Source organism: Kiritimatiellia bacterium (genome assembly GCA_028715905.1).
Taxonomy (GTDB): Bacteria; Verrucomicrobiota; Kiritimatiellia; order JAAZAB01; family JAAZAB01; genus JAQUQV01.
The window spans coordinates 1-41,090 of sequence record JAQUQV010000019.1; the positions used below are offsets into that span (position 1 = coordinate 1).

Consider the following 41,090-nt stretch of genomic DNA (forward strand, 5'->3'; position numbering starts at 1 on the left):
CTTCAAACCGTTCAATCTTCATAATCTTCCAACTGTGAACCGTGAACCGTGAACTTTAATCACTTTTCCGGTTTCACCGTTACTACAACCATCTTCTCCGCGCATAGAATTTCCGCCGCCGTTTTGCGCACGTCGGCCGGAGTCAGTTCCGCGAGCCGTTTTTCGGTTTCAATTCCGTGGTTGTATCCCAGTCCGTAAAGCTCGTTAAGCGCGCACTCCCGCGCGAGGGCGCCGTTGTCCTGTTGTTTTTGGCGTCCTTTCATAACGATCTGCAGCCGGGCGCGCTCAAATTCCCCGGCGCGGATTCCCTTTTCGCCGATCCGGTTGATTTCCGTTGCAATCATTGCGCGCACTCTTTCGGCCTCTTCAACGCGCGTGCCGGAATAAACCGCCATGAGGCCGCCGGCCAGTCCCGCCCGTTGATACGCGCCCGTGTAATAAGCCAGTCCTTTTTGATCGCGCACCCTGATCATCAGGTCGGAAGAAAGCCCGTTTAAGGCCTGCAGGATGATGTTAAGCGCATCCATACGTCCGTCAACCAGGGCAAGGCCGGGCAGGCCGGCCAGTATGATTGTCTGTTCGCGCGGCGCGGCCAGATCAATTTTTTTACCGGAACGCGTTCCGGTTGCAACGTCGCCCGGCGTCGGCCGGTCCTGCCGCGGGCCGGCGGGCATTTCGCCGAAATATTTTTCCGCCAGTTTTTCCGCTTTCTCCGCGGATATATCGCCGAAAACGGCAATGACGGTGTTGCCGCCCGCGGCGATTATTTTGTGCAGGCCGCGCAAATCTTCGCGGGCAAGGGCCGTGACGCTTTCCGGCGTTCCCTCCGCGTTCAGGCGGTAAGGGTGCCCCGCGAAGAGCGCCCGGCGCATGGCCTCCTGCGCCAGGAACATGGGCGATTCGCGCTGTTGTTCAATCCCGGCAATCTGGACCGCCTTGCATTTGTTAATTTCCGCGTCCGGAAAATCCGGCCGGAGAAAACAATCCGCAAGAATATCCATGAAAAGCTCAACATCTTTGGCGAAACAGCGCGCCTGCAGGCCGCAGGCGTTCATGCCGGAAAAGGGGGCGAGCGCCCCGCCCGTGTTTTCCGCGGCGGCGGAGATCTGGTCCCGGGAACGGAGCGCGGTTCCGCGCGTCAGCATTTCCGCCGTCAGGCAGGTGATGCCGCTGTTTTGTTCGTTTTCCAGGAGCAGTCCCCCCAACGATGCGGCGCAGATATGGACGAAAGGCAGGCGGTTGTCTTCCCGCGCCAGGAATGTCAGGCCGTTTGGAAATGTTTTTTTAACAATATTTATTTCCGCCTTAATTTCCGTTTCGCTTTTTTCCGCGGCGGCATTTGTAATAACGGGCGACAGAACGGCAATGGTCCGGTTGTTTTCAACGAGATATTTGCCGGCCGCCTCCTTCAGCGCGGCCGGGGTTACCGCGTCCAGGCGCTTGAGATAAATGTCAAAATAAAGCGGCGTGCCGGCGTAGAACTCGCCCGAGGCGAAAGTATCGGCCTGGCCGCCGACTGTCTGGAATGCCAGGAAGGTATCGGCGGCGATTTTATTACGCGCCTTTTCCACTTCGGCTGCGGTGAAGGTGTTGGCCCGCCAGCCGGCGACTTCCTCCTCAATGGCCTTGAGAAGTTCCTCCTCCTTGGCCGGATCAAAATCGGCGTTAATTCCGAAAAGCCCGGGATCCTTCGGCGTCCACGACCAGGCCGCGATATTAAAGGCAATTTTTTTGTTTTCCTTGATTTGCCGTTCCAGCCGCGAGCTTTTCCCCCCGCCGGCAATTACCGCGAGGACGTCCAGCGCGGGGGCGTCGGGATGGCTCAGGTTGACCGTATGCCAGGCGCAAGCCAGGCGGGCAATGTTGTATTTTCCGGTTTTACGGGCCGTGCGCTGGCCGGCCTGGATGGGCTCCGCGCCCTGAGCGGCCGGCGGCCGCGTGCGCCGCCCGGCTCCGGAAAAAAGATTTTCAATCTCGGCGCGGACCTCGTCCGCCGCGATGTTTCCCGCGACGGCAACAATCATGTTGTCGGGGGTATAATGGCGCCGGAAAAACGCAACCAGATCGTCGCGGGTCAGGGTGTTGAATACGGGCTCCAGGCCGATTACCGGAAAACGGTAAGGATGCGCGTGGTAGGCGGTTTGAAATAAAAGCTTTGAAAGCGCCCGGCCGGGGTCGTCGTTGCCCATGGCCATTTCGCGCCGGACGACTTCCTTTTCGCGCCGCCATTCATTTTCCGGGAAAGATGCGTTCAAGACGGCGTCGGCCAGCACGTCCAGTCCGGTCCGCCAGCTTTCAGAAGGCATGACGACCCAGAAAACCGTCCGGTCAATGGAAGTATAGGCATTGATTGTTCCGCCGGCGTCGTCAATTTCCCGGGAAATATCCGCGGGTTTGCGCCTGGCGGTGCCCTTGAAAATCATATGTTCAATCAGGTGGGAAAGGCCGCCGCCGAGCAAGTCGCCTTCCTGGGCCGAACCGGCGCCGACCCAGATTTGAATTGATACCAGGGGGGCGGAAAAATCCTCCTTGATTATGCACGCCAGGCCGTTATCCAGCTGGTGGCGCCGGACGCCGGCGGAGAGTCGTTCAATCCGCTGATTAACTGGATTGCCATCGGCTTTTGCTGAAAGGCACGGCGAAAGCAAAATTATTCCGAAAGCAAAAAGAGCAAAGCTTTTTTTTACCGCAGAGGCGCAGAGATCGCAGAGGTAAATCACTTTTTGTTTTTTTCTGAACATTCAAAAACATCTTTCTCCTGATCTCCGCGCCTCTAGCGCAGCGGGCGGCGAAGACTCTGTTGCGCTTTGGCCGCCTTGCGTTTGCAGGCCGGTTGATAAGGCGCGCAAAACACGGTTTCAAAATCATAGCCGTTGTCAAAGTCGTGAATGGAGTCGCCTTCCGTCCTGCGGAGAATGTTTTTATTGACCAGGTTGAACACGATTTGGCCGAAATCGGAGCATCGCCGGATGCCCCAGAAATCCAGCACCGTTATGGCCATGGGGCCGTATTCCCGGAGGGCGTACTGGCGGATGCCTTCCAGCAATTCGGCGGCGACAAGGTGTTTTTGCGGCCCCCTGTCCGGCTTTTTAACAATTTTGGATGCGAAGTCAAGCGCTTCGCGGACAAAAAAATAAGCCTCGGCGTGGTAGCGCTTGTCTTCCTGGAAAATCTGAAATACCGCTTCGCTGAAACCGATTTTTTTCATGGTTGAAACCAGGCGCAAAGGCACATGGGCAGAAGGCACAAAGGAAGAGCAAAGACAAAAAGACGCAAATGGATGAAATTGCCGAATGCTATTTCTCTTGTATTCATTCTTAATTTTTACTATGTGCCTTCAGTTCCGCGCCGATCTTCTCGGCCAATGCCTGCATTTCCTTGTTGTCCGCGTAGGGCCGCGGTTTCCAGTTCCAGTGATGGCCGTCGGCGTTGAAGCGGGGGATGACGTGGAAATGGATGTGGTTCACGACCTGCCCGGCCGCCTGGCAGTTGGACTGCATGATGTTGATGCCGTCGGCGCGCAAGGCGCGTTTCTGGGCGCCGGCGATTTTTTGCGCGGTTACGATCAGGTGTTTCAGAACATCAGGGGGCGTTTCCAGCAAATGGGCGTAGTGGCTTTTAGGGACAACGAGGATATGTCCCTTGACGATCGGTCCGATATCCATGAAGGCGATCGCTTCGTCGTCTTCGTAGACCCTGGAACAAGGCAATTCGCCGCGGATTATTTTACAGAACACGCAATTTTCCATGGTTTCACCGCCCGCTCCGCTGGAGGCGCGGAGGACGCGGAGAGAAAAACTGAAAAGGTCAGAAATATAAATTGATTTTTCTCTGCGCGCTCTGCGTCTCTGCGGTAAAAAATTATTTTTTCTGCGCGGCCGGATCCGGCAGGCCTTTTTCCTTCATCGCCTCCCGGCGGCTGAGCCTGATCTTGCCCCGGTCGTCAATTCCGATGCATTTGACCCACATCTGGTCGCCCAGCTTGCATATATCCTCAACCCGGCCCACGCGGAAATCCGCCAGCTCGCTGATGTGCACCAGGCCGTCCGTGCCGGGGAAAATTTCAACGAAAGCGCCGAACTCCTTGATGCCCGTTACCGTGCCGTTATAAATAATGCCGACTTCCGGCTCGGCCGTCACCAGGCTGATTTCCCTGATTGCCATCTCCAGCGCATCGCCGTTATTGGTGAAAATATGGATGGTGCCGTCGTCGTCAATGTCAATCTGCGCTCCGGTCAAGTCGGTTATGCGGCGGATGTTCTTTCCGCCCGGCCCGATCAGGCCGCCGATCTTTTCGGGATTGATTTTGACCTCGTGCACGCGGGGCGCGTAAGGCGACAAATCCTTGCGGGGTTCGGCGATGACGGAAGCCATGAAATCAAGGATTTTCATCCTGGCCGCGCGCGCCTTTTCAAGCGCCTCTTCCACCAGCGGCCAGGGCAGTCCCCGCCTTTTCAGGTCAACCTGAAAGCCGGTGATGCCGTCGCGCGTGCCGGCGACTTTGAAGTCCATTTCGCCGTAATGGTCCTCGGCGCCGATGATATCGGTTACCAGCACGGATTTGTTTTCCGCCGAAAACAGGCCGATGGATATGCCGGCCACCGGCTTTTTCAGGGGGACGCCAGCGTCCATCAGGGCCAGCGCGCCCGCGCAGACACTGGCCATTGAAGTTGAGCCGTTGGAGCTCATGATGTCCGATACCAGCCGGACCGTATAGCCGTAATCGGAGGGCATCATCTGTTCCAGCGAGCGTTCCGCCAGCGCGCCGTGTCCGATTTCGCGCCGGCCGGTGAAACCCAGCCGGCCGACTTCGCCGGTGCTGTAAGGCGGGAAATTGTAATGCACCATGAATTTCTTTTCCGGCGCTCCGCCGGTGATCGCGTCCAGCTCCTGGCTGTCCTGCTGACTGCCGAGCGTGACGGTTGCCAGGGACTGTGTTTCGCCGCGGCTGAAGAGGGCCGAGCCGTGCGCCCGGGGCAGCAGGGCGACGTCGCCGGCCAGCGGCCGGATTTCATCAAAGTTCCTGCCGTCGAGCCGGCGTTGTTTTTCAAGCACGAGCTTATGGACCAGCTCTGTGCTGAGTTCTTCCAGCATGGCGCGGAATTGCTCATCGGTCATTTCCGGAAATTTTTCCAGCAGGCTGTTTTTTAACGTTTCCTTGGCCTGCTTGAGGCGGGATGCGCGTTCCTTCCTGTCAAGCGCGGTAAGGGCCTCCAGGAGGCTGTCTCCGCCGGCGTTCCGCGCTGTTTCCAGCAGGTTGTTGATTGCGGACTGGCCGGCGCCGTCGTCCGGCGCGATGGCTTTATCCGGCCGGCCGAGTTTGCGCCGCAGTTCAAGCTGGATATCAATCAGTTTTTTTACTTCCGCGTGCGCCGCCTGCATGGCCTGGAAAAAATCCTTTTCGGAAATTTCCCGCGCGTCGCCCTCTATCATCACGGGCTGTTCGGCCAGCCCCGCGTAGATCAGATCCAGGTCGCTTTTCTGGCGTTCGTCATTGGTGGGGTTGAATACCAGTTTTCCGTCAACGCGTCCGACGCGCACGGCTCCGATCGGGCCGTAAAAAGGCAGGTCGGAAATGACCAGGGCGGCGCTGGCGGCCACGATGCTCAGGATATCGGGATCGTTCTGCCCGTCGGCGGAAAGAAGCATGTTGTTGATTTGGACCTCCCTGTTGAAGCCCTTCTGGAAGAGCGGTCTGATCGGGCGGTCGGTGAAACGCGAGGTAAGAATTTCCTTTTCGGACGGGCGCGCTTCGCGCTTGAAAAATCCGCCGGGAAATTTTCCGGCGGCGTAGTACTTTTCGCGGTATTCAACCTGGAGCGGGAAATAATCAATGCCTTCCTTCGGCTCGGCGGCGGCGGTTGCGGCGGAAAAGAGAATGGTTTCGTCCAACTGGACGGTTACCGCGCCGCCGGCCTGGCCGGCCAGAAGACCGGTTTCAATTTTCAGGCGTTTGCCGCCTATTTCGGTTTCAACAAAAACAGTGTTTTTCATAGGTTTATGTGTTTTTACGCCCGAACGGACCCGCTTTATGGCGGAAGGGCGCGGTTTATATATGGGCGTTCATGGAATTTGAATCCGGCCGGAAATCAATTTCCGCGCCGTTTTCCAATTTCAGCCCGTTTGTTTTAACATCAGCGGCGCAGTTTCAGGCGCTGAATGACATTCTGGTAACGCGCTTGATCCGTTCGCGCCAGATAATCAAGAAGTTTGCGGCGGGTGCTTACCATCTTGATGAGGCCGTAACGCGAGTTGTGGTCATGCTTGTTGGCTTTCAGGTGTTCGGTCAATCTGTCAATCCGATGGGAAAGCAGGGCCGCCTGGACGCCGGCCGAGCCGCTGTCCTTTTCATGACATTGGAAAGCCTTCTTTATTTCGCTTTTGCTTTTATTTTCCATTTCTTTGTTAATTGGTAGCGGGCATTATAAAGAAGCCGCCTGATTTGTAAAGCAACTTTTTTATTATTTTGTCGCCAGTATTTTCAAGGCTTTTTTTATGTCCCCGGCGATCTGCCGCCGCAAAGCTTCCGGTCCCGCGAAGCGCCGTTCCGCGCGGATTTTTTTGACGAAAAAAACTTCCAGGGTGCGGCCCGGGAGGGCGGGGGGATTGCCGAACAAATGCACCTCAAGGGTTTTCCGGCTTTTTGCCTTAGCGCCTTTGCCGTGTGAAAAAGTCGGCCGGACGCCTATGTTCGCCGCCCCGCCGTAAATCCGCCCGTTGACCGCCGCGCGGACGGCGTAGACGCCGTCGGGCGGGATAACCTCGTTGTGAATGGCGACGTTGGCGGTCGGCGCGCCCAGGCGGCGGCCGATGCCGCGGCCGGTAACAACCGTGCCGGCCACGCTGAAATGTCTGCCGAGCATGCCGGCGGCTTCTTCTATTTTCCCTTCCGCCACCGCGCGCCGGATCCGCGTGCTGGAAATCGCGGTGTGCTGGAGGCGGACGGGGCGGACAACGTCCACCTCAAAATCGTGGAGCGCGCCGAGTTTTTTGAGCAGTTCCGGCGTGCCGGCCCCGCTTTTGCCGAAAGTCCAGTTGCTGCCGACGGCGATGCCCCGCAGCCTGGGAGCGTTCCGGACCAGGCGCCGGATAAAATTCTCCGGTTTTATTGCGGCCATGCGGCGCGTGAACGGCAGGATAACGCAATTCCGGATTCCGTACGACCCCAGCAGGCGGATTCTATGTTCGGTTGAGGTTAAGAGCGGCGGCGCCGCCAGCGGCTGGAGCAGTTTGAGCGGATGAACATCAAAGGTCATTATCCACGGCGTTTCGCCGCGCGCGCGCGCTTTCCGGATCACGCGCCGGATAACGGCCTGATGGCCGCGGTGGACGCCGTCAAAAAAACCGGCGGCCAGGCGGATGTTTTTTTTTGAGCGGCGCAAGGCGGAAAGACTGCGGCAGAGTTTCATACATGTTTTTGCGGGCTGGCCCGGTTTGTTCACGCGGCGGCGGTTACGGCATGTAATTGATGACTTTATTCATGGGGATCATGATCTGCGCCAGCTGCCGGCGGTCCATGGCCATGAGCCGCTCCATGGAATAGGCGTGCTGGATGTCAAAGGCGCCGTTCGCTTTCCGGCGCAAACTCGCGAGGTGGGCGCCGCATTTGAGCGCCTCGCCGATATCCGCGCACAGGGTGCGGGCGTAAACGCCCTTTGAACAATGCAGAAAAAATTCGGCCCGCGGCGGATTGAACGAACGGAGGGTGAATTCGTGGATTCTGACCAGCTTCGGATTGCGTTCAACCGTTTTTCCCTGCCGCGCAAGCTTATAGAGCGGCACGCCGTCTTTTTTGGCGGCCGAAACCATGGGCGGGGTCTGCAGGATATCGCCGGTAAGTTTTTTCATTTCAGCCAGAAGCATTTCTTCGGTTATCCCGCCGGGGTCGGCCTCGCGCACTATTTTGCCGTCGGCGTCCTGGGTGTCGGTGGCTATCCCGAGGCGGATGGTGCCTTCGTAGATCTTGTCGGCGGCCATCAGGCGGCTGGCCAGTTTGGTGGCGCGGCCGATCATAATTACCAGCATGCCCGTGGCCTGCGGGTCAAGGGTGCCGGCGTGTCCGACCTTGGCCAGGCGGAAATGGCGCCGGATCTTGTCCACGATGTCGTGCGAAGTGGGGCCGGCCGGTTTGTCAACCAGGAGCACTCCGTCAAGCGACGGTTCCCCCGGGGCGGGAGTTTGTTTTGTTCCGAATGTATTTGTCATGGCAGCATCCATAAGCCGCAGGTAACAGCCGCAAGACGGTAATTCTTCTTGCGGACTGACGAATTCAGGCTCCCGGCTTCTTTCTTATTCATTCCTTATCCAGTTTGTTCAAAATATCAAGAACGCGGTCGCCTTCCTCCAGCGAAGTATCCAGCTCAAAACTCAGGCGGGGCGTGTATTTCAACACCAGGTCGCGGTTGATCAGCCGCTGAAACTCAACCCGGCGGCGCTGCAACGCGGAAAGCATGCCGCGTCTTTCATCCTCATGGTTGCGGATGGAGACGTAAACGCGCGCCTCGCGCAGGTCGCGGCCGAGAAGCACGCGGGTAATGGTTGCCGAGGAAACGTCAAAGCGCTCATTCTGCATGACGCGGAACAACGCGTCGGCCAGCTCCCGCTTCAAGAGTTCGTTCAATCTGGTGATGCGGTCAACACTCATGATCTTTTTGGAAGGCACATAGGCAGAAGGCGCAAAGTTTCAGAAGGATTGCTTTTTTTACTTTGTGCCTTTCTTACAATGTCTGGGGGACTTTTTCCAGCTCAAAAAATTCAATGGTATCGCCGGTCTGGAAATCCTTGAAATTTTCAAGCCGCATGCCGCACTCCTGGCCCGCGCGCACCTCGTTTACCTGGTCCTGGAAACGTTTCAGGCTGAAAATGGCGCCCTCGTAGAGAACGTCGCCGCCGCGTTTTACCCGCGCTCGGCAGCGCGCGCCGACCTTGCCGTCGGCAATAAGGCAGCCGGCGACCTGTCCCTTCCGGCTGATTTCAAACACCTGGCGCACCTCCGCCCGGCCGACGTATTTTTCTTTTGTTTCGGGCTGCAACATGCCGCTCATGGCTTCCTTGATCTGGTCAAAAATGTCGTAAATCACCCCGTAGAGGCGGATTTCAACGCCCTCGTCCTTTTCGGCGCGGGCCACTCCCTCCTCCTTGCTGACATTGAAGCCGAAAACAATCGCGTTTGAAGCGCTGGCGAGCATGACGTCGTTTTCATTGATGTTGCCGACCGCGGCGAGAATGACGGCCAGCGAGACTTTATCGCTTTTTATTTCGGCCAGCATTTTCTGGATCGCCTCAAGCGAGCCCTGCGTATCGCACTTGAGGATCAGGCGCAGCTCAAGCCGCTGGTTGGCCGCCATGGCCGAAAAAACGGTTTCCAGCGAGATTTTTTTCTGGGGCGCCGTCTGCAGGCCGCGTATTTCCGTGCTGCGCTGCTCGGCGATCTCGCGCGCCATTTTATCGTTCGGCATCACCTGGAAAGGCTCGCCGGCCTTGGGAACCCCGGAGAGCCCCATGCACTTGATCGGTGTGGCGGGAACGGCCTTGCGCACCTTGATCCCGTGATCGTTGATCAGGGCCTTGACGCGTCCCCAGTAAGGACCGCAGAGGATTATGTCGCCGACGCTCAACGTGCCGCGGGACACGAGGAGGTTGGCGGTGGGGCCCATTCCCGGTTCCATCCGGGCTTCAATCACGAACCCGCGCGCTCTGGCGCGCGGATTGGCCTTGAGTTCCAGGATTTCGGACTGCAGAATAATCATTTCCAGCAGGCGGTCAATATTCCTTCCGGTCAGGGCGCTGACCTCAACGCAGATGATGTCTCCGCCCCATTCTTCCGGCGCCAGGCCGATGGCCTGCAGTTGCCGCTTGACTTTATCGGTGTTGGCGCCGGGCAGATCAATTTTATTGATGGCCACCATGATCGTGGTCTTGGCGGCCTGGGCGTGTTTGATGGCTTCTTCGGTCTGGGGCATGACGCCGTCATCGGCGGCAATCACAATCACGGCAATATCGGTCATGTTCGCGCCGCGCGCCCGCATGGCGGTGAAAGCGGCATGGCCCGGCGTATCAAGAAAGGTGATTTTTTTGCCCTGATGTTCGGCCGTATAAGCGCCCACGTGCTGGGTTATGCCGCCCGCTTCGCCTTTGGCGACGGCCGCGTTGCGGATGCGGTCAAGCAGGGAGGTTTTGCCGTGGTCAATGTGCCCCAGAAAAGTAACCACCGGCGGCCTGCTTTCCAGGTCTTCCGTCCGGTCCGCTTCATCTTCCTGGTCCAGGAACAATTGGCCCGACAGGGGTTTCGTTTCAACCGGCTTTTTTTCAAGCTCTATGGTAAAACCGTGTTTTTCAGCAATCTGCTGGGCGATTTTTATTTCCAGCCGCTCGTTGATGGCGGCCAGGATGCTCATCATCATTAATTCGGCAATCAGCTGGTTGGGCTTCATGTCCATCCGCTCCGCCAGATCGCGCACGATGATGGGGCCGTGAAAAACAAGCGTCCTGCTTTTTGCGCTTGCCGCCGGTTTTTTGGGCGGGGCCGGTTTTAGGGCGGTTTTTTCGGAGGGGGGGATTGCGCCCGCTGTTTCCGCCTTTGAAGCGGGAGGTTGGGCGGCCCTGTCCGGTCCGGGCCGCGGCCGGGATTTATCTTCAACCAGATCCGCCGGTTTTTGCGCAGGGGTGGCAGTCTGCGGAGCGGGCGGGTTTTGGCTTGTTTTGGCCGGGGCGGGGCGGCGCGCGCTTTCCGCATCCGGCGCCGGTGTTTTTTTTGCGAAAATATTTCTGACTTTTGCGACGGCTTCTTCGTCAATTGAACTGGAATGGCTCTTGAAGGCGACTCCGATTGACTGGAGGGCGGCCATCAGCTCCTTGTTGGCGACGTTCAGTTCTCTGGCTAAATCGTAAATACGCATATAATGTTAATTTCAGACGGTTCACAGCTCTGGCGCGGCCGGGCCGCCATCCAAAACTTACAGCTGACCACGCGCGGCGGTTTTCACTTTGCCAGGATTTCCGCAGGCTAATCCTTTTGTTTGGCGTCGGCGGAGACGGAATCCTTTATGGATTTGGCGCTGTCGGCGTCCAGCCCGGCCTGTTCCTGCAGGTCGGCAATGTCGGCCTCGGCGATGCCCTCAACCGTCAGGAAACCGGCGTGGACAAGCTTTTCCGCCTGGTCTTTTTCAATCCCGAGCAGGCGGGTCAGTTTGTCAACCGCCATGGCCACTTTTTCCTGGAAACTTGTGTCTTCCTTGTCTTTTTCAATGTCAATTTTCCACCCGAGCAGTTTTGATGTCAGGCGCGCGTTTTGCCCCCTTTTGCCGATGGCCAGCGACAACTGCTCGGCGTCAACCACGATCGTGATCTTATTCTCTTTCTCATCCACGATGATCTTGTTCAGTTTGGCCGGGTTCAAGGCGTTGGTTACGTAAGTTTTCAAATCGGCGTTCCAGCGGACGATATCTATTTTTTCCCCGAGCAGTTCGCGCACGATATTTTTTACGCGCATGCCGCGCATGCCGACGCAGGCCCCGACCGGGTCAACTTTTTCATCATTGCTGCAGACGGCTATTTTTGTCCGGTAACCGGCTTCGCGCGCGATGCCCTTGATTTCTATTGTCTTATCGGCCAGTTCCGATATTTCCAGGGTAAAGAGGCGCCGGACGAAGTCGGGATGGCTGCGCGAGAGCACGATATGGTGGCCGGAAGTATGATCCTGCACGCTCAAGACATAGGCGCGGATCCGGTCGCCGACCTGGTATTCCTCGGTGGGGACGCGCTCGCGGGCGGGCATGATCGCCTCCACCCGGCCCAGATCAATGATCACGTCGCCGTGGTCCAGCCGCACGATCGTGCCGTTGATAATATCTCCTTCGCGGTTCTTGTATTCCTTGACGACAATTTCTTTTTCGGCGTGCCTGATTTTCTGAATAATGGCCTGTTTGGCGGTCTGGGCGGCAATGCGGCCGAACTCGCGGGCGGGAACTTCAATTTCAATGATGTCGCCCGTTTTGGCGTCGCGCTTGTATTTGCGGGCCTCGGCCAGCGAAATCTGGGTGTGGCGCGAGAGGACGCGTTCGGCGACTTCCACCTTGGCGTAGGCTTTGATGTTTAAAGTCTTGCGGTCAATTTCAATGCGCAGGTCATTGGCCGGGCCGACGCTTTTGCGGGAGGCGGAAAGGAGCGCCGCCTCAACCATCTGGACGAGGGACTCGCGGCTTATGCCGCGCTCTTTTTCCATGTTTTCTATTACGGTCAAAAGATCGTTTACAGCCATGACACACCTTCATTCGGCGCTGGTTCTTTGGGAATTTATTCTCCAAAAAAAGTAACTATACGGGTTTGCGCGGAAACAGTCAATGGTTTTCTCCCGCATGTTGTGAGGGAAATGGCGGCGGCGTTTTGTTTTGCCGGGAAAAGCGCGTTGGAAGCGAGGCGGCCGGCGCGCTCGATGCCTTGAATCCGGCGCGCCGGGCAGTTCTTAAGCGCGAAAGCGGGGCTAAAGATGCCCGCCAAAATACTCCAGCGCGGCGTCATACATCGCAATCGCCGAAGAGGCGGAAACATCTTCCTGAAAATTATGCGCCGGCGCAAAAATGAAGCCGCCGTCTGTTTTGGGATGCATTGCCCGGATCAGTTTGTTGACGCCTTCCCTGATTTTTGCATGATTGCCGGATGGAAGGAGCGCCTGCGTGTCCAACCCGCCGTGAAAAGTAAGTTTTCGGCCGAATTCAGACTTTAATCTTTGCGGTTCCATGCCGGCGACCGGCTGAATGGGATTGAGCACTTCCACGCCGGCCTCAATAAGATCGGGGATTATTTGGAATATGTTTCCGCAGGAATGGTGCTGTTGCGCCGCATCTGTAAACTCTTTTATGTGCGCAAACCGCTGTTTCATGCAGGGTTTTATAAATTCCCGAAACATGGCGGGCGACATGAACAACCCCTTCTGGGTGCCGAAATCGTCCCCGCTGGTGGTCATATGAATATACCGCCCCAGCCTGGAATAGTAGGCTCCGGAGGCTTCTTTTTGAAACGCCAGTATTTTCCCGAAGAGAACGCTGATAAATTCCGGGTCCGCCGCGAGCATGCACATGATATGTTCATAGCCGCACAGCCGGCAAGCCAGTTCCAGCACTCCGTTGACGGGATGTTCGGCAACAACCACATAGGGCGTTTTTTCATGCAAACAGCGAGCCCTTTGTTCCAGAGCTTCAAGATCGGTCGTCAACTGATCAAGGCGCGGGAATTTATACGCGTTGACCTGTTCAATGGCGGCGTTTTCCAGCGGTCCCGCGGATGTTTCCCAGTATTTTCCGCTGAAAACGCGGTGAATTCCAAAATGATCGGAATATTCTGTCGCGGAAATACGTCTTTCCCGGCCCGTCTCAAATTCAAGCATTGCGCCAACCCGGCGGAAATCAACGTCAAAACGAGCGAGCAGGCGTTCATCCGGATTTCCATGTTCCGCGCCGGCGCATCCGAGAAGTGATTTCAATTTTTCATGCAAGCCGGGCGCGGTAATGGTTGTTTGGGGAGTGCCGCCGAGATCTATGGGGCAACGGTCCACGCCCTTGTGCCGCAGGGTATTTGCGAACCTTTCGCGATATATGCTGTCGGTTGTCATTTACGATTGTTGCCCGGTGCGCGAGTTGCCGGCCGCTCCGATTTTCATCCTGCGGCGGACGGTATTTTTTCCCATTCCTCCAAAATGGCGATGGTTGTATCCAGATTTGCCCCGGGATCAACCCAGAGTTGCGCAATAACTCCGCCAGCGGGATCATAGAAATGCGCCGCGACTTTTTTCACGGCGCCCCGTCCGACCGCCGGGTCGGGGGAGGTTATAATATGCTGACGGTCTATATCTCCCCAAAAGGTGATTTTCCCTTTGGCGCGTTTTGACAATTCCGCCATGTCCATGGCAAAAAGCTGGGAGTTAATGGCATCCACGCCGATCTCAATCAGGTCTTCGTATATTTCCAAAATTTGCCCGCAGCAATGCATGAAAGCGGATTTGCCCCTGGAATGAATCAGTTTGCAATAATCCGCGTACAACGGTTTGAACATATGGCGCCAGGTTTCCGGCGAAACGAGCAGCGCATGCTGGGATCCCCAGTCATCCGAGAACCGGATGGCGTCAACATTCGTGGTTATCCAGAACTCCAGTTCCTTCAAATTAAACGCATGAATGACTTCCAGCAAATTCCATTCTCAACATTCAGAAACTCGCAGCCCCACGCGTCTACATATGTTCCCGCGCCGAATTTGTCCCCCCTGACTCTCGGCGACGGCTGATAAACATTGTCAACCCTGGCCCAGCAAATATCGGAAGGGAAACGCCGGTTAATTTCCCGAACCTTTTCCGGAAATTCCGAGGCGACATAATCGGATATGCAGGGATCCCGCGGGATACGCCCCGGATATTCAAACTTCAGGCATTTATTCACTATCGTTCTGGAAGTTTCCATCGTTGTCGTCTTTCCCGAAAACAAACAAATATCGCGCAATAAGCCGCGTCTTTGCCTTAAGAAGGGGGCATGGCAACACGGGCGGCTCCCAAAGCGGCCTCTTCCGATTTCGGCAATATTCTGATCGGCAGATGAAACCGCGTTTTGACGGCCTCCTGTAATATTTTCAGGCGCCTTATGGCATTGCCGCTGCAAACCACTGTTTTTTTATCCCGGAAAATTTCGTCTGGCATCATGCGCTGGATGTTGGCAATCACGCCCCTGGCCAGGGCGGCCGAGATGTTTCCGAGGGAAAAATTGCCCAGCGTTATGCCGGATATCTCGCCTCGCAAAGAAAAGTCATCCCTTTCGCCAAGAAAATTGGGCTTAATTGCCAGCGAATCGCCGTTGCTTTTCAGACCCAAAATGTCAATTATTCTGTAAAACTCGTCCTGCCCGGGCGGGCTAATTCCGAGTTCCTTCAGCCACGTTTGGAGCGAATTGATCAGCCACTCAAAAGCCTGTCCTCCGCATAATGGAGCGGCGACGGCGATATATTTTTGCCCCACGAACGGCCTTACTTCAACCGTCGCGCAACGTTTTATTTCATTGATCATCTTTTCCGGAATCACCACGGAAAGCTGGCCGCCGGTGCCAAGCGTCAGATAGATTTCCTCGTCCGTATTGTTTGCCGTCGCCAGTATTGAAGCCTGATTATCCCCTATCGGCGCATGGACCGGAATCCCTTCCGGCAATCCAAACAAAGAGGAATATTCGCCCGATAATCTGCCGGCCTGAGCGCCGGCGGGGACAACTTTCGGAAAGAATTTTGCCGGTATTTTGAGTTTCCCGATCGCGGCAAAATTCCATTGTTTTTTCCTGATGTCAAACAGGCCCCAGCTGGCGGCATCGGAAGGATCCGTCAATGGTTTCGCCAGGGCGCAGATTTTGCAGGCAAAATAATCATGGATGGTCCCCGCAGAACTCCACCGGCCAAGTTCATTCCTCGCGGCGAGATACGCCAATGTTGCCGAGCCGAACCCGGCCCTCAATTTGCGGCAGCCCGGTTTCCGCCTGATCTTGTCCAGGAACCCGCCCTCAAGAGTTCTTTTGTCTTTCCACGTGTAAAGAGGCGAGGCCTCCTCGTCATTCCAAAGAATCATCCCGTGCATCTGCCCGGTAATTCCCACGGCGGAAATTCTCCGCCTGATTTCGGGGTCAATTGATTTGACGGCGCGGCCGACCGCCTCAAGGATGGCGGCGGCGTTTTGTTCGGACCGTCCTTCCGGGACGGGAATGTCCGCCTTTGTTTTGACAGAAGCGCTGTCGCGCAAGGCGCCGCCCGTGTCAATTGCCACAACGGCCGCTTTGCCGGTGCCGATATCTATGCCGATCGCGCAGGACATATCACGCCAATTTCCATGCCTCTTCCAGGCGTTTTGCAGAATCCCGGATTGTTTCCTCTACAGTCATATCCGGGAACGGCAGCATCTCCAGCACGAGAGCGCCGCGTTGTTCTTTATTCAAATAGCCGGCCCGCAATGCCAGACGCAGCACTTCGGTTAATTCCGGAACATCTATTTCCCCGCCCGCAAAGCCGACCGGCGGATGCGTGTCTCCGCGCCATTTTGATGATGAATCTTTCATGACGCAATTGCCGATATGCATGCGTTTCAGTTTTGGCTTTACGGTGGAAATTGCTTTTTCAAAACTCTCTCCCATCAACGGCAGATGGGCGATATCAAGCTCTATGCCGAAATTAACGATTTCAGGCTCCAGGGAATTAATCAATTCCATGCACTCCGGCGTGGGGCCATAAAGGAATTTTTTGTCAAACTCGCGGTCAAACGGCTCCAGCAGCGCGGTGATGCCGTGTTTGGCCAGTTCAGGGCAAAGCCATTTGCATAAATTTCTAAAATTTTTCAGGGCCGCGGGTCTTTCCGGCGCCGGAACGTCCCTCCCGGACGAAAACACAAATCCTTTTGCGCCGATCGCCGCGGCCGCGGCGATCTGATCCTGAAGGTAAAGACGGATAAGCTTCTGTTCCCGCGGGGAATCGCTGCCCAGCGAAATTTTATCCAGGGGAAAAATATGCATGGAATAAACAACTTCCTTCCCGCTGTCCCGCACTGCTTCCATCGCCTTCCGCTTGTATGGTTCTTCAAACGGAAGGCAGCAATCAAACGTCTCAATGTCGTCCCGCTTTACGAATTCACGCAGGGTTTCAAAATGATATGCGGCGTCCTCAAGGCACCTGGGATATAACAGATGGTGGACCAGCCCCAATCTCGCGTATTTTCCGATATTCTCTTTCATCATTCCTCCGCCACAAGCAGGGCATATCCCTTGAACATGGGCACTTGTATTTCAAGGTAATCGTCTCTTATTTTGAATTCCATTGGTTTCCTGTCCGGCGCCGTATAGACTTTCCCGGGAATTTTGCCGTCAAGCCTTATCTTTACCACGGCATCGCAGACGGTTATGGGTTCTTCTATCATTTCTGTTGCCGATTCCCCTTTTTCCTCCGGCGTATAAAAAGCAAGCGCTTCCGTCAGCGGGAACCAGGCCGGGAGCTTTGAAGCCCCGCGCTTTTCCGGCACATAAGCGAAAAGATGCGCCATTTTCCGGCTTGCCTTTTCCGTGACCATGGCCCTGGCGAATGACGGCAGGTTTTGTGTTTTTAAAACCGGGTTTGAAAGAAATTCATCCAGAACGTTGGCAAAAAGCTGGCGGAGGGGAACGGGCGCCATTTTATAATATGCGTCAAAGATCGGATGGCTGAAATGGGCGACCTGTTTGCCGGCGACAAGGATCGGGAGATCTGTCGCTTCATAAGGCGGCGCGTAGAAATTAATGTGTTCCCCGTCCCAGCCGAAATTACAGAATGATTTTATCATTTTCCCGAACGCCCCGGTTCCCCGGATCGGCGCCATCTCAATCCCCATTGAATAAAGCGAGAGGGGCATATCCGGCAAGTCCCTGCCGTAAGGGGGCGCAATGGTGAAGAAAGCCGGGGCAAAATCATTGTCCTTTATGAAGCGCGCGCCCCATTCTTTTTCAAACATAAAGCCTTTCAGACCGGGCTCAAAACCGCTTTTGTGGCTGGCGATTATCTTTTTCCCGGCGTCAAGATGGGCCTTTACCTTTTTTTGAATCGGGCCCGTCATCAAAACATTATCGGGCAAGATAATTATTTTATATCCGCTCCAGTCGTTTTTTTCCGATATCACGTCAAATTGCTGTTTCAACTCGCAGAGCATCCTCGCCGCTCCGTAAACACCGGGGCCGATGCCGGCCGCGAGGTCGCCCATATCATTATCGGTATTGAGAAAAACGGCAATTTCAGCAACGGGCCTGGCGTCCAGATGCCATTCATCGTAGGTTTGCAGCTTTCTATAGACTTTTTTGATCAAATCAAACACGGCGTTGTTTATGTCGCCTCTTGGATGAAAATGCCCGCCCACATTCGGACGCATTCCGTTGGCAAGGCCGTAAAGAAGATCATATTCCAGGCTGGCTTCGGTGCGTATGCCGCCGAAATCGCCCCAGCTTTTATGAAAGCGGCCGGTCATGTTCAGGACGGTTTTTTCGAAATTTCTGAGATACCTTGACAAGACCGGCAGAGCTTCGTACCCCCATCCTCCCGTGGGCAGGCATTCGCATTCAAGATAAGTCCCTATTTCCGCTTGCGGCGCAAACCCTAATCCGTTGAAATACAACAAATACTCGGGATTGATTTTTTTCAATTCCATTGAAATTTCCTCCGCTATGCGGACGGCGGAAAGCCGCGAAAAAGCGGCCGCGGCTCTCGCGTCTCGCCAATTTATGCCGCGTTTTTTCATTTCCTTCACGCACACGGGGCAGACGCAGGGATGCGTCGGATACATGCAATCCCAGAAAAAACCGCTGACGGACGGGTATTTCTTTGCTACTTCCAGGGTCATTGCCTTGAGATGTTCGCGATACGGCGTATTGAAACACATGATCCTGACGGACGGGAACGTCTTGTCGGTATAAACTCTTCCTTCCATGTCCACGCGCAGCCAATCCATGTGGAGCAGGGCTTCCGCATGGCTCAATCCCGCGTTGAGATAGGCGGAAAGTTTTATGCATTTCCTTTCACAGGCTTCGGCGATTTTACCGAAGAGATCATAGGCGAGGGAAGGATGCTTCACGCCGATTTTTGTGTCGTAATACGCATTGCCCATGTTGCATCTGGCGTGAAAAGTCAGAAAATCAACCCCGCATTCTTTTATTTTGCCGGTAAAGGCTTCAACATCAAAATTCTTGCCGACATCGGGGCATGAGGGCATGGTGTGGTTATCATAGAAAAGACTGTATTTTGGCTTAAACATTATTGATCCCTTCCGCGTATTCCGTCTTTTATTGCTTTTTATCTCCTAAAATTTTTAAACATGCAAGTTTCGTTTTCCAATAGCATGCCCATGCCGCGGTAACGTTTTTCGCGCGGATGCGCAAAGCCTGCTCGCCGTGAAACTCTTTGCCGCACATATGCTTCATTTCATTCAAAAACAAACCGGGCCTCAACACAATTTCCAGGACGGCATTGTTTCCATAATTATAAGGCTTTATCCGGTTTTCGTTTTTCATGGCTTTCATGGCGGCTTTTCGTATCATCCCGGCGGTTAATGCCGGGGCCAGGCACGCCGCGCCCGTTTCGCTCCGCCCCTCCTTGACCGGCACGCCAACGATTCCGGGCAGCAGCGCCTGCGCTTCCCGCGCGCCGGCGGCATCGCCGGCCATCATGATGGCCGGGACGCCGAAGTCGCCCGCAATGGCCGCCTCCATCCCTATTTCGCCGATGGACACTCCATTGAGGACAAGGTTCGCTATGTCCCATTCATAAGTGTGCGGCAGGAGCCCGTCGGCAGTCCCGGCCTTGGAATGGAATCCCAGCAAAATAAGCCCGGCAAAGGTTTCATCAAGGCCGCCGGCCCAGCCGGCCCGGTAAGGCGGCTTGCCGCAGATGGCTTTGGCATAAACAGGCAGGCGGACCAGATCAATGTTTCTTCCATCACAGTGTTCATCATAGACCACAACTTCATCCGCGCCGCCCTCCCGCAGCCCTTTCAGGAGCGCCAGCAGATCATGCATGAACATTTCGCGTCCGATTGCATATTCCGCCTTGCCCGGCTCGGCCTGGCTGTAACTGACTATGCCGCTTGCGCCTTCAAGATCGCACCTGACCATGTATTTCTTCTTTTTTACCATAAAATCAATACCGCCCATATTTGCGGATCGTTTCAAGCGCATACAGATAATTTTTAAGTTCCACGGAGGGCGGGATGGAATGATCGGAATGATAAATATAACCGCCGCCGGCCATGGCAACAGGCAATTTCCCGGCTATTTCCTCCTCTATCTCCGCCGGACTATTGAACCTGGATGTCTCAATTCCTCCCATAAAGGCCAGTTTGCCTTTATACATTTTTTTCAATTTAACGACATCCATGCCGGCCTTAACCTCCAAAGGATGCAGACAGTCAACGCCGGCTTCAATCAAGTCCGGAATCAATTCCGCAACATAACCGCAAGAGTGATAAATAACTTTCATGTTGGTCTGATGCGCGTAATCGCACAGCAATTTATCGTTTTTAAACATAAGTTCGCGGTAAAGCGTTGGAGAAATCAGGGAAGCGTTTTTATATCCCATATCATTACACAGCCATAATCCGTCGAACGCATATCCCTTTTGCCGCAACAGTTCGCAACTTCCAATAATAAGTTGAGCGACTGTTTTAAACATATCCCTTGCCGATTCCGGGTCCTCCATCATCAACACAAGTAAATCGTCAATTTTCACGATGTTTTGAAATCTATCAACGCCTGTGGCGGCATAGAATGCCGTGAATTTATTCGCCTCCCTGGCCCTGCCGAAATTTTCAAAATTTCCGGCCTTTTCATTGAAACGATCGGCTTCCGGCCGCAGACGCAGTTTGAATTTCTCCCAATCGTTCCGTCCGCCAATCGCGTTTTTGACGATGATGGAGCTGGCATCTTTCACTCGTTTTATCACGCTGCCGTCCCGCGTGACTTCAAGATTATAGTCTTTGCCGGCTTCAATCACCCTCTCGGGCAGACGGGCCGACAAATCTATTCCAAACCGCGCCACATCAAACCGGAAATACTTGGTAAACGAATAATTTTCCGGAGACCCCCATTTTACGTTCCGCGGCAATCCCTGCGCGTGCCAGGCGTTTATAGCAGCCTCCCAAATGCCATCCTGCATGGGCAATATATCCGGCTCTTTATGTTCCAATGCCGCAATTACGCGTTCTCTGGAATTCATAATCGCTTGTTTCCTCCTCAACGCTTTTTGCGCCTGTCGGCCGGGCTTATTTTCGCTTATTCCGTCTCCTTGCATAACTCCGGGCCTTTGCGGCCAGGAAAACCGTATCCATGCCGAGCGCGATGAACGTGAAGCCGTCCTTGACGGCGTTCGCGATTTGTTTTTCGTCCGGGCGGACAATATGAATTCCGGCGGATTTGCCATGCTTTTTGCATGCAACGGAAACGGTTCGGCAAGCCTGAATAATATCGGGATGCGACACTTGCCCCGTCACACCGTAGGAGCCGCTCATATCATAGGGCCCGATAAACGCCCCGTCCACTCCTTCCACCGACAGAATGGCGTTTATGTTTTCAACCGCCGCCCTGGATTCAATCATGACCACCACGGCCGTATCCCTGTTGGCGGCGGCCGCATATTCATCAAAGTCAATTCCCCAGTTGTTTGCGCGGCAAAACGCAAAACCCCGGATGCCTTGCGGCGGATATTTTGCCGCCTTGACCGCGTTTTCCGCTTCAGCGGCCGAATTGACCAGCGGCACAATCACGCCCCGCGCCCCGGCGTCCAGCGTCTGTCTTATGGCGATGGCATCGTTTGCCCGCACGCGGGCCAGGGGAACCGCCCCTTGCCCGGGCATGCTCCTGATCACAGCCGTAAAAGTTTCAAGGCCTATATCCGTGTGTTCCATGTCCACCGCAAGCCATTCAAATCCCGCCCGGGAAAATATTTCAGAAACCGCCGGGTGGCCGATTTGAATCCAGGAGCCGACCGCCAGCCGCCTTTCCAATAACGCCTTTTTCACCGGATTGCTGGTTGTTGTGTTTTTGTTCATATTTCTTTGACCAGATTTTCCAGAGCCTGCCGCTCCATTACCAGCCGCGCCTCTTTCGCGTTTGAGCCGACGTGGGCCGTCAACACGACGTTCTCAAGATTTGCCAGCGGCCCCGCATAGGGTTCATTTTCAAAACAGTCAAGGGCCGCGCCGGAAAGATGTCCCCGGGTCAGCGCGTCATAAAGCGCTTCTTCGTCAACCAGGCCGCCGCGCGCGGTGTTGACCAGCATGGCGCCTGTTTGCATGGCAAAAATACGTTCGCGATTCAGCAGATGATGATTTTCAGCGGTGTGCGGCACGTGCAGGCTGACTATATCCGAATCGCGGAGCAGTTCTTCCAATGCGCACAACCGGCAAAAAGAAGCGGCCTTGACATAGGGGTCATAGCCCAGCACGTTGCAGCCGAAAGTCTTGAGCAGTTTGGCCGTGTAACCTCCTATTCTCCCGCAGCCGATCAGGCCGACCGTTTTGCCGGCCAGGAGAAACCCCATGGGGCGCGGCCATTTTCCGAGCCTGATTTGCCTGTCCATGACGCTGATTTTTCTCAGCCCGGCAAGCATCAAAGCCACGGCCAGCTCCGCCACGGCCGGGGTCGGCGCATCCGGCGTGTTCGCGACCTTGATGCCCAGTTCAGAGGCGGCCTGTAAATCCACGGAATCAAGCCCGATCCCGCACCTTGATATGACCTTCAGGAAAGGCGCGCGCGCCATGGTGTTCCTGGTCAACGGCTCAATGCCGGCGATCATGCCCGTCGGCCGATGCCGTTGAATCAAGTCGTCCGCCTCTTGTTCGGAAAGTTTCCGGCCGTACGGATTTTTTACAACCTTGAAATCCGCGGGGAAATCGTTGAGCAGGAATTCTTCCGTGGTGATGAGAATATTTTTCATTTGCCGCCGCTCCGGATAATTGTCCCTGCCGGACTTTGCGTTTATAAAACAACCTTCTGTTTAAGCAGTCTTTCCCTCAATTGCCGGGCATTTAAATCCTTCGGCTTGACTTTGCCGTTCAGGCACAGGGCCGCCGCCGTTCCGGCCGCCTCGCCGGTTATCATGCACTGGGCCGTGCCGCGCGTGCAGCCGAACGCTTCGTGCGTTACGGAAATGCACCGCCCCGCCAGCAGCAGATTGTCAATGCCTTTCGCAACCAGGCTCCTGTAAGGAATGGAAAATGACCAGCGCCGAAGGGCGCGTTCTTTGAGTTCTTTTCGGACCGGAGCGTCCACCGGATGCGCCCCGCGCCCGATGCCGTCCTCAAATTCGCGCATATTGAAAATGTCGTCTATGGTCAACACGTATTCCCCCCGCACAAGCCGCGTTTCCCGCACGCCGATCTGCGGACAATCCAGCAGATACATCTTTTCAAAACCGGGTATTTTCCTGATTTTTTGGCACCAGGCATGCACCATTTTGGTTATGGTTATCTCTGCCCGGGTAAGGTCCGCCGCCGAAGCGCCGTTGCCATGACAACATGGGCAGCACAAGGTAACCACTCCTTCCATGGGAAGGTTGTAGACCTGGATGAAATATGGGCTGAAATCGGTCTTGACGTTGATCGTCATCATTTCTCCTCCTTTCAGCTTTTCCGCGGCTTCTTCCAGGCTCAACAACGCGCAGCCCTGGATCTGAAATATTTCGGGGTTGGTTCTTAAGTATCCAAATAGTTTCGCCAAGTTGACATTCCCGACCCGGAACATCACCCCCATGGCCGAGAGAGAGTTTGACTTGCCGTTGGCCAGTTTTGCCACCTTGCATATGTCAAATTCAGCGCCGGACCGCGCGGCAACGTCGCCGTCGCCGGTCGCGTCAATTATCGTTTTTCCCAGGATGGCCTGCCTTCCGGATTTGTTTTCCACAATCACGCCCTTTACCGTGTTTTTTTCCTTTATCACGCCAACAATCCACGAATGAAGCAGCAGCTCAACTCCCGCCTTCTGAAGCATGGTCAAAAGCAAATATTTGAATTCCTCGGAATTGGTGAAAACGTAACTTCCGGCCTTGCCGCCGGTCCCGATGCCCGCGCCCGTTTCAAGCAGTTTTTCCGTGATTTCCATGGAAATGCCGCCGACAATCTGCACCTCCGCCGGATTTTTCGCCAGTTGCGCCAGAACGTTTTTGTAATCCGAATGTTCCGTGGAATGAACGACGTATTTGGTCAAGCCCGCGTTGCCGGCCGTCATCATGCCGCCCAGGAAGCCATAACGCTCAATTAAAATGGTTTTTGCGCCGTTGCGGGCGGCCGCAAGCGCGGCTGCCACTCCGGCGGTCCCGCCGCCGGCCACTATCACATCCGTTTCGCCGACAATCCGGGACTCAACCTCATTCCTAAATGTCCCGCCGATTTTCAAATTCCGATTCATGGCTTACTCCATTAGTGTTTAATCAGTCTTTGATGATTTAAACTGCAAGCGGTCCCAAAATCCATAAAAAAAAAGCGCAAAAAGCGGACATTTGTGTCGGAAAAAGGACAAACATGAGTTACAGTGGAATTGCCCGCCGAGGGAGCCGGTCGCTTGCGGCGCGGCAATCATGTTCTCCCGCGGGATATATTCCGCCGATGTCAATCATCCGCGTGGAAAGCGGCAAAATGCTGCTTATGCAGTAATCCCACTGCGATCAAAACCTGAACCACGCCAATTTTTTTCTTGCTTTGCCGGACAAACCGGAGCATAAAACGTCTTCATGAGTCTGGAGCAGGCATGCGCCCATTTGTTTTCATTAAAATCCCGTGAAAACGGCGCAAACCATTTTCATAGCGGCCGCGTGCGGACGCTGGAATTCCATCCGAAGTTTTATGACGCCGAAGTGCGCGATTTGACGGCTCGCCAGGTAGAATTGGAATTGGACGGTCAAAACCTGATTGCCATATGTTCATGCGCGCATGCCCGCGGCGGTAATTTGTGCGAACATATGTGGGCCGCGATTCTGGACGCGGACCAGCGCCACGTTCTTCAGCCCAAGTCCGCGACCACGCCGCTGCCGGTCGTCAACATGAGCGAAGATTATTTCGGACCGGACGATTTGCTTTTTGCGGATGATAACGCCGATGCGGAGAAACCCGAAATTTGGGAAGACCGCCGTGGCTCGAAACGCGGCCGGTTGTCCGACCCGTTCGGCGCCGTTCTCAACCTGTTGCGCATCAGCGGTCAGATGCAACCGGTCCAGCCGCGCAAACCCAAACCGCCAGGCTGGAAACAGTTGTTGATTGCCGACTGTTCAGCCGCCGGCCATCTCCAAACGCAGGCGTTGCGGGAACGGGAAATCAGGTACCAAACCTCTTTCTATGATCATAGTTGCAACGCGGATTTGCAGTTGCTTGTCGAACTGCGCGAGCGAAAGTCGAACGGCCAATGGGGCACGTGGAAAAACGGGAAGCTGGATTTTTTGGCCGTGGAACAACTGACCGATCCGCTGGACCGGAAAATCCTTGGCCTGCTTGAAGGCGTCAGGACGGTCTATGACTATGGCGGAAGGACAGCAGACGCCAACTATCGATTGCGCGGCGCGGCCCTGGCGCACTTGCTGCCGGACTTGTGCGCCACCGGCAGATTTCACCTGAAATCCGACGGCCGACTTCCGCCTGCGGTTTTGCGCTATGACGATGGGCGCCCTTGGGCCGTCACGGTCGAGATGACGCCCGGCGCGCGCGGCAAGTATCAAGTCACGGCCAGATTACGCCGCGACCAGGAATCCCGCGAACTCAGTGCGGCACGCGGATGGCTGAGCGGCGGCTGGATTTTTTTCAGGGACACGGTTGCCCGTTACGACAATGGAATGAACCCGGGGTTCCTGCGTTGTTTCCACCACCACCCGGAAATCGGGGTGCCGGAAGCCGATGTCCGGGAATGCGTCAAAACGCTCTACACCCAGACCTGGGCGGAGCGCTTGATAATTCCGCCCCACCTGCGCCTGGAGGAAATCGTTGTCCGGCCCAGGCCCGAATTACGAGTTAAAAAAGCGCGCGCGTATTATTCGGTTGACACTTTGGTCGCCGAACTCGGATTCGATTATAACGGACAGAAAATCTCATCGGTCGAGGGCCGGACCTGCCTGTTTCCGCGGGAAACCGGTCAGGCGGTGCGCCGCGACCTGGCGGCGGAGTTCAAATGCCGTCAGGCTTTGGACGCGCTTGGATTCAAAACCGCCGTATATATTGAAAGCGACGGCTATAATCTGCAGATTGCGGCCCAGCGCTTTCCGGCCGCCGTTGCCGCGCTGCTGCGGGAAGGTTGGCATATTGAGGCCGATGGCAAGCTATATCGTTCGCCAACGTCTTTTGCTTTTACGGTATCCTCCGGCGTGGACTGGTTTGAACTGCGCGGAGCCGCCCGCTTTGAACAAATGACCGTGGAATTGCCCACGCTGCTGCGCGCCCTGGGCGACGGCCAACGTTTGATTGCCCTGGGCGACGGAACCATGGGCGTCCTGCCCGAAGACTGGCTGGCCAAGATCGGAATGTTCAGGGGGGTTGGCAAGGAGCGGGAAGACCATATCCGTTTCCAGCGGACTCAGGCGGCGGTGCTGGATGCCATGCTGGCCGAATCCGAGACCGCATTCGACGAGCAATTCAAACGCCTCCGGCGGGAACTGCGCGCCTTCGAAGCCATCACGCCGCGCGATGCCGGAGCTGGATTTCATGGACAATTGCGGCCATATCAGCGCGACGGCATGGGCTGGTTCGAGTTCCTGCGCCGTTTCGGGTTCGGCGGCTGTCTGGCCGACGATATGGGGTTAGGCAAGACCATCCAGGTGCTGGCCATGCTCGACGCGCGGCGCGAAGAACGCCTGCAAACCAGCGCCGCGGCGAACGAACCGACGCTAGTGGTGACACCGCGCTCGCTGATTTTCAACTGGCTGGCGGAGGCCCGGCGTTTCACCCCGGCCCTGAAAATTCTGGATCATACCGGTCAGCAACGCCTGAAAGGCGCGGCGCATTTCGGCGAATACGACATGGTGTTGACGACTTACGGCGCTTTACGCCGCGATATTTTTAAGCTTAAGGATGTGGCGTACGATTATGTTATCCTGGACGAATCCCAGACCATCAAAAACCACCAGGCGCTAACGACCAAAGCCGTGCGGCTTCTGCGGGGCCAACATCGTCTGGCGCTCAGCGGCACGCCGATCGAAAACCACCTCGGCGAATTGTGGAGCCTCTTTGAATTCCTCAATCCAGGCATGCTGGGCGCGGTCGCGGCTTTCAAACGCGCCGGCGTCTTGCGCGAGCCCGACGAGGAAACGCGCGTTTGGCTGGCGCGGGCTTTGCGGCCATTCATCCTGCGTCGCAAAAAATCCCAAGTTGCCCGCGACCTGCCGGAGAAAATAGAAGAGACCGTCTACTGCGAACTGGGCGCCGAGCAACGCCGCCTTTACGACGAATTGCGCAATCATTACCGCGTCGTTCTCACGCAAAAAGTGGCGCGGGACGGCCTGAATAAATCGAAAATCCAGGTGCTTGAAGCCCTCCTGCGTCTGCGCCAGGCGGCCTGCCATCCGGGATTGATTGACTCGGCATACCGGGAAGTCAAGAGCGCCAAACTTGATGCGCTCCAAGCCCAGGCCGCCGAGGTGACCGAGGAAGGTCACAAGGCTCTGATATTCTCACAGTTCACCAGCCTCCTGGCCATAACGCGCGAACGCCTGGACAAAGCCAAAATTCCTTACGCCTATCTTGATGGGCAAACCGCGGACCGCCAGGCGAGCGTCGAGCGGTTTCAGTCAGATCCGGAATGTAAACTGTTCCTGATCAGCCTCAAGGCCGGCGGACTTGGGCTGAACCTGACGGCGGCCGAGTATATTTTCCTGCTCGATCCCTGGTGGAATCCGGCGGTAGAGGCCCAGGCAATAGACCGCGCCCATCGCATCGGGCAAACGCAAAAAGTGTTTGCCTATCGCCTGATTGCGCGCGACACAGTCGAGGAAAAAGTGCTTGAACTCCAAAACTCCAAACGCGCCCTGGCCGACGCCATCATCACCGCCGACAATAGTCTCATCGGCGGTCTGACCAGCGCGGACTTGGAGCTGTTGCTGTCGTGATAATCTTCTTGTAATGGCGGAAACGATATTTTTAATTCCCCTTAAAAATAAAAAGTATACCATGCCGCGCAATCAATGCCAGACGATCGCGCGCAGAACCCGCCGGAATCATGGGGCGAAACGCATTGATTCTCGCAAAAAAAGCGGCCGACCGGCCGCAGGACCGGCTCAATGTTGAAAAACAGGAAGAATTTAAAAACTGAAGGCAGTGGAACAAATTGGCGTGTCGTTGATGAGATTCTTCTCACGTCACTCGAATACGTGCCGGTTTTGTCTCTTGATGGCACGGAAATCCGTCTCGAAATGGCTCATTTCAAACCCGGCGCGGTGCGGAAAGGATTCCAATCGGTGGAGCATATTCATGATTCCATTCATTTTCAGTTCGTCATGGAAGGCGTCTTCCTTTTTAAAACCGGGCGGCATTCCGCATTGCTGAAGCCGAATGATGGCATCTTGATTCCCGCAAAACAGATTCATTCATGGTCGTGCGGAACCTCGGGCGTATTGTTCGGCGCAAGCATCTGTATCACGGGCCAGGCCGCAAATGTTTTCACCGATTATGTGAGATCCCGGGGGGCCGGCAATTTCCTTTTTTGTTCAGATCCCCGGCTTGGCGGCATACTAATGCGGATTATTGAGCTGGCGTTGAAGCCCGCGCCGTTTCACTGGCGCCGCGACATGATCGGCTGCGAGCTTTTGCTGTGGGTGGGGCAGGCCCTGCACAAGGCGCTTGACCTGCGCCTTATGAAAACTCCCGCCCCCCATGCCGCCAAATCCCGCTTTGACACGTCCCGGCCGTTGTGCGAGGAGGCCGCCCGTTTCATCATGTCAAATTTCAACCGGCCGATAACCATCCATGAAATTGCCGGACATGCCGGCGTGACTCCCCGTCATTTAAACCGTCTCTTTCTGCGCTATCTGCACGAAACCGCGCACCGGTTCCTCGTGCGGACGCGTCTTGAATACGCCGACAGGATATTGAAATCTTCGCCTTCCCTCAAAATCAAAGAAATAGCCTTTGCCTCGGGTTTCAAGACGTCCAGTCATTTTATCCAGTGTTTTAAACAGCATTTCGGCCGCCGTCCGGCCGGGAAAATTTAACCCGTTTCTCTTGACGCTGTTCCGGAGGGCCGGGCCCAAACGGGCGAATGCGTAAAAAATGCTTGCTTTTTTTTACGGACGGAATCAAGTTATGAATTTATGAAAAAGAAAAAACAAATTGTTAAAATCAGGCCGCCGGGGTTCAGCGACGCGGCGGCCATTTATGCCCTGCTCAAGGAACACCCGCGCGAGGTTTTACCCCGGTCCATGAGCGACATTATCCAGAACATTGACCGTTTTCTCGTGGCGGAGATCAATGGCAGGATAGCGGGAACCGCTTCCTGGCAGATTTTGCCGGAAATTGCCCGCTCGCCGAGCCATTCGGTGGAAATCAAATCAGTCGCGGTTTCAAAAGATTTTCAAAGACACGGGGTCGGCACGGCGCTGGTCCAAGCCATGATCAAACACATCAGAACCTACCGGCCGGCGCAGATTGTGGTGCTCACCTTTTCCCCGGCTTATTTCCGGCGGTTCGGTTTCCGCGAAGTGCCCAAGGAAACGCTGATGCACAAGTTGTACATGGGCTGCATCAATTGCACCAAATACGCATCGCCCTTCACTTGCCCGGAAGTCGCCATGACGCTTACGGAAAGGCAGAAGGCAGAAGGCAGAATTCAGAAAACGGAAGAATCGGATTAATACATCCGTCTTTTCTTTCTGCCTTCTTAATTCTGCCTTCTGCCTTTCTTATCATGGCACCGCCCCTGCCTTGCGAAGTAGATCGGCCGTGTTTTGCTGTTCCGAGACAACCGCCCAGGTCAGGGGCGTTTTCCCGGCCAAATCGGCGGCGTTGATATCGGCGCCGGAGTCAATCAGGAGCCGCACTGCTTCGGCATGTCCCCTGGCCGCCGCCATGTGGAGCGGCGTGATGCGGTTGCCGCCTTCGGTCGGCAGGTTGACGTCAACCCCGCGCTTCAGGAAAAATTCTATCATTTCGGCATGTCCCTCCTCGGCCGCGAGGTGAAGGGGAGACAGACGGAGAGCGCCGTATTTCCGGCCAAAAGCCGAAACATCGGCGCCGGCGGCGACCAGCGCTTCGGCGCAGGACCTGCCGTTAAAAATGGCCGCTCTGTGCAGGGGGGTCATGCCGTCCCGGTCAACGGCGTTCACGTCCGCCCCCTTTTCAATCAGGCTGAAAACCAGGTTTGACCGGCCGGCGATAACCGCCCAGTGAAGCGGCGTGAACCCGTTGCTTTTGTCGCGCGCGTTCAGCAGGCCGGGGTGGGCGGCCAGTATTTTTTCAACGGCGTCGGCGCGGCCGTCGTAAACGGCGCGGGCCAGCCGCTCCATGCGGTCGCTATGTCTGAGCAGGAATGAGATAAACATGAGCGCGCCGCCGACAATGAGAATAATCTTCAACTCTTTGCGGGCCAGGATTTGCGCGATCATGGAGCTGGATGGGGCGACATTTTTTTATTGTCCCGCCGGGGACGCGGCCGCCGGCAGGGCCTTGAGGCGTTCCTCCGCTTTCTTTGCCCAGGAGTACTGTTTGAAGTCTTTGGCCAGCCGCTCGTACTGTTCGCGCGCCATGTCGTACTTTTTCTGCATCTCGTAAATCTGCCCTTTGTGCCAGAGCGCCTCGGAGACGAATTCCGGGTAAGCCTCAAACATGATAATAATTCTGCTGGCGCTTGCGTCGGCCGCGTTGAATTTTTCCAGCGCCTGGGCCTTCTGTCCCTGTTTATCCAGGGCGTCCGCCGTCACCAGCTGGCAGCGGATGGTTCCCAGCAGGGCGCCGATGCGGGCTTCTGGCGAACGCTCCTGGGCGGCGACTTCCGAGTACATCCGTTCGGCGGCCTCGTAATCCTTGCGACGCTCGCGGATCTGGGCGATTTTAACCTTGCCCTGTTTGCCCTTTTCAAACCACGGAAAGTCTTTCAGAACCTTCACGAATGCCTGTTCCGCCTCCGCGTCCTTTCCTTCCAGGAAGCGGATATCGGCGAGGCCGTAAGTGGCCGGCGCCGCGGCGTAGGGGTCGGCGGCGAATTCGGTCAAGACCCTCTGGTAAGTCTGTTCCGCCTCCTTCAGGCCCATGGCCTCCTTGGCGGCATCGGCGTAATCCAGCAGCATCTGGTAGGAAAGCCGCACGTTGGCGTCAACCGCCAGCGCCTCTTTGAAGGCGGCCAGCGCTTTTTCTTTTTCGGCGTTTTTCACCAGGAACATTCCCCGGCTGAAAATCAACTGGGCCTGCAGGGCGGGGTTATCCTTATGCCTGGCAATGGCTTTGGCGAAATACTGTTCCGCTTCGTCGGCATTCATCATCCGGTAGCGCACCAGGTTGAAAATGGCGTCGGCGATGCCGGGTATGGCGGACAGGGCCTGTTCCGAATCGGGGTAGTTCCGCAGAAGCGATTCGCAGGCTTCCGCGCTTTCCAGCATTGTCTGGCGGTAGACGGCGCGCTGCTGGTCGGGCAGGATGGTGGGTTGGCCCATGCGCTGGGCTTTTTCGTTCAGGGCCTGGGCGATGAGAAAGAGTATTTCCGGGGCGCGCTCGTTCCGCGGATCCAGCTCCAGCGACTGCCAGAGATAATGGACGGCCGTGTCATATTCGTTCAGTTTTTCCTTTCCGACCCAGCCGAGGAAGAAACAGGCGTCGGCGTTGAGCGGGCTCTCCGGGAATTCGGCCGGCACCCTTTCCAGGGCGTGCGACATGCGGACAAAATCTTCCTTTTCGTAATACATCACGCCGATGCGGAACAGCGCCTGGGCCGCGATCTCCTGGTCCGCGTATTCGCGCGCGATTCGCTCCAGAACGTCCACGGCCTTGGCAAACTGCCCGTCATCGTTCAGCGCCATGCTCATCTGATAAAGGGCGAACGGCATCATGCGGCTTTCCTTGTATCGTTTCTGAAAATCCTCATACAAGCGGACGGCTTCCTTCGGTTTTTTTAACTGGGTCAGGAAGACGCCTTTCTGGTAAAGAGCCTCGTCAATCGTCTCAAAGGCGTCGGTCCCCTTCGGGAACCTCTGCAGGAGTTCGTTAATGGCGGCGAGCGCCTCGTCCCATTGTTTTTCGCCGGCCAGATTGACGGCCCTGAAAAAGAGCAGGTTTGCCAGAAAGTGTCCTTTGGGAAATTTTTCCATGTAAATTTCCACGGTTTCATGCAGGCTTTCCGGTTGGTTGAGGTTGAACTCGCAGGCCGCCTTCATGTAGAGGGCGTCTTCTGCGCCGGCCCCGTCGGGAAAGGTGTCAAAACTTTCGGCGAAATATTGCAGGGCGGTTGCAATGTTGTTCTGGACAAAGTAAAGCTGGCCCAGGGAAAGGGCGGCGCGTTCGGCGATGGGCGCGTCCGCGCCGGTCTTGGCCTTGAATTCTTCAAATTCCAGCGCGGCGGCGTCCGCGTCTTTCTGGGCGATGTATCCGTTAATGATCAGGAAGGCGGCCTGTTGATACTGGGGACCCTTGGTGAAATTCAAGAGGTGCCGGCCGACCGTGATGGCTTCGTCATAACGTTTCATCCTGAAAAAAATGTCCGCGATGCGGAAATAGGCGGTGATCATCAGGTCCGGCGAATCCTGGACGCCGGCATACTGCCCCTGCACGCGCCCGAGCTCGTTTTTAATAGCTTTAATATCGGCTCCCTTGGCGAGGTCGGCCGCCATCCTGGCGCTGATTGCTTCCAGGCGGGACTTGAGGTCAAGCAGCACTTCGGATTTCGGGCGGACATTGCGGCAATATTGAATGGCCTGGTCGTATTCTCCGGCCTCAAGCCATGTTTCGGCGAGCGAATAATTGCTGTCGTTGGCCAGCGCGAGATTGATGTTGCTTTTGGAAAGCTGGTCAAAGATTTTACGGGCTTTTTCAAGCCAGGGCTGGGCCTCGGCGCGTTTGCCGGCCTTGATCTGGTCAAGGCCCTGCTGGCTGTAGACGCTGGCCAGCAGAAATTGCGCGCTCATGCCGACGGAAGTGTTTCCGAAGCTCCGGATAAGGTTGTCCAAATCCTTCTGGGCGTTGTCCAGCTCGCCGCTCAGATAATAGGCGTAGGCCCGGCCGTAAATGGCATAGGGATAATTGATGCTCTTGGGATAATTTTTTATGAAACTATCCTGCAGTTCAATGGCTTTTTTAAGATTTTTTTTGCGTTCCTTTTCCTGTTCCTTGCCGGTCAGGGAGGCGGCCAGGCGCGTATGGCATTCGGCCATGAGGAAGACGGATTGTTCCTGTATCTCCTTGCTCGGCGCGCGGTCGCCGCTCAGGTCGGCGAGCAGGGGGAGCGCCTCTTCGTACCGGACGCGCTGGTAATAACACCAGGCCAGGTTGAATTTCACCGAGGGGATGTTCACATAAGTCTGCTTGGTCTTTACTATTTTTTCAAAGAAGCCGATGGCCTGGTCATACTGCCCGCGGTTCATGGCTTCTTCGCCGCTCATGGCCAGGTCGTCGGCCACGTCCGCCAGCGCCGGCAGCGCCGCGGCCAGCAGAACAAGGAAGAAATATCGTTTTTTAGAGGTGCCGATTGTCGCCATTGATGTAGCTCCTATTCCTGTTAATCCGTCCGGGACGGCTGAAATAAAAATGATAAAAAAATTGCTTAAAAATTTACAATGGCTATTATACATGGTCCGGCGCTGAATGCGATGAGTTTTTTCGGAAAAAAATTGACAGATGAAATTAATTGTTTTATTTTTACCCTTGTCACAATAAAAAAATGAAAACCGGACTTTCTTTTGGCGTTAAGCGTTTGGCGGATGTTTGCGTTTTATTGTTTTTCATCTGCGCCTTTGCCGGGCGGGCGGAGGACGTCATCATCACCAAGAACCAGCGGTTCCGCGGCCAGGTCAAGTCCGCCGACAGCAAGGGGGTGGCCATTGAAATCGCCGGCCAGGGCGTGTTGACCGTGCCCCGCGCGGCGATAGTGCAAATGAAGGTTGAGCCGCCGCCGACCATTGTCCGCGGCATTGAGGCTTACGAAAAGGGCAGTTACCGCGAGGCGCAGTTGAACCTTGCCCGGACTGTTCACCAATATGTCGGATTGGACACCGACTGGGCCGCCAAGGCGCTGGTCTATTACGGACGCGGTTGCCTGGCCGGCGGCGATCTGGCCGGGGCCGAAAAGGCTTTCTCCGCATTTCTCGCGGCCTATGACGACGATCCGCTCGGAATGGATGCCGAGCTCGGGCTCGCGGAAACCGAGGTGGCGCGGAACGAGATTGACAAGGCCATGCCCAAATTCCAGGCGCTGGCCGAAGAATACGCCAAACAGCTTAAACCTTCCAGCGAAACAATGCCTTATGCCGCGGCCGTTTTCCTGGGGCTGGGCAAATGTCTGGAGGCCAAGGAGAACCAGGCCGGAGCGTTGGAGTCTTATTTAAAGGTCATAGCGCTCTACCCGGACAATAAGGCCATGCCCGAGGCGCTGTACCGCTCCGCGCTGATTTACCAGCGGCGGAATGAAAAGGAGAAAGCCGGGTTGATTCTGAATGATTTAATGACGCAATATCCCTCTTCGCCGTTCAGCCAGAAGGCGGCGGAGTTGAGGAAGATTAAGTAGGAGCCGAACCCCTGTTCGGCGATGTATGTTTTATTGTCCGGAATCGCCGCATGGGGATGCGGCAGCGATCAAATGCAGTTTCCGTCTTTGTTCCTAATTCATGAAACACGAAACGTGTTTATCAACTATGAGTGAAAACAAACACACAGGAGAGAGAATAATGAAAAAAATCATTGTGAAGATGCTGGCCGTCATGACCGTCGGCCTGGTGATGTTGGGCGCGGAACCGCTCCTGCCTTCTGACGCGGATTGCGGGCGCGATTTCTTTGTTGCATCAGCCCTGGCTCAGGCGCCGGCCGCCGCCGGAGGCGAAGCGGCGCCGGCGGGTCCGCCGACCACGCTGGGGGATTACTGGGTGGTCTGCGGCCTTACCAGGTGGCCGCTATTGGCGGTGGCCATTTGGATAACCGCGCTCATTATTGAGCTTACCATGCGCGCGCGGACCAAAGCCTTGTGCCCGCCGGCGGCCGTTTCGCAGTTGTCGTCAACGCTGGCAGTGCAGGATTACGTCAAGGCCTGGCAGTTTTGCGCCGATAATCCGTCGCCTCTGGCGCGCATAATGATGCCGGTGATAGAAGCCCTCCCGAAAGGTCTGAATGCGGTTATGGATACCGCCTTTGACAATCTGAATCTGCTGAATAACACATTCAAGACAAAATGCTCGTATTTGAACCTGCATGCGACCGTCAGCACCCTGCTCGGTCTTTTCGGAACCATTTCCGGAATGATGAGCGCTTTTAACAAGATGGCCTACAGCGGAGCGACCGGCGACCCAGCCAAACTGGCCGGAAGCATCAGCGAAGCGCTGGTCACGACTTACGTTGGGTTGGCTCTCGCTATTTCCGCGCTCGTTCTTTTTTATGTCTTCACAAACCGGATCAAGGCCGTCATGACCGACGCGCAAAATACCGTTCTTGGCCTGATCGGCGAGATTGATTTCAGCGCGATCACGTCCGACATGGAAATAGTAACCGGCGAAATGAAAGCGCGCGCCATGGGCGGGAAGATAGAAGGCGGGAGCGCGCCCAAATCCGCGGTCAAGCCGGTGGCGTCCGCCGTGGCGGCCAAGCCGGCCGAAATGGCGCAGTGTCCGCACTGTCAGCACCAGGTGCATGTCGGCGCGGCCAAGTGCCCGAATTGCAGCAGTGAACTGGAATGGGAGTAAAAGCGGCGGATGGCGGACGGGGCAGGCGGTGTTTTGCGGTCCTGTCGGCTTGCCGTTGTTTTTTAATCAAAAATCATGGCCGAACAACCGAAAAAACAGTTGGACATTGATACGCCGAGCATGCCGTTAAACCTCGGCCCGTTGATTGACATCGTCTCAATTCTGCTCCTCTATTATATTGTCTGCAGCACCTTTGAAACCACCCGGGTAAGCCGGGAGGTTATTCTGCCCTTCGCCCGCCAGGGCCTGAAAGAAGAAGATACTTCCGGACGTTTTGTGGTGAATATAGAGTGGAATGAAGGCCTGTATGAGGCGTCCTATCTTGTTAACGGCATGAAGACGAGCGGGCCCGCCGAAATGACAACGCTCATTATGCAGGGCAAAAAATCGCAGGGCAATCCCAGGAATTTCCGAGTAGTTCTCAGGGCCGACCGAAGGGTGCCTTATGAATTTACCCAGCAGGCCATGGCGGCCGTGGCCGAAGCCGATGTGGGCAACATTCTTTTTTCAACGACCGAAGACATTGCTGAAAAATAAATCCGGACGGCAACCGTAAGGGTGCAATCATGGCGAAAAAGAGGCTGATCAACGAAGATATTGAGCAATCGGACGGCATGGCGCCCATTATCAACTGCATGATGATTCTGCTGATGTATTTTATCATTGCCGGTCAGATTAAAACCGAGGAAAAATATCTCGGCCTGCTGATTCCCGGGGGCGGCACGCCGGCCGTCGGTATCCCGGTTGAACTGGTGCTGGCCATCAACGAGGCCGGACAGGTGTTCTGCAACGACCAACCGATGGATTCGCCGGCTGACCGAGAATTGCCGACAATCCGCGGCAAAATAAAACAGTGCCTTGACCTTTTCGGCGAAAAACAGCCGGTCATCATTCACCCCCAGCCCAAAGTGCGGCACCAGCGCATTGTGGACGTGCTTAATGCCTGCGCCGCGGTTGGGGTGAAAAATTTGTCATTTAACGCCAATTGACAGATAGTTGTGTAAGTCAAATATCGTTTGAGCCATGGCTTTTAATTACGCACAGAAGCTTAACAAGCTGGAAGGAATCGTCGAAAGCAAAACGACGGGGCGTTTCAGTATTGTGTGGAGCGTCGTGCTTGCCATCCTGCGATCCCGTTATTTCCTGATTTCCCTCCTTATCTATACGTTTTTGCTCATGATTCTTGGCGGGGTGGTGATATCGCATTATGTCATCACCAAAGGCACTTTTGAAGAAGGGCAGGTGCTCGTATTGCCGGACGGCGCCGGCGGTCCGCCCCCGCCGGGTCCGCGCGGCGCTCCCCAGGCCTCGGCCCAGGCGGCCGCCCAGCAGACCAGGTCGGTGTCCGTTGCCGTGCAGTCCATGTCCAGCCGCACAGCGGCGAAAACGGCCGCGCAAAGGTTGACCGTCAGCGCCCCTTCTGATTTTGTCCGCGCGCCGGCCCCGGTTGTGGCGCCCCATGTGCAGATGTCGGAGGTTAAAGTTGATACCCAGATGGCCAAAAGCATTGCCGCGGCCAATATACAGCGTTTGCAGGGCGTGCGCGACTTCCAGAAGGGATGGGGCGTAACCATGAGCGGCGGCGGCCGCGGCGGTATGGGCGGCGGGGGTAGCCGCGGGGGCGGGGGCGGCGGCGGGATCGGCGGGGTCGGCCGGGCCGGAACATATCACGGCGTGCGCGCCAAATTCACCATCTTCCAGGCCAAATATCAGGACGGCGACTGGGACTGCAACGGAGGCAGAGGTACCAATCTCTGGGACCCGAGCGCGCTCAAAAATCTCATGTTCCAGATCAGGCAGTGGTCCCGCGACCGGATTGACGCCCAGGTTACCCCGGCCGTGCTTGATGTCGGCACGGATGCCATTTTCACGCTTAAACCCCCCTTTATCTATCTGACCGGCCACAAGGATTTTCATTTCCTTGACCGGGAAGTGAAAAACCTGCGCGATTACCTGACCCTGGGCGGGGCGGTCTGGGCCGATAGTGCCCTGGCCGGCCGCCGTTCGCGTTTTGACGTGGCCTTTCGCCGCGAGATAAGAAGAGTTCTGCCGGACCGCGATTTTGAAATCGTGCCGCCCGACCACGAGATGTTCAACACTTTCTTTGCCAACGTGGACCTGCCCTCCGGAATAAATTTTTATCAGGAGCCGCTTGAAATCATCAATATCGGCGGCGAACTGGCCGTGCTTTACTCGCTGAACGGTTACGGTCATTTCTGGGAGACGCGCCTGAACCGCGAAGGCAACATTGAGTGGAAGCGCGTCAATCTCGGGGATCCCGGCAACCCGCAATGGCGCTGGGTCCACGGACCGCACCTTTATCCGCCGCGCACGGAAAGCGGGGTTATCTACCGCAATATCACCGATGCGACCGTGCGCGATAATTACAAGTTCGGAATCAATGTGGTGGTGCACCTGCTGACCCGTTATCAGAAGCATTTCCGTTTCCTGCCCAAGGAACTGCCCCAGCTGGAGGGCATGAGAAAGCCGGTCAAGAAGGCGCCGGAGGAACAACAGCTTGAAGAAGAGCCCGGGAAAACCGCCCGGCCAAAAGAGCAGACCAATCAGCCGCCGGGCAAGCAAGACGGAAAGTAATGCAATGAAAGAAGCCAGAAGTCAGAAGTCAGAAGTTAGAACCAACGATTTTTGTGCCTTTGTGCCTTTGTGCCTTTGTGCCTTTGTGCCTTTCTTAATGGCCTTTGCGCCCTTCTCCGTTTCGGCGCAGGCGCCGTTGCCGGTGGGCGATGAAATGTTGTCCAACAGCGCCATGGGCGAAGTGGCCGTTCCGCTCGCCAACTTGTGGGACGGAGTGGACAAGGATAACAACCTCTGCGTTCCGGTCATGCGCGGCCTGGTTCTCAACGACGTCGGCAAAATGGTTGATACGCCGTTGCCTTCCTATCCCAATTTTATTGACATGAACGACGACGGCCTGCCCGACTTGGTGGTGGCCGATACCCAGGGGTTCGTCTGGATTTATGCTAATTCCGGCGAGAAGGGGAAACCGAAATTCACCGCCGGCAAATTCGTGCCCACCTTCATCGGCTGGGTTTCCAGGATCTATGTCTGCGACTGGGACGGCGACGGCGATAACGATATTGTTGTCGGCACGTTTTACGGCGATGTCGTCATTCTGGAGAATTTCGGCAGTAAAAAAGAATGGCGGTTCACCCGCAAGATGGGCGTGCCGCGTTACGTTGATCCGCAATTTACGGTGGATGATCCCCAGGAACGGCTGCGGCAGATCATGATCGGAAAAATGCCCCTGATAAAAGGAAATTACCTGGCCCCGTGGGTGTGCGACTGGAACAAGGACGGCAAGCCCGACCTCCTGCTCGGCGAGGGCACTTATTCGGCCAACAGCGTGCGCCTCTTTGTCAATACCGGTTCGCGCATGAAACCGGTCTTCAGCGAAGACCGCGAATTTTATCTTGCCTACGGCGAGGGCTTTGAACAACTTACCCCCTCGGTGGTGGATTACAACGGCGACGGCCTTGACGACCTGATCGTTGGCACGCGCACCGGCCATATCCGGCTCCACAAGGGCACGAAAGCGGCCGTTGAAGAAAAGGATTTTATCGCGGCTATGAAGGGAAACCTCGCCCCGGCCATCCTGGAATATGAAAGCAATCTGAACATAGGCGGCCGGGAAATTTTTGACAAAATGTCGGTGGTTTATCCCTGCGATTGGAATGAGGACGGTCTTTTTGACCTTGTGCTGGGGCACACCAGCGGCCGGGTCTACATCGCCCTCAACAAGGGCTCCAAAGCCAATCCGGATTTTCCTTCCGCCGAGCCGGTCAAGGGCGCCGACGTGGAAAAGGACCTGCTGGCGCCGGATGATTGGATGAACGGCGTTATCCGCGTCTGGTGGCATAACTTTATCGGCGGATTCTGCAACACGGCCTCTCTGCTGACCTGTGAAAAGGAGGTTATGCTGAAGCCGTCCGGCTCGCCGCTTGCCGTGCCGATCCGGCCGGTAACCGGCAATTATTTCCTGTACTACCGCTACGTTAATGATTACCAGGGCTGGATGCGCAACCAACTCGCCTATGTGAAAGACATCCCCGGCGTCAATACTGAAAACGTTGTCGGCGGACGACTCATCACCCCGAATCAGTCCTTTCCCCTGCGCCTCGGCAAAAAATACGAGCTTTCATTCTCCTCCATTCTCCAGGGCAAGCCCGCGCTCTGGAAAGTCTGGACACATGAACCGACGGCGCCGCCCTCGGATATAGCGCCGCCGCCGCTCGTGATTCAGGAGGCCAGCGGGATAATTCCGCCTTCATCTTCCTGGGTCAAGCGCAACTACAAGTTCAAATGCCCGAGCGTTTTTCAAACCAATTATAATTATCGTTTGATTTTCCGCATGCCGCCGGGCGACTGCCAGTTTCTCTTGGACGGCATCAGCCTGAAGGAAATTCCATAAGAGAGCAGTCAGAAGCCAGAAGTCAGTATTCAGAATGAAGAAAATTGAATTCAGATTCAGAACTCCTGACTTCTGACTCCTGACTTCTGACTACTGACTACTGACTACTGACTACTGGATTCTAGCGCCATGGCCAACCCTTTTGTCCATCTTCATGTTCACACCAGTTACAGCCTCCTTGACGGAGCCGCCCGCATTTGCGACCTGATCGCGGCCGCGGCCGAAGACAACCAGCGCGCCATGGCCATCACCGACCACGGCGTCATGTACGGCATCGTGGAGTTCTACAAAGCCGCCGTTGCCGGCGGCATCAAGCCGATCCTGGGCTGCGAGGTTTACGTTGCGGAGAACAGCCGCCTTGACCGGAAAGAGGAAGGCATCAGGGCCTCCGCCGACCATCTCGTCCTGCTGGCCGAGGACGCCGCCGGTTATGCCAATCTCGTCAAGCTGGTTACCGCGGCGCACCTGGAAGGCTTTTATTACAAGCCGCGCATTGACCTTGAAATCCTGGCCGGGCACAACAAGGGGTTGATCGGGTTGTCGGCCTGCCTGAAGGGAAAAATCCCGGAGCGCCTGCTGGCGGGAGACGAAGAGCAGGCCGTAAACATGGCCGGCCGGATGGCCGATATTCTCGGCAAGGATAATTTTTTCCTGGAACTCCAGGCCAATGACCTGCCGGAACAGAAAAAAGTCAATCGCGGCCTGATTGACCTGGCGCGCAAAACCCGCCTGCCCCTTGTGGCCACCAACGACGTTCATTATCTTAAGAAAGAACACGCCAAAGCGCACGAAATCCTGCTCTGCCTGCAGACCGGAGCGGTTTTAAGCGATCCGAAACGCATGCATTTCGGATCGGACGATTTTTACCTGAAAAGCACGGCGGAAATGGAAAGATTTTTCAGCGGCCAAAAGGCGGCTTTGGAAAACACGGTTGAAATTGCGCAGCGTTGCAACGTGGAACTCCGTTTTGATGAACAGCATTTCCCGGAATTCAGCCCTCCGGAAGGACAGAGCCAGAAGCAGTATCTTGCAGATCTGTGTTTCCGGGGCGTCGGCCGGCATTACAATATCGCCGATCCCGCCCGTCCGCGGGACGAAACCGAACGGCGCATCATGGAACGCCTGGCCTATGAGATCAGCGTCATTGAAAAAACCGGATTCCTTGGATATTTCCTGATCGTCTGGGATTTTGTCCGGTTTGCCAGGGAAAATAAAATCCCGGTCGGTCCCGGCCGCGGTTCCGGCGCCGGCAGCCTTGTTTCCTACGCGCTCGGCATAACCGGCATTGATCCGCTCCGCT

Annotated in this window: 32 protein-coding genes; 10 read left to right on the forward strand and 22 right to left on the reverse strand. The window is 55.8% G+C overall.

Annotation, left to right across the window (positions count from 1 at the left end; all coding sequences use genetic code 11):
• Nucleotides 1–59: 59 nt before the first annotated feature.
• From PHP98_05430 to PHP98_05525, 20 genes are all read right to left on the reverse strand, one after another.
• The gene (locus tag PHP98_05430) at nucleotides 60–2,741 is read right to left on the reverse strand and encodes a pitrilysin family protein (protein MDD5483075.1); all 2,682 of its coding nucleotides are present in this window, start codon (nucleotides 2,739–2,741) and stop codon (nucleotides 60–62) included.
• A 32-nt stretch (nucleotides 2,742–2,773) separates the two neighbouring features.
• Complete coding sequence (locus PHP98_05435) at nucleotides 2,774–3,208, reverse strand: hypothetical protein (GenBank protein ID MDD5483076.1); 435 nt, start codon at nucleotides 3,206–3,208, stop codon at nucleotides 2,774–2,776.
• Between the two features lie 109 nt (nucleotides 3,209–3,317).
• On the reverse strand, nucleotides 3,318–3,749 hold the full coding sequence (locus PHP98_05440; GenBank protein MDD5483077.1) for an HIT family protein: 432 nt from the start codon (nucleotides 3,747–3,749) through the stop codon (nucleotides 3,318–3,320).
• Nucleotides 3,750–3,861: 112 nt separating this feature from the next.
• Nucleotides 3,862–5,994, reverse strand: coding sequence for a polyribonucleotide nucleotidyltransferase (locus PHP98_05445; GenBank protein ID MDD5483078.1), 2,133 nt, complete (start codon nucleotides 5,992–5,994; stop codon nucleotides 3,862–3,864).
• A gap of 140 nt (nucleotides 5,995–6,134) precedes the next feature.
• Nucleotides 6,135–6,398, reverse strand: a complete 264-nt coding sequence (gene rpsO / locus PHP98_05450) for a 30S ribosomal protein S15 (protein MDD5483079.1) — start codon at nucleotides 6,396–6,398, stop codon at nucleotides 6,135–6,137.
• A gap of 63 nt (nucleotides 6,399–6,461) precedes the next feature.
• On the reverse strand, nucleotides 6,462–7,409 hold the full coding sequence (gene ribF, locus PHP98_05455; protein MDD5483080.1) for a riboflavin biosynthesis protein RibF: 948 nt from the start codon (nucleotides 7,407–7,409) through the stop codon (nucleotides 6,462–6,464).
• Between the two features lie 43 nt (nucleotides 7,410–7,452).
• Nucleotides 7,453–8,205 carry a tRNA pseudouridine(55) synthase TruB gene (truB, locus tag PHP98_05460; GenBank protein MDD5483081.1) on the reverse strand — a complete coding sequence of 251 codons (753 nt, stop codon included), beginning with the start codon at nucleotides 8,203–8,205 and terminating at the stop codon, nucleotides 7,453–7,455.
• An 88-nt stretch (nucleotides 8,206–8,293) separates the two neighbouring features.
• Entirely contained in the window at nucleotides 8,294–8,644 is a 351-nt protein-coding gene (rbfA, locus tag PHP98_05465) for a 30S ribosome-binding factor RbfA (GenBank protein MDD5483082.1), read from the reverse strand.
• A gap of 73 nt (nucleotides 8,645–8,717) precedes the next feature.
• The gene (gene infB / locus PHP98_05470) at nucleotides 8,718–10,898 is read right to left on the reverse strand and encodes a translation initiation factor IF-2 (protein ID MDD5483083.1); all 2,181 of its coding nucleotides are present in this window, start codon (nucleotides 10,896–10,898) and stop codon (nucleotides 8,718–8,720) included.
• A gap of 107 nt (nucleotides 10,899–11,005) precedes the next feature.
• Nucleotides 11,006–12,259 (reverse strand): transcription termination factor NusA, encoded by a 1,254-nt coding sequence (gene nusA / locus PHP98_05475; protein ID MDD5483084.1) that lies wholly within the window; start codon nucleotides 12,257–12,259, stop codon nucleotides 11,006–11,008.
• A gap of 222 nt (nucleotides 12,260–12,481) precedes the next feature.
• Nucleotides 12,482–13,609 carry a uroporphyrinogen decarboxylase family protein gene (locus PHP98_05480; GenBank protein ID MDD5483085.1) on the reverse strand — a complete coding sequence of 376 codons (1,128 nt, stop codon included), beginning with the start codon at nucleotides 13,607–13,609 and terminating at the stop codon, nucleotides 12,482–12,484.
• A gap of 44 nt (nucleotides 13,610–13,653) precedes the next feature.
• Nucleotides 13,654–14,184: a uroporphyrinogen decarboxylase family protein gene (locus PHP98_05485; GenBank protein ID MDD5483086.1), complete on the reverse strand. Its 531-nt coding sequence runs from the start codon at nucleotides 14,182–14,184 to the stop codon at nucleotides 13,654–13,656.
• 322 nt (nucleotides 14,185–14,506) lie between these two features.
• Nucleotides 14,507–15,835: an FGGY family carbohydrate kinase gene (locus PHP98_05490; GenBank protein ID MDD5483087.1), complete on the reverse strand. Its 1,329-nt coding sequence runs from the start codon at nucleotides 15,833–15,835 to the stop codon at nucleotides 14,507–14,509.
• Between the two features lies 1 nt (nucleotide 15,836).
• On the reverse strand, nucleotides 15,837–16,748 hold the full coding sequence (locus PHP98_05495; protein MDD5483088.1) for a TIM barrel protein: 912 nt from the start codon (nucleotides 16,746–16,748) through the stop codon (nucleotides 15,837–15,839).
• On the reverse strand, nucleotides 16,745–18,784 hold the full coding sequence (locus tag PHP98_05500) for a beta-galactosidase trimerization domain-containing protein (GenBank protein ID MDD5483089.1): 2,040 nt from the start codon (nucleotides 18,782–18,784) through the stop codon (nucleotides 16,745–16,747). The genes PHP98_05495 and PHP98_05500 overlap by 4 nt, the downstream gene beginning before the upstream one ends.
• A 28-nt stretch (nucleotides 18,785–18,812) precedes the next feature.
• Nucleotides 18,813–19,661: a M55 family metallopeptidase gene (locus PHP98_05505; GenBank protein ID MDD5483090.1), complete on the reverse strand. Its 849-nt coding sequence runs from the start codon at nucleotides 19,659–19,661 to the stop codon at nucleotides 18,813–18,815.
• Nucleotides 19,662–19,665: 4 nt separating this feature from the next.
• Nucleotides 19,666–20,739 carry a uroporphyrinogen decarboxylase family protein gene (locus PHP98_05510; GenBank protein MDD5483091.1) on the reverse strand — a complete coding sequence of 358 codons (1,074 nt, stop codon included), beginning with the start codon at nucleotides 20,737–20,739 and terminating at the stop codon, nucleotides 19,666–19,668.
• 46 nt (nucleotides 20,740–20,785) lie between these two features.
• Nucleotides 20,786–21,571, reverse strand: coding sequence for an aldolase/citrate lyase family protein (locus PHP98_05515; GenBank protein ID MDD5483092.1), 786 nt, complete (start codon nucleotides 21,569–21,571; stop codon nucleotides 20,786–20,788).
• On the reverse strand, nucleotides 21,568–22,458 hold the full coding sequence (locus tag PHP98_05520; protein ID MDD5483093.1) for a phosphoglycerate dehydrogenase: 891 nt from the start codon (nucleotides 22,456–22,458) through the stop codon (nucleotides 21,568–21,570). The genes PHP98_05515 and PHP98_05520 overlap by 4 nt, the downstream gene beginning before the upstream one ends.
• A gap of 41 nt (nucleotides 22,459–22,499) precedes the next feature.
• On the reverse strand, nucleotides 22,500–23,927 hold the full coding sequence (locus tag PHP98_05525) for an FAD-dependent oxidoreductase (GenBank protein MDD5483094.1): 1,428 nt from the start codon (nucleotides 23,925–23,927) through the stop codon (nucleotides 22,500–22,502).
• 322 nt (nucleotides 23,928–24,249) lie between these two features.
• Between PHP98_05525 and PHP98_05530 the strand changes: the two genes are divergently transcribed.
• The 3 genes from PHP98_05530 to PHP98_05540 all read left to right on the forward strand — a co-directional run bounded on the left by PHP98_05530 (nucleotide 24,250) and on the right by PHP98_05540 (nucleotide 29,343).
• Complete coding sequence (locus PHP98_05530) at nucleotides 24,250–27,603, forward strand: DEAD/DEAH box helicase (GenBank protein ID MDD5483095.1); 3,354 nt, start codon at nucleotides 24,250–24,252, stop codon at nucleotides 27,601–27,603.
• Nucleotides 27,604–27,906: 303 nt separating this feature from the next.
• A complete protein-coding gene (locus PHP98_05535) occupies nucleotides 27,907–28,704 on the forward strand; it encodes a helix-turn-helix domain-containing protein (protein ID MDD5483096.1) in 798 nt (265 codons plus the stop codon).
• Nucleotides 28,705–28,803: 99 nt separating this feature from the next.
• A complete protein-coding gene (locus PHP98_05540) occupies nucleotides 28,804–29,343 on the forward strand; it encodes a GNAT family N-acetyltransferase (GenBank protein ID MDD5483097.1) in 540 nt (179 codons plus the stop codon).
• Nucleotides 29,344–29,394: 51 nt separating this feature from the next.
• On the opposite strand, the gene PHP98_05545 is transcribed toward PHP98_05540, so the two are convergent.
• Both PHP98_05545 and PHP98_05550 read right to left on the reverse strand, forming a co-directional pair.
• A complete protein-coding gene (locus PHP98_05545; protein MDD5483098.1) occupies nucleotides 29,395–30,093 on the reverse strand; it encodes an ankyrin repeat domain-containing protein in 699 nt (232 codons plus the stop codon).
• Between the two features lie 24 nt (nucleotides 30,094–30,117).
• Entirely contained in the window at nucleotides 30,118–33,171 is a 3,054-nt protein-coding gene (locus PHP98_05550; GenBank protein MDD5483099.1) for a tetratricopeptide repeat protein, read from the reverse strand.
• Nucleotides 33,172–33,353: 182 nt separating this feature from the next.
• Here PHP98_05550 and PHP98_05555 point away from each other — a divergent pair, with 182 nt between their 5' ends.
• The 7 genes from PHP98_05555 to dnaE form a co-directional block, all read left to right on the forward strand.
• Nucleotides 33,354–34,196 carry a tetratricopeptide repeat protein gene (locus PHP98_05555; GenBank protein MDD5483100.1) on the forward strand — a complete coding sequence of 281 codons (843 nt, stop codon included), beginning with the start codon at nucleotides 33,354–33,356 and terminating at the stop codon, nucleotides 34,194–34,196.
• A 160-nt stretch (nucleotides 34,197–34,356) separates the two neighbouring features.
• Entirely contained in the window at nucleotides 34,357–35,361 is a 1,005-nt protein-coding gene (locus tag PHP98_05560) for a MotA/TolQ/ExbB proton channel family protein (protein ID MDD5483101.1), read from the forward strand.
• 75 nt (nucleotides 35,362–35,436) lie between these two features.
• Entirely contained in the window at nucleotides 35,437–35,898 is a 462-nt protein-coding gene (locus PHP98_05565) for a biopolymer transporter ExbD (protein ID MDD5483102.1), read from the forward strand.
• A gap of 29 nt (nucleotides 35,899–35,927) precedes the next feature.
• The gene (locus tag PHP98_05570) at nucleotides 35,928–36,350 is read left to right on the forward strand and encodes a biopolymer transporter ExbD (GenBank protein MDD5483103.1); all 423 of its coding nucleotides are present in this window, start codon (nucleotides 35,928–35,930) and stop codon (nucleotides 36,348–36,350) included.
• Nucleotides 36,351–36,384: 34 nt separating this feature from the next.
• Nucleotides 36,385–37,956: a DUF4159 domain-containing protein gene (locus PHP98_05575; GenBank protein ID MDD5483104.1), complete on the forward strand. Its 1,572-nt coding sequence runs from the start codon at nucleotides 36,385–36,387 to the stop codon at nucleotides 37,954–37,956.
• Between the two features lie 4 nt (nucleotides 37,957–37,960).
• Nucleotides 37,961–39,790 (forward strand): VCBS repeat-containing protein, encoded by a 1,830-nt coding sequence (locus PHP98_05580; protein MDD5483105.1) that lies wholly within the window; start codon nucleotides 37,961–37,963, stop codon nucleotides 39,788–39,790.
• Nucleotides 39,791–39,919: 129 nt separating this feature from the next.
• Nucleotides 39,920–41,090, forward strand: a 1,171-nt coding sequence (gene dnaE, locus PHP98_05585) for a DNA polymerase III subunit alpha (GenBank protein ID MDD5483106.1), incomplete at its 3' end; no start/stop codon positions are given.

Bases quoted from the DNA above. Each gene is read 5' to 3' on its own strand.
- PHP98_05500 (MDD5483089.1), bottom strand. From the start codon at position 18,784: ATGTTTAAGCCAAAATACAGTCTTTTCTATGATAACCACACCATGCCC.
- PHP98_05445 (MDD5483078.1), bottom strand. From the start codon at position 5,994: ATGAAAAACACTGTTTTTGTTGAAACCGAAATAGGCGGCAAACGCCTG.
- PHP98_05495 (MDD5483088.1), bottom strand. From the start codon at position 16,748: ATGATGAAAGAGAATATCGGAAAATACGCGAGATTGGGGCTGGTCCAC.
- ribF (MDD5483080.1), bottom strand. From the start codon at position 7,409: ATGAAACTCTGCCGCAGTCTTTCCGCCTTGCGCCGCTCAAAAAAAAAC.
- PHP98_05515 (MDD5483092.1), bottom strand. From the start codon at position 21,571: ATGAACAAAAACACAACAACCAGCAATCCGGTGAAAAAGGCGTTATTG.
- PHP98_05580 (MDD5483105.1), top strand. From the start codon at position 37,961: ATGAAAGAAGCCAGAAGTCAGAAGTCAGAAGTTAGAACCAACGATTTT.
- PHP98_05525 (MDD5483094.1), bottom strand. From the start codon at position 23,927: ATGAATCGGAATTTGAAAATCGGCGGGACATTTAGGAATGAGGTTGAG.
- PHP98_05510 (MDD5483091.1), bottom strand. From the start codon at position 20,739: ATGAATTCCAGAGAACGCGTAATTGCGGCATTGGAACATAAAGAGCCG.
- truB (MDD5483081.1), bottom strand. From the start codon at position 8,205: ATGACAAATACATTCGGAACAAAACAAACTCCCGCCCCGGGGGAACCG.
- rpsO (MDD5483079.1), bottom strand. From the start codon at position 6,398: ATGGAAAATAAAAGCAAAAGCGAAATAAAGAAGGCTTTCCAATGTCAT.
- PHP98_05430 (MDD5483075.1), bottom strand. From the start codon at position 2,741: ATGTTCAGAAAAAAACAAAAAGTGATTTACCTCTGCGATCTCTGCGCC.
- rbfA (MDD5483082.1), bottom strand. From the start codon at position 8,644: ATGAGTGTTGACCGCATCACCAGATTGAACGAACTCTTGAAGCGGGAG.
- nusA (MDD5483084.1), bottom strand. From the start codon at position 12,259: ATGGCTGTAAACGATCTTTTGACCGTAATAGAAAACATGGAAAAAGAG.
- PHP98_05490 (MDD5483087.1), bottom strand. From the start codon at position 15,835: ATGTCCTGCGCGATCGGCATAGATATCGGCACCGGCAAAGCGGCCGTT.
- PHP98_05505 (MDD5483090.1), bottom strand. From the start codon at position 19,661: ATGGTAAAAAAGAAGAAATACATGGTCAGGTGCGATCTTGAAGGCGCA.
- PHP98_05540 (MDD5483097.1), top strand. From the start codon at position 28,804: ATGAAAAAGAAAAAACAAATTGTTAAAATCAGGCCGCCGGGGTTCAGC.
- PHP98_05545 (MDD5483098.1), bottom strand. From the start codon at position 30,093: ATGATCGCGCAAATCCTGGCCCGCAAAGAGTTGAAGATTATTCTCATT.
- PHP98_05530 (MDD5483095.1), top strand. From the start codon at position 24,250: ATGAGTCTGGAGCAGGCATGCGCCCATTTGTTTTCATTAAAATCCCGT.
- PHP98_05535 (MDD5483096.1), top strand. From the start codon at position 27,907: ATGGCTCATTTCAAACCCGGCGCGGTGCGGAAAGGATTCCAATCGGTG.
- PHP98_05480 (MDD5483085.1), bottom strand. From the start codon at position 13,609: ATGACAACCGACAGCATATATCGCGAAAGGTTCGCAAATACCCTGCGG.
- PHP98_05570 (MDD5483103.1), top strand. From the start codon at position 35,928: ATGGCGAAAAAGAGGCTGATCAACGAAGATATTGAGCAATCGGACGGC.
- PHP98_05555 (MDD5483100.1), top strand. From the start codon at position 33,354: ATGAAAACCGGACTTTCTTTTGGCGTTAAGCGTTTGGCGGATGTTTGC.
- PHP98_05560 (MDD5483101.1), top strand. From the start codon at position 34,357: ATGAAAAAAATCATTGTGAAGATGCTGGCCGTCATGACCGTCGGCCTG.
- PHP98_05435 (MDD5483076.1), bottom strand. From the start codon at position 3,208: ATGAAAAAAATCGGTTTCAGCGAAGCGGTATTTCAGATTTTCCAGGAA.
- PHP98_05550 (MDD5483099.1), bottom strand. From the start codon at position 33,171: ATGGCGACAATCGGCACCTCTAAAAAACGATATTTCTTCCTTGTTCTG.
- PHP98_05440 (MDD5483077.1), bottom strand. From the start codon at position 3,749: ATGGAAAATTGCGTGTTCTGTAAAATAATCCGCGGCGAATTGCCTTGT.
- PHP98_05520 (MDD5483093.1), bottom strand. From the start codon at position 22,458: ATGAAAAATATTCTCATCACCACGGAAGAATTCCTGCTCAACGATTTC.
- PHP98_05565 (MDD5483102.1), top strand. From the start codon at position 35,437: ATGGCCGAACAACCGAAAAAACAGTTGGACATTGATACGCCGAGCATG.
- infB (MDD5483083.1), bottom strand. From the start codon at position 10,898: ATGCGTATTTACGATTTAGCCAGAGAACTGAACGTCGCCAACAAGGAG.
- PHP98_05575 (MDD5483104.1), top strand. From the start codon at position 36,385: ATGGCTTTTAATTACGCACAGAAGCTTAACAAGCTGGAAGGAATCGTC.